At 64.1% G+C, this 54,779-nt stretch carries 53 protein-coding genes and 1 pseudogene (1 of these 54 running past the window's edge); 35 read left to right on the top strand and 19 right to left on the bottom strand.

Going from position 1 to position 54,779, the window contains the following annotated elements:
• On the top strand, positions 1–156 hold the end of the coding sequence (locus tag BRA471DRAFT_RS20615) for a tripartite tricarboxylate transporter substrate binding protein BugD (RefSeq protein WP_007610757.1). Its footprint begins 813 nt before the window's first position; only the last 156 of its 969 coding nucleotides appear in the window; the start codon falls outside the window, past its left edge; its stop codon occupies positions 154–156.
• A gap of 260 nt (positions 157–416) precedes the next feature.
• Here BRA471DRAFT_RS20615 and BRA471DRAFT_RS20610 read toward each other — a convergent pair whose 3' ends face one another.
• Both BRA471DRAFT_RS20610 and BRA471DRAFT_RS20605 read right to left on the bottom strand, forming a co-directional pair.
• The gene (locus tag BRA471DRAFT_RS20610) at positions 417–1,754 is read right to left on the bottom strand and encodes an IS1182-like element ISBrsp10 family transposase (RefSeq protein WP_007610752.1); all 1,338 of its coding nucleotides are present in this window, start codon (positions 1,752–1,754) and stop codon (positions 417–419) included.
• Between the two features lie 112 nt (positions 1,755–1,866).
• Positions 1,867–4,056 (bottom strand): lytic transglycosylase domain-containing protein, encoded by a 2,190-nt coding sequence (locus BRA471DRAFT_RS20605; protein WP_007610751.1) that lies wholly within the window; start codon positions 4,054–4,056, stop codon positions 1,867–1,869.
• Positions 4,057–4,381: 325 nt separating this feature from the next.
• Here BRA471DRAFT_RS20605 and BRA471DRAFT_RS20600 point away from each other — a divergent pair, with 325 nt between their 5' ends.
• The 6 genes from BRA471DRAFT_RS20600 (at position 4,382) to BRA471DRAFT_RS20580 (ending at position 11,225) form a co-directional block, all read left to right on the top strand.
• Positions 4,382–6,118: an adenylate/guanylate cyclase domain-containing protein gene (locus BRA471DRAFT_RS20600; RefSeq protein ID WP_007610744.1), complete on the top strand. Its 1,737-nt coding sequence runs from the start codon at positions 4,382–4,384 to the stop codon at positions 6,116–6,118.
• A gap of 105 nt (positions 6,119–6,223) precedes the next feature.
• Positions 6,224–6,400, top strand: coding sequence for a hypothetical protein (locus tag BRA471DRAFT_RS39010; RefSeq protein ID WP_007590638.1), 177 nt, complete (start codon positions 6,224–6,226; stop codon positions 6,398–6,400).
• 147 nt (positions 6,401–6,547) lie between these two features.
• A complete protein-coding gene (locus BRA471DRAFT_RS20595) occupies positions 6,548–6,760 on the top strand; it encodes a hypothetical protein (RefSeq protein WP_007610743.1) in 213 nt (70 codons plus the stop codon).
• A 121-nt stretch (positions 6,761–6,881) separates the two neighbouring features.
• Positions 6,882–7,139, top strand: a complete 258-nt coding sequence (locus BRA471DRAFT_RS20590; RefSeq protein ID WP_007610742.1) for a hypothetical protein — start codon at positions 6,882–6,884, stop codon at positions 7,137–7,139.
• Positions 7,140–8,692: 1,553 nt separating this feature from the next.
• Positions 8,693–10,417 carry a dihydroxy-acid dehydratase gene (ilvD, locus tag BRA471DRAFT_RS20585; RefSeq protein WP_007610741.1) on the top strand — a complete coding sequence of 575 codons (1,725 nt, stop codon included), beginning with the start codon at positions 8,693–8,695 and terminating at the stop codon, positions 10,415–10,417.
• Positions 10,404–11,225, top strand: a complete 822-nt coding sequence (locus BRA471DRAFT_RS20580; protein WP_007590646.1) for a tetratricopeptide repeat protein — start codon at positions 10,404–10,406, stop codon at positions 11,223–11,225. The genes ilvD and BRA471DRAFT_RS20580 overlap by 14 nt, the downstream gene beginning before the upstream one ends.
• Before the next feature lie 15 nt (positions 11,226–11,240).
• On the opposite strand, the gene xth is transcribed toward BRA471DRAFT_RS20580, so the two are convergent.
• Entirely contained in the window at positions 11,241–12,038 is a 798-nt protein-coding gene (gene xth, locus BRA471DRAFT_RS20575; RefSeq protein WP_007610740.1) for an exodeoxyribonuclease III, read from the bottom strand.
• 133 nt (positions 12,039–12,171) lie between these two features.
• Between xth and BRA471DRAFT_RS20570 the strand changes: the two genes are divergently transcribed.
• On the top strand, positions 12,172–14,502 hold the full coding sequence (locus tag BRA471DRAFT_RS20570) for an ATP-binding protein (RefSeq protein WP_035974149.1): 2,331 nt from the start codon (positions 12,172–12,174) through the stop codon (positions 14,500–14,502).
• A gap of 147 nt (positions 14,503–14,649) precedes the next feature.
• Here the strand turns inward: BRA471DRAFT_RS20570 and BRA471DRAFT_RS20565 are convergent, their stop codons facing one another.
• Positions 14,650–15,549, bottom strand: coding sequence for a hypothetical protein (locus tag BRA471DRAFT_RS20565; protein ID WP_007610738.1), 900 nt, complete (start codon positions 15,547–15,549; stop codon positions 14,650–14,652).
• Positions 15,550–15,674: 125 nt separating this feature from the next.
• On the opposite strand from BRA471DRAFT_RS20565, the gene BRA471DRAFT_RS40020 reads away from it, so the two are divergent.
• The 3 genes and pseudogenes from BRA471DRAFT_RS40020 (at position 15,675) to BRA471DRAFT_RS40395 (ending at position 16,339) form a co-directional block, all read left to right on the top strand.
• Entirely contained in the window at positions 15,675–15,923 is a 249-nt protein-coding gene (locus BRA471DRAFT_RS40020) for a DUF4272 domain-containing protein (RefSeq protein WP_198287836.1), read from the top strand.
• Between the two features lie 31 nt (positions 15,924–15,954).
• A pseudogene (locus tag BRA471DRAFT_RS40400) lies at positions 15,955–16,209 on the top strand (DUF4272 domain-containing protein); the annotation flags it as partial.
• Between the two features lie 46 nt (positions 16,210–16,255).
• A complete protein-coding gene (locus tag BRA471DRAFT_RS40395) occupies positions 16,256–16,339 on the top strand; it encodes a DUF4272 domain-containing protein (protein WP_371258328.1) in 84 nt (27 codons plus the stop codon).
• 125 nt (positions 16,340–16,464) lie between these two features.
• On the opposite strand, the gene erpA is transcribed toward BRA471DRAFT_RS40395, so the two are convergent.
• The gene (erpA, locus tag BRA471DRAFT_RS20560; RefSeq protein WP_007610737.1) at positions 16,465–16,794 is read right to left on the bottom strand and encodes an iron-sulfur cluster insertion protein ErpA; all 330 of its coding nucleotides are present in this window, start codon (positions 16,792–16,794) and stop codon (positions 16,465–16,467) included.
• A 135-nt stretch (positions 16,795–16,929) separates the two neighbouring features.
• Here erpA and BRA471DRAFT_RS20555 point away from each other — a divergent pair, with 135 nt between their 5' ends.
• The 12 genes from BRA471DRAFT_RS20555 to surE all read left to right on the top strand — a co-directional run bounded on the left by BRA471DRAFT_RS20555 (position 16,930) and on the right by surE (position 29,056).
• Positions 16,930–18,138: a deoxyguanosinetriphosphate triphosphohydrolase gene (locus BRA471DRAFT_RS20555; protein WP_088931090.1), complete on the top strand. Its 1,209-nt coding sequence runs from the start codon at positions 16,930–16,932 to the stop codon at positions 18,136–18,138.
• Between the two features lie 9 nt (positions 18,139–18,147).
• Complete coding sequence (gene argS / locus BRA471DRAFT_RS20550; protein ID WP_007610731.1) at positions 18,148–19,938, top strand: arginine--tRNA ligase; 1,791 nt, start codon at positions 18,148–18,150, stop codon at positions 19,936–19,938.
• Positions 19,939–20,077: 139 nt separating this feature from the next.
• Positions 20,078–21,634, top strand: coding sequence for an SPOR domain-containing protein (locus BRA471DRAFT_RS20545; protein WP_007610729.1), 1,557 nt, complete (start codon positions 20,078–20,080; stop codon positions 21,632–21,634).
• Positions 21,635–21,679: 45 nt separating this feature from the next.
• Positions 21,680–22,708: a beta-N-acetylhexosaminidase gene (gene nagZ / locus BRA471DRAFT_RS20540; protein ID WP_007610727.1), complete on the top strand. Its 1,029-nt coding sequence runs from the start codon at positions 21,680–21,682 to the stop codon at positions 22,706–22,708.
• The gene (locus BRA471DRAFT_RS20535; protein WP_007590654.1) at positions 22,705–23,544 is read left to right on the top strand and encodes a ScpA family protein; all 840 of its coding nucleotides are present in this window, start codon (positions 22,705–22,707) and stop codon (positions 23,542–23,544) included. Before nagZ ends, BRA471DRAFT_RS20535 begins: the two co-directional genes overlap by 4 nt.
• A gap of 21 nt (positions 23,545–23,565) precedes the next feature.
• Positions 23,566–24,318 carry an SMC-Scp complex subunit ScpB gene (scpB, locus tag BRA471DRAFT_RS20530; protein ID WP_007590655.1) on the top strand — a complete coding sequence of 251 codons (753 nt, stop codon included), beginning with the start codon at positions 23,566–23,568 and terminating at the stop codon, positions 24,316–24,318.
• 166 nt (positions 24,319–24,484) lie between these two features.
• On the top strand, positions 24,485–24,721 hold the full coding sequence (locus BRA471DRAFT_RS20525; RefSeq protein WP_007610722.1) for a twin-arginine translocase TatA/TatE family subunit: 237 nt from the start codon (positions 24,485–24,487) through the stop codon (positions 24,719–24,721).
• Between the two features lie 89 nt (positions 24,722–24,810).
• Positions 24,811–25,386: a Sec-independent protein translocase protein TatB gene (gene tatB, locus BRA471DRAFT_RS20520; protein WP_007610720.1), complete on the top strand. Its 576-nt coding sequence runs from the start codon at positions 24,811–24,813 to the stop codon at positions 25,384–25,386.
• On the top strand, positions 25,383–26,195 hold the full coding sequence (tatC, locus tag BRA471DRAFT_RS20515) for a twin-arginine translocase subunit TatC (protein WP_007610712.1): 813 nt from the start codon (positions 25,383–25,385) through the stop codon (positions 26,193–26,195). Before tatB ends, tatC begins: the two co-directional genes overlap by 4 nt.
• Positions 26,196–26,394: 199 nt before the next feature.
• Positions 26,395–27,726 (top strand): serine--tRNA ligase, encoded by a 1,332-nt coding sequence (serS, locus tag BRA471DRAFT_RS20510; protein ID WP_007610708.1) that lies wholly within the window; start codon positions 26,395–26,397, stop codon positions 27,724–27,726.
• Between the two features lie 95 nt (positions 27,727–27,821).
• Positions 27,822–28,184 (top strand): hypothetical protein, encoded by a 363-nt coding sequence (locus tag BRA471DRAFT_RS20505; protein ID WP_007610707.1) that lies wholly within the window; start codon positions 27,822–27,824, stop codon positions 28,182–28,184.
• Between the two features lie 104 nt (positions 28,185–28,288).
• Positions 28,289–29,056 (top strand): 5'/3'-nucleotidase SurE, encoded by a 768-nt coding sequence (gene surE / locus BRA471DRAFT_RS20500; RefSeq protein WP_007610706.1) that lies wholly within the window; start codon positions 28,289–28,291, stop codon positions 29,054–29,056.
• Positions 29,057–29,074: 18 nt separating this feature from the next.
• Here the strand turns inward: surE and BRA471DRAFT_RS20495 are convergent, their stop codons facing one another.
• Entirely contained in the window at positions 29,075–29,446 is a 372-nt protein-coding gene (locus BRA471DRAFT_RS20495) for a response regulator (protein ID WP_007610705.1), read from the bottom strand.
• 226 nt (positions 29,447–29,672) lie between these two features.
• On the opposite strand from BRA471DRAFT_RS20495, the gene BRA471DRAFT_RS20490 reads away from it, so the two are divergent.
• Both BRA471DRAFT_RS20490 and BRA471DRAFT_RS20485 read left to right on the top strand, forming a co-directional pair.
• Positions 29,673–30,323, top strand: a complete 651-nt coding sequence (locus BRA471DRAFT_RS20490) for a protein-L-isoaspartate(D-aspartate) O-methyltransferase (RefSeq protein WP_007610704.1) — start codon at positions 29,673–29,675, stop codon at positions 30,321–30,323.
• 109 nt (positions 30,324–30,432) lie between these two features.
• On the top strand, positions 30,433–31,824 hold the full coding sequence (locus BRA471DRAFT_RS20485; protein WP_007610703.1) for a LysM peptidoglycan-binding domain-containing M23 family metallopeptidase: 1,392 nt from the start codon (positions 30,433–30,435) through the stop codon (positions 31,822–31,824).
• A 162-nt stretch (positions 31,825–31,986) separates the two neighbouring features.
• Here the strand turns inward: BRA471DRAFT_RS20485 and BRA471DRAFT_RS20480 are convergent, their stop codons facing one another.
• Positions 31,987–33,015, bottom strand: coding sequence for an ATP-binding protein (locus tag BRA471DRAFT_RS20480; RefSeq protein ID WP_007610702.1), 1,029 nt, complete (start codon positions 33,013–33,015; stop codon positions 31,987–31,989).
• 180 nt (positions 33,016–33,195) lie between these two features.
• Between BRA471DRAFT_RS20480 and yajC the strand changes: the two genes are divergently transcribed.
• From yajC to BRA471DRAFT_RS20450, 6 genes are read left to right on the top strand one after another with little or no spacing between them, the layout of a single operon-like run.
• Positions 33,196–33,561 carry a preprotein translocase subunit YajC gene (gene yajC / locus BRA471DRAFT_RS20475; protein ID WP_007610701.1) on the top strand — a complete coding sequence of 122 codons (366 nt, stop codon included), beginning with the start codon at positions 33,196–33,198 and terminating at the stop codon, positions 33,559–33,561.
• A 59-nt stretch (positions 33,562–33,620) separates the two neighbouring features.
• The gene (secD, locus tag BRA471DRAFT_RS20470) at positions 33,621–35,225 is read left to right on the top strand and encodes a protein translocase subunit SecD (RefSeq protein WP_007610700.1); all 1,605 of its coding nucleotides are present in this window, start codon (positions 33,621–33,623) and stop codon (positions 35,223–35,225) included.
• A 15-nt stretch (positions 35,226–35,240) separates the two neighbouring features.
• Positions 35,241–36,266, top strand: a complete 1,026-nt coding sequence (gene secF / locus BRA471DRAFT_RS20465) for a protein translocase subunit SecF (protein WP_007610698.1) — start codon at positions 35,241–35,243, stop codon at positions 36,264–36,266.
• A 60-nt stretch (positions 36,267–36,326) separates the two neighbouring features.
• Positions 36,327–36,710 carry an Mth938-like domain-containing protein gene (locus BRA471DRAFT_RS20460; RefSeq protein WP_007590678.1) on the top strand — a complete coding sequence of 128 codons (384 nt, stop codon included), beginning with the start codon at positions 36,327–36,329 and terminating at the stop codon, positions 36,708–36,710.
• Positions 36,707–37,570, top strand: a complete 864-nt coding sequence (locus BRA471DRAFT_RS20455; RefSeq protein WP_007610696.1) for a phytoene/squalene synthase family protein — start codon at positions 36,707–36,709, stop codon at positions 37,568–37,570. The genes BRA471DRAFT_RS20460 and BRA471DRAFT_RS20455 overlap by 4 nt, the downstream gene beginning before the upstream one ends.
• Positions 37,571–37,615: 45 nt before the next feature.
• Entirely contained in the window at positions 37,616–38,860 is a 1,245-nt protein-coding gene (locus BRA471DRAFT_RS20450) for a threonine ammonia-lyase (RefSeq protein WP_007610694.1), read from the top strand.
• Between the two features lie 12 nt (positions 38,861–38,872).
• Here the strand turns inward: BRA471DRAFT_RS20450 and BRA471DRAFT_RS20445 are convergent, their stop codons facing one another.
• Positions 38,873–40,426, bottom strand: coding sequence for a winged helix-turn-helix domain-containing tetratricopeptide repeat protein (locus BRA471DRAFT_RS20445; protein WP_007610691.1), 1,554 nt, complete (start codon positions 40,424–40,426; stop codon positions 38,873–38,875).
• Between the two features lie 126 nt (positions 40,427–40,552).
• Here BRA471DRAFT_RS20445 and BRA471DRAFT_RS20440 point away from each other — a divergent pair, with 126 nt between their 5' ends.
• Positions 40,553–41,014, top strand: a complete 462-nt coding sequence (locus BRA471DRAFT_RS20440) for a cupin domain-containing protein (protein ID WP_007610684.1) — start codon at positions 40,553–40,555, stop codon at positions 41,012–41,014.
• A gap of 69 nt (positions 41,015–41,083) precedes the next feature.
• Here the strand turns inward: BRA471DRAFT_RS20440 and BRA471DRAFT_RS20435 are convergent, their stop codons facing one another.
• From BRA471DRAFT_RS20435 to BRA471DRAFT_RS20410, 7 genes are all read right to left on the bottom strand, one after another.
• Entirely contained in the window at positions 41,084–42,262 is a 1,179-nt protein-coding gene (locus tag BRA471DRAFT_RS20435; RefSeq protein ID WP_035974146.1) for an aminotransferase class V-fold PLP-dependent enzyme, read from the bottom strand.
• Between the two features lie 95 nt (positions 42,263–42,357).
• A complete protein-coding gene (locus BRA471DRAFT_RS20430) occupies positions 42,358–42,930 on the bottom strand; it encodes a CAP domain-containing protein (protein ID WP_007610680.1) in 573 nt (190 codons plus the stop codon).
• Positions 42,931–43,015: 85 nt separating this feature from the next.
• Positions 43,016–44,110 carry a serine/threonine protein kinase gene (locus BRA471DRAFT_RS20425; RefSeq protein ID WP_007610679.1) on the bottom strand — a complete coding sequence of 365 codons (1,095 nt, stop codon included), beginning with the start codon at positions 44,108–44,110 and terminating at the stop codon, positions 43,016–43,018.
• Between the two features lie 7 nt (positions 44,111–44,117).
• Complete coding sequence (trmFO, locus tag BRA471DRAFT_RS20420) at positions 44,118–45,545, bottom strand: methylenetetrahydrofolate--tRNA-(uracil(54)-C(5))-methyltransferase (FADH(2)-oxidizing) TrmFO (protein WP_007610677.1); 1,428 nt, start codon at positions 45,543–45,545, stop codon at positions 44,118–44,120.
• Between the two features lie 125 nt (positions 45,546–45,670).
• A complete protein-coding gene (locus BRA471DRAFT_RS37005) occupies positions 45,671–45,823 on the bottom strand; it encodes a DUF1127 domain-containing protein (protein ID WP_007590701.1) in 153 nt (50 codons plus the stop codon).
• 471 nt (positions 45,824–46,294) lie between these two features.
• Positions 46,295–47,119: a lytic murein transglycosylase gene (locus BRA471DRAFT_RS20415; RefSeq protein ID WP_007610675.1), complete on the bottom strand. Its 825-nt coding sequence runs from the start codon at positions 47,117–47,119 to the stop codon at positions 46,295–46,297.
• Positions 47,120–47,249: 130 nt separating this feature from the next.
• Complete coding sequence (locus BRA471DRAFT_RS20410) at positions 47,250–48,158, bottom strand: DUF2189 domain-containing protein (RefSeq protein WP_007610673.1); 909 nt, start codon at positions 48,156–48,158, stop codon at positions 47,250–47,252.
• A gap of 332 nt (positions 48,159–48,490) precedes the next feature.
• On the opposite strand from BRA471DRAFT_RS20410, the gene BRA471DRAFT_RS20405 reads away from it, so the two are divergent.
• Positions 48,491–48,874, top strand: a complete 384-nt coding sequence (locus BRA471DRAFT_RS20405) for a DUF3597 domain-containing protein (protein WP_007610669.1) — start codon at positions 48,491–48,493, stop codon at positions 48,872–48,874.
• Positions 48,875–48,927: 53 nt separating this feature from the next.
• Here the strand turns inward: BRA471DRAFT_RS20405 and BRA471DRAFT_RS20400 are convergent, their stop codons facing one another.
• The 3 genes from BRA471DRAFT_RS20400 to BRA471DRAFT_RS40390 form a co-directional block, all read right to left on the bottom strand.
• On the bottom strand, positions 48,928–49,203 hold the full coding sequence (locus BRA471DRAFT_RS20400) for a GNAT family N-acetyltransferase (RefSeq protein ID WP_007610668.1): 276 nt from the start codon (positions 49,201–49,203) through the stop codon (positions 48,928–48,930).
• 174 nt (positions 49,204–49,377) lie between these two features.
• Positions 49,378–49,590: a hypothetical protein gene (locus tag BRA471DRAFT_RS38995; protein ID WP_035974143.1), complete on the bottom strand. Its 213-nt coding sequence runs from the start codon at positions 49,588–49,590 to the stop codon at positions 49,378–49,380.
• Positions 49,587–49,943 carry a hypothetical protein gene (locus BRA471DRAFT_RS40390; protein ID WP_035975036.1) on the bottom strand — a complete coding sequence of 119 codons (357 nt, stop codon included), beginning with the start codon at positions 49,941–49,943 and terminating at the stop codon, positions 49,587–49,589. The genes BRA471DRAFT_RS38995 and BRA471DRAFT_RS40390 overlap by 4 nt, the downstream gene beginning before the upstream one ends.
• A gap of 180 nt (positions 49,944–50,123) precedes the next feature.
• On the opposite strand from BRA471DRAFT_RS40390, the gene BRA471DRAFT_RS20385 reads away from it, so the two are divergent.
• Both BRA471DRAFT_RS20385 and BRA471DRAFT_RS20380 read left to right on the top strand, forming a co-directional pair.
• Entirely contained in the window at positions 50,124–51,731 is a 1,608-nt protein-coding gene (locus BRA471DRAFT_RS20385; RefSeq protein WP_007610663.1) for an acyl-CoA synthetase, read from the top strand.
• A 9-nt stretch (positions 51,732–51,740) separates the two neighbouring features.
• Entirely contained in the window at positions 51,741–52,601 is an 861-nt protein-coding gene (locus tag BRA471DRAFT_RS20380) for a PCC domain-containing protein (RefSeq protein ID WP_007610662.1), read from the top strand.
• Between the two features lie 16 nt (positions 52,602–52,617).
• Here BRA471DRAFT_RS20380 and BRA471DRAFT_RS20375 read toward each other — a convergent pair whose 3' ends face one another.
• Positions 52,618–54,690 carry a DUF1217 domain-containing protein gene (locus BRA471DRAFT_RS20375; protein ID WP_007610661.1) on the bottom strand — a complete coding sequence of 691 codons (2,073 nt, stop codon included), beginning with the start codon at positions 54,688–54,690 and terminating at the stop codon, positions 52,618–52,620.
• Between the last annotated feature and the right edge of the window lie 89 nt (positions 54,691–54,779).

Raw genomic sequence — 54,779 nt, 5'->3', positions numbered from 1 at the left:
CTGAACGATCCCGGCGTGAAGAAGCAGCTCGAGAGCCAGGGGCTGGAGATGACACCCCAGGATCAGCTCACGCCCGAAGCGCTTGGCGCGCGCCAGAAGGCGGAGATCGCGAAGTGGTGGCCGATGATCAAGGCGGCGAACATCAAGGTGGATTGAGGCAGCGCGGCGCTTGTGCGCCACACCCTCCGACCTCGTCCTGAGGAGGCCGCAAAGCGGCCGTCTCGAAGGATGGCCGCGGGGCAGCTGGGCCTTCATCCTTCGAGACGCCTGCTTCGCAGGCTCCTCAGAGCTTGAGAATGTTTTGCTCCCGCCGGGAGAGTTTTGCATTGCCTGGAGAGCGGTGACCCCAAGGTTTTCAGCTGAACCGGCCCGCTGATGGGGGCTTTGTAGGCGCCTGTTGGTGCGGGCTCGCCTATTTATGCCGCTTGCGCCTTGGCGTGTAAGGCGAAGAAGCGCATCATGTTGTGAGCGACCGCGAACCACAACAGGTGGATGCGGGCCTTGATCTTGCCGCGCAGGGATAACTGGCGCAGGCCCATGCGTCGGGCATGGGCGTTGATGCATTCGTGTTCGCAACGCAGCCGGTAGAACGCCTTGCCATCGTCGCTCTTCATGCGTTCACGCCAGTCCGCGACGCCAACACCGTCACCTTTCTTCGGGGCATAAGGGTCGGTGCCGTGTTTTGTCTGCGCTGGCGGACACCACACTTTTATACCGTTGGCATGGGCCCACTCAATGGCTTCGTTTTTGGTGAAGCCGCCATCGACCAGATAGTTGGAGGGTTGGTAGCCTTCGGCATGCACCATCTCGATCCCCGGCTGGGCCAAGCCCCGATCCGAGCCGCTGGTATCGATATCGACCGCAACGATCACCTGGTGTTCCGGAGCCGATACGATCTGTGTGTTGTAGGCCGGGCGCCATCCGCCATCGGCCATCTTCATCACCCGTGCGTCGGCATCGGTGGTGGAAGCGCGCGGCGACTTCTGCTTGGCCACCTCTTTCTTGTTGGTTTTCTCTCGCCGCTCCCGCTCGGCTTCCAGCTCCTTCATGCGTTCCTGCGCCGCCGCGATCCGCTCCGCACGCTCGCGGGCGCCACGCTCCTTTGCCGCACGCCGACGCCGATCATCGGCCGCAGGATCGGTCTCGACTTCAAAGCGCAGGCGCTCCACCCGCGTCTGCGCTGCCGTCTTCAACTCATCAAGCCGTGGCCGCCGGCGGAACGAGCCCGCTCCGGCCGCCGCGCGCACCCGCAAACCATCCTGCGCCAAGGTGTCGAGCGACACCAATCCAGCGTCCACCATCGACGCGACGCCCTGTGTCAGCAGCCGTTCCAGAACCGCCATATGGGCGATCCGGAAGTTCGACAGGCTGTGATAGTTCATCGACACTCCGCCGCACAACCAACGATAGATCAGATGATCCCGGCACAGCCGGTCCAGTTGGCGAGCGCTGCCCACTCCATCGATCGTGGCCCAGAGCCAAAGCGCCAGCATCAGCTTCGGCGAGGCCGGCGGATGTCCGGGCTCGCCCTCCCGCGCCTTGATGACGTCGTACAGCGCCGACAGATCCAGCCCCTCGACAAACGACCAAACCGCGCGGACCGGATGATCATCCCCTACCAGATCGTCCAATGCCGCGACCTGCATGCTCATCTGGCTGCGTTCCGGTTCTCGCAACCGCACCGCGCCACGTCCCTTGGGTAGTGGCTTATCCTGCTCGGGCAAGTCTTCGAACAATTGATCGTCAGCCATCATCTGCCCTGCTTCGCCCCGTCATCGAATCATAGCAAAGCGGCTACGGCAAATGCCCGTTTAGACGAAAGATTCTCACCCTCTCAGGATGAGGGGATAGAGCGGATGTAAGCGGCTACTCCGTTCCCATAAATCCTACCGGCGTCGCCACGGCCGCCGCGTCCTTGGTCACCACACGCTGATCGCTCTTGCCGGCGATCATGCCGCTGCCCTCGAACCGGGCGCGGTAGACCAGCACGTTCTCGATCACGCGCTGGACGTAGTTGCGCGTTTCCGACAGCGGGATGCGCTCGACCCAGTCGACCGGATCGACCTTGGGATCCCTCGGGTCGCCGCGCGCCTGCACCCATTCGCGCACGCGGCCACGGCCGGCATTGTAGCCGGCGAAGGTCATGATCTGGTTGCCGCGGTATTCCGACATCAGTGCGCTGAGCTCGGCCGCGCCCATCTGCGTGTTGTAGACGGGATCGGAGACCATCTTGTCCCAGTCATAGGTCAGGCCGAAGCGCTTTGCGGTGTCGCGGCCCGCTTCCGGCGTCACCTGCATCAACCCGACTGCGTTGGCGGCCGATTTGTCGCGCTGGTCGAACGAGCTTTCGGTGCGTGCCACCGAATAGATCACGCTGGGGTCGATCGCGGGCGCGACCTGCTTGTGCTCGGGAATACCGATGGTCGGGAACGCGTAGTGATCGAGCGCGAGCCCGCGCGCCAGTGCCGACTTGCCGACCTCCAGCATCACCCGCGCATCGTTGCGCCGGCCGGCGAGCTCGCCGAGCGCTTCGAGTGCCGCGACGTCGGTGCTCTCCTTGGCGAAATCCTCGGCGAAGTAAAACACCATGTCGCGCTCACCGACGCCGTAGAGCATGTCGGCGGCGCGCACGCGCTCGTCCGCGGGCGGCGTGTCGACTGCTGCGAGCACGGGCGAGGGCGCGCGCAGCTCGATGCGGTCGAGACCGAGCCTGGCGCGGGCGAGTTGGCCGTAATAGGCAGTCGGATAGCGCGCCGCAGCCTGATAGCTCAGGCGCGCATCCGCGGTTGCGTTCATCGCCTCGGCCGCGCGGCCGCGCCAATAATGCGCGCGCGACAGCGCGATCGGGTTGGCCGAACCTTCGTCGATCGCGGCGAAGTGCCTCATCGCCGCCTTGGGATCGTCGAGATAGCGCAACGCGATCCAGCCGCACATGAAGTGATAGTCGACGCGATAGACCTCCATCGCGGGCAAGGCCGCCGAGCGCACCAAATCGTAGGCGGTTTTGGACTTGCCCTGGTCGAGCAGCTTTCGCGCCAGCAGGCGGCGCTCGCGCCACCAGGCGTCGGTGTCTTGCGCCGCCATCGTATCGGGCGCGGCGGCCAGGATCACCTCGGCCGCGTCGTCAATGCGGTCATTCTGGAGATGCCATTGCGCGCGGCACAGCACATAGCCGAGGTCGCGCCGCGCCTCGGCTGAGACGTCCTCGAGATAATCCTTGGCCTTGCTGGCCTTGCCGGTGACCGCGGCGCAGGCCTTGACGATCGCCAGCGCATCCTCGCCGAGCCGCTTGGCTGCGCGCCGCGCGCCTGCGTAGTCCTTGGCGCCGAGGCGCTTGTCCAAGCGGGCGCGATGATCCTCGGCGGTCAGGAGATCGCGAAACGCTTCGTAGGAATCTTCCTCGCTGCGCTCGGACAATTCGTCGGTGCGCCAGGCATCGCGCACCAGACGCGCGGCCCTGTCGCTGTCGCCCTCGGTCATCAGCACGCGGGCGAGCGCGAACTTGCCCTTGGCGCTGGTCGGCCGGTCCATCGTGAATTTGTGCACGGTCGCCGCGTCGGCCTTCTCCTGCCACAGCCGCGCCTCGGCACGGCGGCGGAGCAGCGCGCTGCTCGGCCAGTCCGGATTGGCGGCGAGGAAGGCGGCGTAGCGCCTGAAGTTCGCCGTGCTCTCGGAATGGCGCAGCATGAACCAGTCGGCGAGTTTCTGTCCGGCTGGGTCGGCAATGCGGTCGCGTGCCGCGCTCGCATCCTCGGTCTTGCCCTTCCGCGCGAGATCGATGGCATCCTTCAGCGCGGCGAGATCGCCGGTCAGCGGCGGGGCTGCCGGCTTGTCCGAGGGCGCGTCGTCCTGCTTCTTCGACTTGCGCTTGGCCTCGGCATGCTTGCCGTGCCGCGCTTTGCCGGTGGAGGCGTGGCGCTGCTTGCCGGCTTTCGCCTCATGCGTCTTCTTCGGCGCGGACGATTTGTGACCGCTCTTCGCTGCCAGTTCGGTAGGGATGAAGGCCAAAGCGGCCACGGCAACGACACACGCGAGCGAGCGTAGGCACTGGTTCATTCCGTGGTCCCCCTGCGAAACCAGTACAAACCAAAGTCCGCGACGATATGCGGCTCGAGAATCAAAACGGCGTCAAAAACGGTGACACGACGTCGTTTCGCATCCTCAAGCTGTTCCAACAATGCGGCGAAATACGGATGGAGCGAGGGAACCTGTGCAACGGCGGGTCGAGCGGGTCTCTTAACCTTCATTAACGAACAAGGCTCGCGCGACGGTTGTGGGCGGCTCTCGGCGTCACACGGGGCGGATTGTGCGTATTCCCTCGGCCAAATAGCGTGTATTGGGTTCCATAGTAGTTCCTTCAGCCCCTTTTGCCGCACATCCCATGCCGCTCTTCAACCAGTCGATCCGGCGCAAGATCGTCGGCATCGCCCTCGGATTGATCGTCCTGATGCTGGTCACCTCGATCCTGTCGATGGTGATGTCGAGCCAGGTCGGCGTCCTGCTGGACGAGCTGACCAACCGTTACATCCCGGCGTACAGCCATCTCGCCCGCGCCAATATCCGCTCGCTGGAGCGGGCGCTGGCGCTGCGGCGCATGGTCATGACGAAGATGCAGTTGCCGTCGGACGAGGAGGGCTACGCGGCGCGGCTTCGCGATTTCGAGGCATTGGACCACAAGTTCGAGGAGGAGGCCGAGACCGCGCGCAAGCTCATCAACGCCATCATCGACGACCCCAGGACCTATTCCGACAACGCCGCACTGGCACGGCTCGACGTTCGTATCGAAAGCGCTGTCGCCGAGCTGCGGCGCAATCTGGACGAGGGCAATATGAAGCTGCTCAAGCAGATCGAGGCCAAGGACATGGCCGAGGCCCGCGGGACGCTCGAACAGCTCGATTCGCTGCGCGATGCGTTCAACCGGAAGGTCGACGCGATCCGCGGCGACATGCTGACGCAGGTCTTCTTCTCGACGTCGCAGGTGATCAGCCGACAATACCAGGCGATTATCGTGTCGGGAGTCGTGACCTTGCTGGCGGCGGTGCTCGGATTTGCCTTTGCGCTCCTGGTATCCAGCGGCATTACGCGCCCAGTGCGGCTGCTGCTCGCCGGCACGCGCGAGGTCGAGGCCGGCCGCTTCGACAAGACCATCACCGTCTCCACCCAGGACGAGATCGGCGAGCTGGCCGCAGCCTTCAACCGCATGACCGAGCAGCTCAGGCACAATGAGCGCGTCCGCGAGACATTCGGTCGCTACATCGATCCCAAGGTGGTGCAGGGGCTGATCGACCGGCCGGAGGTCGCGATCGATGGCGAACGCCGGGTGATGACCATCATGTTCTGCGACATGAGCGGCTTCACCGCGATGAGCGAGGGTATGACTCCGCGCGGGCTGGTCAGGGTGATGAACCACTATTTCACCGTCATGTCCGGTCCGATCAGGAGCAACCGCGGCATCATCGACAAATATATCGGCGATGCCATCATGTCCTACTGGGGCCCGCCCTTCATCGAGGAGGAGGAGCAGGCTCAGCTTGCCTGCTTCGCCGCGCTCGACATGGCCGAGCAGTTGCCGGCACTGCAGAAGCAGTTGCCTGACCTGCTCGGCATCCGCGCCATGCCCGCGCCCTGCGACCTGCGCATCGGGATCGCCACCGGCGAGGTCCTGACCGGCAGCATCGGCTCCGAGCTGATGATGAGCTTCACCGTGATGGGCGATGCCGTGAACCTCGCCTCGCGGCTGGAGGCCGTCAACAAGGCCTATGGCACCCGTATCCTGATCTCGCAGGCGACGGCGGATGCGACCGGCTCGCACTTCGAATTGCGCGAGGTCGATCGTCTTGCAGTCGCCGGCCAGAGCGCGGCGCAAACAATCTTCGAGGTGATGGGCCGGGCAGGCGCGCTCACGGCCGCGCAGGAGAGCCTGCGTTCGCACTACGCTGGAGGCCTCGCCGCCTATCGCGCCCGCCGTTTCGACGAGGCCCGCGCCGGCTTCAACGCGGCACTTGAAGCCGTCCCGGGCGACGGCCCCTCGCGGGCAATGCTTGCCCGTCTCACGCGGTTCGAGGCCAATCCGCCGGACGAGGGCTGGGACGGCGCCTGGCGGTTGGAGCAGAAATAGTCGGCCGCGCGGGAAAAATTGATTCTACTCGATAACGATGTTCGCCGTGACCTATTTCCCGGGCTTAGGTTTGGTGTCCTTGAGGCGTTTGACGGGGACACGCCGATGACAGAACTTGAGAACAGGCTCGAACGGTTCGAGACGCTCACCGCCGAATGCGAGCTGATCGCCAGGCTCGCCACCGACAGCACCAAGCGCGAGTTTTATCTGAAGCTTTCGGAGCAGTACCGCCAGCTGGCGGTGGACATGCGGCAGGCGATCGCGAGCAAGGCTGCGGCCTGACGCCGGCAATCCGTTCTTAACACTTGGCGCGCATCCTCAATGCAGATGCGGGGACGCTTGCTGCTTCTCCGCTGTGGGAATGCCGGGGCACGTTGCGGTGCAACGCGCCTCGCGAGATTGTTTCGTCGTGCCTTACAGGGCGATCCCATGCGCCTCGTTGCGGTCATCATGTTTGGACTCATGACGGCAGCCTGCAACCAGGAGCAGGACATCACCGGCACGACCCCGGTCTGCGCGATACGGAACTACACCTCCTTCAATCCCCGCGACATGACCCAGTGCGTTGCCGCCTGCAAGGCGTGCGACCATGGCAACACGGTCACCTGCACCACGTCGTGCACGCTCAAGGGCGCCCATTGATCCGTTCCGCCTCCTGGTGACGGCCCAGGGCGCCTTGACGGTGTCGCAACGGTGTTTTGGCACCGGAACGATTCACATGGATTAATCATTGGAGGGATGGCAGGACGCGGAGTCCTTTGGAATGGGTATGCTCGATCCCGGTCGGTTCCTGGTGTCATGCTCGCATTGCGCGGCCTGGCCGATGGCGGCCAATGTGAAACGTTCGAGCTGGTCGGCTTCGCCAAACGAGGTCCGCTTCGTGTGCCCGCGCTGCCGTCGCGAGGAGACTGCGATCATCTCCGCCTCCGGCGAGTTGACGCCGATCCGGCGCGTCGACGTCCCGCCGCGCGACGTCACCGCGGCCTGGGCTCAGGCTCAGCGTCCGAGGGGGCGGGCGTAGCCCGCCCGTTTAAGGAGAAGAGGGCGAGGCGCCTAGGTTAAGTCGCTGAGGTCCAGTGATGGCTATGACCGGACCCAGCGCCGCAAGGCGACCGCTGTCCAAACCGTCTCGACAAACCCGACGGCCAGGCGCCACGAAGCCGTCGCGTTTGCCCGTCGGGCAAAACATCTTGACCATTTCTCGATACGCCCGTGTCAATCCACTCGGGCAAAATATTCCGCTTTACCGAAATTCGGTTTTGACGTATGTGTCGGTCATCCCGGCTCATCCTTGAGGGGCGATCTCGTTGTCGTCTTGATTGCGAGCCGGGCTTGCGGTGGACGCGGCAGCGTTCGGGTGCGAGAGGCCAAGGGCAGGGCGGATTGCTCTCCGTGAGCCCATGGCTTCGTTCCGACGAGCGGCGCTGTTAGGTTCGTCTCGTCTGTAAGTTTCCGGCTCCGTCGACAGGGCTGGAAAAACTGCGGCGAAATGGCGGGCCGTGCGTACGGCAAAACCGTGTGGTCCTGGCCGTCGTTGCTACGGTCAAGCTCTTGCGGATGCGGCATGCGCGTCAACCGGCGCGGTGTCGGCGACTTTCGCTGGGGTGAGGGAGGCCAAAGAGAACTCGGCTCCCGGGAGAGCACGGCATAAGCCGTCCAACCATCGCGCAGGGAAGGCCGAGTGATTGGCACCACCTGTATGCTGCTGTGCGGTTTTCCTGCGTGTGCTTTTCGCGCAGCGGACCGCGGGTGCGAGGTCAGCACCCGGCCTTCTCTGCGCCCTCTTGGATCAAGAGGGTGGAATGACGAAGCAAAACTCGGGCGATTTGCGCCGCGAGGATGCGAAGCTGTGTCTGCATTCAAGATGCGAGCTGGAAAAGTGGCGCTGCCGCCTCATACTCATTGCGAGCGCAGCGAAGCAATCCAGTCTGCCGCCGCGGAGGGATTCTAGATTGCTTCCGCCTTCGCTAAAGCTTCGGCGGACAACTCGCTGCGCTCGCAATGACGATGTGGAGAGAACGTGCCTCACGCTCCGCTCTCGTGCCCCGGACGCAGCGCAGCGTCCCTTCGACGGTGCGCTGCAGAGCCGGGGCCCATCTCTCTGCATTGCGCCGTGTCGCCCTGGGTCCCGGCTCTGCGCAGCAGCGCAAGAGCGCTGCAGCGCGTCCGGGACACGAGAGCTTCGCTGCCCCCGCGATGAGGAGGCGAAAACACCGACTCACCTCAGTTCGCGCGGTCGCGAGTCGAATGGGCGCGCACGGTGCCTGCCACAAAATCTGAAGTTGCAAATGTCCACGCCCGCGATGGTATTTTGGTAGGGAAAATTCGTGTCCTCCGGGCCACGATTGTGCCGCCCATGCAACACTCATCACGGATTTATCCATCATCGCTGTCCGTTCGCATCAACGCCGCTTTTTGGCCACACCCGAACATGAATAAATTCACTCGAATGTTTTAGCGGCAGCGGTGGTCCTGAAGGCGACGGAAATCCCCAAGGTCGATTCAAAAGGTCGATTCAAATCTTGGCTCTGATTTTTCGGGTCTGAAAGGGTTGGCCGGGGAAACTGGTTTGCGATGGACGCGAAGAGCAACATCAAGCAGAGGCTGCCGAGCCGTCACGTGACGGAAGGCCCTGCGCGCGCGCCTCATCGGTCCTACCTCTACGCCATGGGTCTGACCACCGACCAGATCCACCAGCCCTTCGTCGGCGTCGCCTCGTGCTGGAACGAGGCCGCGCCCTGCAACATCTCCCTGATGCGCCAGGCGCAGGCGGTGAAGAAGGGCGTCGCATCCGCCGGCGGCACGCCGCGCGAATTCTGCACCATCACAGTGACCGACGGCATCGCCATGGGCCATGACGGCATGCGCTCCTCGCTGCCGTCGCGCGAATGCATCGCCGATTCCGTCGAATTGACGATCCGCGGTCACGCCTATGACGCCCTCGTTGGCCTGGCCGGCTGCGACAAGTCGCTGCCGGGCATGATGATGGCGATGGTCCGCCTCAACGTGCCCTCGATCTTCATCTATGGCGGCTCGATCCTGCCCGGCAATTTCCGGGGCCAGCAGGTGACCGTGCAAGACATGTTCGAAGCCGTCGGCAAGCACTCCGTCGGCGCGATGTCCGACGAGGACCTCGACGAGATCGAGCGCGTGGCGTGCCCCTCGGCGGGTGCCTGCGGCGCGCAGTTCACCGCCAACACGATGGCGACCGTCTCCGAGGCGATCGGGCTGGCGCTGCCGTACTCGGCTGGTGCTCCGGCCCCCTATGAAATTCGTGACGCCTTCTGCATGACCGCGGGCGAGCAGGTCATGGAGCTGATCGCCCAAAACATCCGGCCGCGCGACATCGTCACCCGCAAGGCGCTGGAGAATGCCGCCGCGGTGGTCGCCGCGTCCGGTGGCTCGACCAATGCTGCACTGCACCTACCGGCAATCGCGCACGAGTGCGGCATCAAGTTCGACCTGTTCGACGTCGCCGAAATCTTCAAAAAGACACCGTACGTCGCGGATTTGAAGCCGGGCGGCCGTTATGTCGCCAAAGACATGTTTGAAGTAGGTGGCATACCGCTTCTGATGAAGACGCTGCTCGACAACGGATTTCTCCACGGTGACTGCATGACCGTCACCGGTCGAACGATCGCCGAAAACCTCAAAAGCGTGAAGTGGAATCCGCACCAGGACGTGGTGCACCCGGCAGACAAACCCATCACCGTCACCGGCGGTGTGGTCGGTCTGAAGGGCAATCTGGCGCCAGAAGGTGCGATCGTGAAAGTCGCGGGAATGTCCAACCTCAGGTTCACCGGTCCGGCCAGGTGCTTCGACCGTGAGGAGGATGCTTTCGAGGCCGTCCAGAAGCGCACCTACCGCGAAGGCGAAGTCATCGTGATCCGCTACGAGGGGCCGAAGGGCGGTCCCGGCATGCGGGAAATGCTCCAGACCACCGCGGCGCTGACCGGCCAGGGCATGGGCGGCAAGATCGCGCTCATCACCGACGGCCGCTTCTCCGGCGCAACCCGCGGCTTCTGCATCGGCCATGTCGGGCCGGAAGCCGCCATCGGCGGCCCGATCGGGCTGCTCGAGGACGGCGATATCATCGAGATCGACGCGGTCGCCGGTACCCTTAACGTAAAATTGAGCGACCAGGAGCTTGCCCAGCGCAAGACCAAATGGACCGCTCGCGCGACTAACCACACGACGGGCGCGCTCTGGAAATATGCTCAGCAGGTTGGACCAGCGGTCGGTGGGGCAGTGACCCATCCGGGCGGCGCGCACGAGAAACAGTGCTATGCGGACATCTAGGCGTACCATCGTTGCGTTTGTGTTGGGGGCTACCGCGCTGGCCGCGCCGGCGCTCGCCTTTGACGGCGCACCCGTCAGCCAGAAGGATGCGACCATCCCGGTGGTCACGACGTTGCCGGGCGCAGCAGGCAAGGTGCGCAATGTACCGCCAGTCGTGCCCCAGGAAACCTCGCTCAGCGCCCTGCAATATGCCGCGGAGGGGGGCCACCCCATCGCGCAGTGGAAGCTCGGCCGCATGTACGCCAATGGCGACGGCGTCGCCCAGGACGATGTGCGTGCGTTCGAGTATTTCACCCGCATCGCCAACGCGCACGCCGAGGACAGCCCGTCGGCGCCGCAGGCGCAGATCGTCGCCAACGCCTTTGTGGCGCTCGGCCGCTATTATCTCAGTGGCATCCCGAATTCGAAGGTCAAGCCGGACCAGGAGCGGGCGCGGGAGATGTTCTCGTATGCCGCGTCCTATTTCGGCAACGCGGATGCGCAATACGATCTCGCCCGCCTGTACCTGAAGACGCCGGACGCTTCGCGCGAGGATTTCCGCTACGGCGCACGCTGGCTTGGGCTCGCCGCGCAGAAGGGCCAGCACGAGGCCCAGGCGCTGCTCGGCCAGATGCTATTCAACGGCGACCGCCTGCCGCGGCAGGCCGCGCGCGGCCTGATGTGGTTGACGCTGGCGCGCGACAGCGCAGGCAGCGACGAGACCTGGATCAAGGAAAACTACAACCGCGCCTTCGCAAAGGCCTCCGACGACGATCGCGCCATGTGCCTGCAGATGCTGGAGCAATGGGTGCAGGGCCGCCGGGAGTGATGGGTTGAGGCGGCCTCACGCCGCCTCGAGATCGAGATCCGCCCACACCGGCACGTGGTCCGACGGTTTCTCCCAGCTGCGCACATAGCTGTCGATGCCGACATTGGCGAGCCGGTCGCTGGCCTGTGGCGACAGCAGCAGATGGTCGATCCGCAGGCCGTGGTTCTTCTGCCAGGCGCCGGCCTGGTAGTCCCAGAACGTGTAGAGCCCGGGCTCGTCGGTGACGGCCCGAAGCGCATCGGTCAGGCCGAGGCCGAGCAAGGACTGAAAACTCTCCCGCGTCTCGGCCTTGAACAGGGCGTCCTCGGTCCAGGCGGCGGGATTATGGACGTCCCGGGCATGCGGGATGACGTTGAAGTCGCCTGCGAGGATCAGCGGCTCCTCGGTCTTGAGGCGCTCCTTCGAATACTCAAGAAGCCGCGACATCCATTTGAGCTTGTAAGGATATTTCTCGGTGCCGACCGGATTGCCGTTGGGCAGATAGAGGCAGGCGATGCGCAGCACGCCGGACTTGAGCGTCACCACGCCTTCGAGGAAGCGGGCATGCGCATCCTCGTCGTCGCCGGCCAGCCCCGACTTGGTCTCATCGAACCGGAGCTTCGAGAGCAGGGCGACACCGTTGAACGTCTTCTGTCCGTGGGTGACCACGTTGTAGCCGAGCGCCTCGATCTCCAGCCGCGGGAAGGCCTCGTCGACGCATTTGATCTCCTGGAGGCAGACGATGTCCGGCTGGCACTCCTTCAGCCAGGTCAGCAACAGGTCGATCCGCTGCCGGACCGAGTTCACGTTCCAGGTGGCTATTCTGATGGGCATCTTGGCGGCTCCGGGCAGGGGCCATCGTTAGAACAAAATGCAAACGCGCCCGTCAAGGAGGCAGCGAAATCTCCCACAAAATTAACCCGGCTTAAGTCGGGCCCGGGCCATTGATCGTGAAAAGGTTTTTCGAATGGGACGGCCGGATAAATCCATGAAGCGAACCGAGCCCCGCGACGGGTTGATCGGCGCGTTCCTGTACTGGCTCGGCGGCTATGAGATCGAGGACGGCCTGACCGCCGGTCTCAGCGAGCGGGAGCTGAGCCGCATCCGCGCCAAGCAGATCGACGCGGTGATACGGCTGATTCCCGTGACGATGGCCGTCACCATGCTCAACGTCGCTGTCGTGTTGATTTTGTTCTGGGGCAGGGGTTGGAACGACTTTCTCGCGATCTGGGGCATGACCCTCGCCACCGCGGCCTCGCTCGCGGTGCGCGCGTGGCGGCGCTCTCACCAGAGCCCGCCGCAGGAAGCCTCGCCCCGCGCCGCGCGGCAGATGTTGCGGCAGGCGTTTTTCCTCGCCGCAATCTGGGGCACGCTGCCGGTCGCGCTGTTCAGCCACATCGAGCCAACCAGCCAGCTCATTCTGGCCTGCCTGATGGTCGGCATGATGTCTGGCGGCGCCTTCACGCTGTCGACCTTCCCGCGCGCGGGCCTCGTCTATCTCGCGACGACGACGATCGCCTGCGCCGGTGCGTTGCTGTTGTGCGGCACCGGGCCTTACCTCGTGACCGCGGTGTTCCTGCTGCTGTTCGCGTTCTTCATGGCGCGGAACATCGTCTCGCAAGGCAATCTGTTCCTCGGCAATCTCAAGGCCCAGCTCGAGCTCGAGCGCAAGACCGAGATCATTTCGCTGTTGCTGAAGGATTTTCAGGAGAATGCCAGCGACTGGCTGTGGCAGACCGACGCCGAAGGGCATCTGGTCGACGTGCCCGAGCGCTTCGCCGCGGTCGCACAGCTGCCACTGCCGTTGCTGAAGGGCTCGCATTTCGCCGACGTGCTCGACATGCTGTGCCCCGAAGACAAGAGCGCGGCCTACAACGTCGTCGGCCTGATGGAGCACGCCGAACCGCTGCACGAGATGAACCTCAAAGTGGTCGCCGGCGGCGAGGCGCGGCTGTGGTCGCTCACTGCGAAGCCGGCCTACGACCGCGACGGTCAATTCCTCGGCTATCGCGGCTTCGGCCGCGACGTGACCGAGCGCTGGCGCGCGGAAAAGGCCGAGGCCGAGAGCCGTGCCAAATCCGATTTCCTCGCGGTGATGAGCCACGAGATCCGCACGCCGATGAACGGCGTGCTCGGGCTTGCCAGCATGCTGCTGGAGACAAAGCTCGATCCGGAGCAGCACGAAGCCGTCACCACGATCCGCGAGTCCGGCGACAATCTCCAGCGCATCCTCAACGACATTCTGGACCTCTCCAAGCTCGAGGCCGGACGTTTCGCGTTCGAGGTGATCGACTTCGCGCCGCAGGCGATGGTCGAAGCCGTGGCGACCGTCGTGCGCGCGAGCGCCAAGAGCAAGGGGCTTGCGGTCAAGGTCGAACTCGATCCCAACCTGCCGCCGACGCTGCGCGGCGATGTCGCGCGTATCCGCCAGGTCCTGCTCAATCTCGCCGCCAACGCGGTGAAGTTCACCGACGCAGGCGAAGTCACGATCGCAGCTGTCTGTCAGGCCCGCCGCGATCTGCTCGCCACCGTCGAATGGAGCGTGACCGACAGCGGCATCGGCATCGCCCCCGAGAAGCTCGGCCAGCTCTTCTCCGAGTTCGCTCAGGCCGACGCCTCGATCAGCCGCCGCTTCGGCGGCACCGGGCTGGGCCTAGCGATCTCCCGGCGCATCATCGAGCAGATGGGCGGCACCATCGGCGTCACCTCCACGCCGGGCGAAGGCTCGACCTTCCGCTTCACGCTGGTGCTGCCCTGGAGCCAGGCGCAGGTATCCGACCACAATGCAGACCGCGACGAAGCCGACGATCTCAAGGCGCGCATCGCGGGCCTCGACCGGCCGCTGAAGGTGCTGGTCGCCGAGGACGACGCCGTCAACCGCATGGTCGTGAGCAAGATGCTCGGCGCTTTCGATGTCGAGTTGCGCGTCGTGACCGACGGTGTCGAGGCCGTCGCGGCCGTGTCCGAAGGCGATTACGATATCGTGCTGATGGACGTGCGCATGCCCGAGATGGACGGCCTTGCCGCGACCCGCGCGATCCGCGCCGAGGGCGGACGCTTCGCGGCCTTGCCGATCATCGCGCTGACCGCCAATGCCTTCCCCGAGGACGTCAAGATCTGCCGCGAGGCCGGGATGTCCGACTTCCTCGCCAAACCGCTGCGCAAGCCTGCGCTGGTCACGGCGCTGCTGCGTGCGCTGGACGGCCAATGGGTATCGGAGGACGCCCCGCTTCAGCCAGAGCAGATGCCGGTCGAGGCGGACTGGACGGACGAGGAAAGGCAGATCACCGGCGCCTAGCCGGCGACGTCAGATCGAGAGGTGATCCCGCAACCGCAGGACGCCGTGGCGTTCGGATTGTTGACGCGGAACGAGGCGCCGATCAGATCGTCGACGAAATCGACCTGGTACTCCATCCGGCTGAGCCACGGCCGACGATGTAAGACGTTAGAGCTTTCCATAGACTCGCGTGGCGACCGCCTTGAGACGCTCGACAGACCCGGACGCCGGATGCGGCTTGACCGGCGCGAACAGGATCGAAGCCTGCCTGCCGTTCTTCCAGACGAAGATGTTGACCGCGTTGCCGTTGCCCTTGGTGCAAGAATGCTCGCCGAACGCTTCGCTGCCGAGCTCGGGGACCGTGATGTGCTGGCACGGGCCCGGGCGTTTCATCATGCTGATGACCGTGTCGCGCGAGATCGCGATGACCGCTACTATCATAGTGTTGGCCTCGCGATCGAACATCATGCAGCTTCCTGCGCCGGTCCGCTGGACCTGCAGCGTGCTCTTCTCGAGAAAGCCGTCGGCGTCCGCGGCAGTGAGCCATTCGCAAGTGCCGAACCGCTCGCTGGTCTTGCTAACATTGCCAACGGCGACGCGCGCGGCTTGGGTGATCGGTCCGAGCAGCGCGTCGTCGGCGCGCCGGCCGATCGGATAGACGCTGATCTGCAGAATGCAATCGCCGGACAAGGCAACAACCGAAGCCTCCTGGCGCTCCGCGCCGGTCGCGCTCGTTCCGCCCTGGCCTTCGTCGCCGATCCCTGACACCGCGTTAAGCGGCATGCGCTCGGCGAGCGTTTTGACGAAGGTCGCGTACAATTCCCTGGCGCGGTTCTTCTCGGGATTGCGGAACACGGTCAGCATCATCGTGTCGCCGCGCCCGCCCTGGTAGATGCAGCCGCGGCCGTCCTGATTTGAAATCAGTGACCATTTGAGAGCCGGCATCGCGCCGGCGAGCTCCCGGGCGCTGATGAACGGGCAGGTCTCAGCCGCGAGCGCGGGAGGCGGGACGGCTGCAACGGCGAGGAAGAGAGCGAGGCAGCAGAACAGGCGATCGGTCATGCGCATTGGTAATTGTTCTCCGCTATTGGCGCCACGGCGTGCCGCAGTCTGGCTTACGGTCCAAGCGGCTGCGATGGAATGCTCGATCTTGTCGCTGCCGAAGGTGCCTCGTAATATTGTAGGGGGGCGAGATGAATGAGGGGCTGTCAGCGGACAATGGCGGGGTCTCAGCGGAAGCTATTGATCGAAGGCTCAGGTCAGAAGTGATCCTTCGAGCCGAGGGCGTACCTGTCCTTGCCACATTACCCGTTATTGAGACTGCGGCTGAGGCGCTGAAACGATCAAAAGAAGAAGTCGCGCTACGCACTCTTTGCGTCCTTTTCGTTGCTGCAAAGGGCGAAGGTCTTGGGGAAGAGCTAGTTGAACAACTTCTGGAATGATACGAACTCCGGCCACATCTCACTCGCTTTCGTGCTCGACAAGTCCCCCTCGCAGCACGACCGGATTCAATTCACTTGGCGGCACGAAGCCGCTTGGACGCTGCTTTGGGCAATGGGCTTCGTGGCGCAATTAGGAAAGCCAGCTCAGATTTGCGACGTGGGATTCGCCGCTGGGACAATGGCCGAAAGGACAACCTCTCAGTTCATCGAAGACTCCGAACTTCGTCCGATCGCCGACATTCTTGATCAGGCCGATCTGGTCTACAGGTACCACTGGACTGTTAGAAATGCCCGTATAGGGACAGGAGGTACCGGCGGGTCTCGATCCTGGCGTGACGCAAGAAAGGCACTACGCTTTGAACTGGCTTATCGGATACCATGAACAAGCGTGGGATAATGTCACGACTGACACATAATACTCTACCGAGTACATGACCCCTGTTTTGCCCGACACGTCAAGTTATTTTCGTAAAATACGAAGTTGATCGTGCCGGCTTCCCGGCTACTTTGCATGGGGTTGTTTTTCAGATTTTGAGTTGCGCTAGATCGAGAAGCTGGTCCCGCAGCCACAGGACGCCGTGGCGTTGGGATTGTTGACCCGGAACGAGGCGCCGATCAGATCGTCGACGAAATCCACCTGCGAGCCCGCCAGGAATGGCTGCGAGGCGGAATCGACCAGCACCACCGCATTGTCCTGCTCGATCACGAGATCGTCGTCGGTGCGGGCACGGTCAATGTCGAACTTGTACTGGAAGCCGGAGCAGCCGCCGCCCTCGACCGAGATCCGCAGCATCGCGCCAGACCCTTCGCCCTTGAGGATCTCCCCAATCCGGCGTGCGGCCTTGTCACTGATGGTCACGTCAGTCGTCATCGTTCGTCTCCGATAGCCCCCGCGGCGATACCAAGGTCACCTGAAGGTCGCTTGCCCAATTCAGTTGGTATCCCGCGTCGGGCATAGTTAAGTGCCACCATACGCAGAATCAAATGGATAGGGACTAAATTCGCCGTGTCCGTCGGAATGGCTGCCCCCCACGCGCCCTATGCCTGCGACCCCGAGCGCAGTCGCGGCCGGTTGGCCGCGGAACCGCCGAGCCGGACCCGCAGCCCGTTCCGGCGGGATTGCGACCGGGTGATCCACTCCACCGCGTTCCGCCGGCTGAAGTACAAGACCCAGGTATTCGTGTTCCACGAGGGCGACCACTACCGCACCCGGCTGACCCATTCGCTGGAGGTGGCCCAGATCGCCCGGGCGCTGGCGCGGCAGCTCGGGCTGGACGAGGACCTCACGGAAACCCTCGCGCTCGCCCACGACCTCGGCCATCCCCCGTTCGGGCACGCCGGCGAGCGGGCGCTGGACGCCTGCCTGACGGATTTTGGCGGCTTCGACCACAACGCCCAGACGCTCCGCGTCGTTGCGGCGCTGGAACACCGTTATCCCGAATTCGACGGACTCAACCTGACCTGGGAATCGCTGGAGGGCATCGTCAAGCACAACGGCCCGCTGACCGATCGCAGCGGTGCGCCGGTCGGGCGTTATCGCGAGCACGGCATTCCCGTCGGCATCGCCGACTACGTCAAGACCTACGATCTCGAATTGTGGAGTTTCGCCTCACTGGAGGCACAGGTCGCCGCGATCGCCGACGACATCGCCTATGATGCCCATGACATCGACGACGGCCTGCGCGCCGGCCTGTTCCACCTCGACGACCTTAAGGTGATGCCGCTGACCGCGGAGATCATCGCCGAGACTGCTGCGCATTACCCCGATCTCGAAGACGTCAGGCGCGGCGCCGAGCTGGTGCGCGAGCTGATCTCGCACCTGATCGGTGCCGTGTTCGCCGAGGCGCAGACAAACCTTGCCGCCGTGAAACCGCAATCCGCCCAGGACGTGCGCCAGCAGAGCCGGGCACTGATCGCGTTCCCCGCCGAGGTCGCCGAGGAGGAGGCCGCCATCAAGCGCTTTCTCTATCAGCACATGTACCGCCACAAACGGGTCATGCGGGTGATGGGCGAGGCGGAACAGATCCTGTTCGACCTGTTCGCGAAATACCTCAAATCGCCCGGCGAACTGCCGCCGGAATGGCTGGTCGGGGCGGAGGCGGACAATGAGGGCGACCGGGCTCGCCGGATCGGGAATTTCATTGCCGGAATGACCGACCGTTTCGCCCTGACCGAGCACCAGCGGCTCTTTGACTCGACCCCGGATTTGCGTTAGGCGGCGCCCATGCCCGACACATCCTCAGCACTGCACCTGTTCGCCGACGTGCTCGCACGCGTGCACGCGGTCTGCCGCGCGCTCGCGGCGGAAGCCAACTGGCCAGAGGGCATCGATTTCTCGCGCGTGGTGGTCGAGCCGCCGCGCGATGCTTCCCATGGCGACATGGCGACCAACGCGGCCATGGTGCTTGCGAAAGAGGCAAAGGCAAAGCCGCGCGACCTCGCCGAGCAGATCGCCGAACGGCTGCGCGCGGATGCGCTGATCGCCAAGGTCGACGTCGCCGGTCAGGGCTTCATCAACCTGACGCTGAAGCCGGCCGCATGGGCCGAGGCGCTACGGACCGTGCTGCGCGAGGGCGCCGATTACGGCCGCGTCCGCGGCGGCTCCAAGGTCAACGTCGAATATGTCTCCGCCAACCCGACCGGACCGATGCATGTCGGCCATTGCCGCGGCGCCGTGTTCGGCGACGCGCTGGCGAGCCTGCTTGAATTCGCAGGCCGTGACGTCACGCGGGAATATTACATCAACGACGCCGGCGCGCAGGTCGACGTGCTCGCACGTTCCGCCTTCCTCAGGTATCGCGAGGCGCTCGGCGAGGACATCGGCGCGATCCCGGAAGGCCTTTATCCCGGCGACTATCTGAAGCCGGTCGGGCAGGCCCTGGCGCAGGAGCATGGCGACAAGCTGCTCGCCATGAGCGAGGCGCAATGGCTGCCGACGGTTCGCGCCAAGGCGATCGCAATGATGATGGACGAGATCAAGGACGATCTTGCCGCGCTCAACATCCGTCACGACGTGTTCTTCTCCGAGCGGTCGCTGCAGGACGCTGGCAACAACAAGGTCGCCGAGACCATCGATTTCCTGCGCGCCAAGGGCGACGTCTACCAGGGCCGTCTGCCGCCGCCAAAGGGCGCCCCGGCCGAGGATTGGGAAGATCGCGAGCAGCTGCTGTTCAAGGCGACCGCCTATGGCGACGACGTCGATCGCCCGCTGGTCAAGTCGGATAATTCCTACACCTACTTCGCCGCCGACATCGCCTACCACAAGAACAAGTTCGACCGCGATTTCGCGGAGATGATCGACGTTTGGGGCGCCGACCATGGCGGCTACATCAAGCGTATGCAGGCGGCGGTGAAGGCGACCACCTCCGGCAAGGGGGCGCTCGACGTCAAGATCGTCCAGCTCGTGAAATTGCTGCGCAACGGCGAGCCGGTGAAAATGTCCAAGCGGAGCGGGGACTTCGTCACCTTGCGTGAGGTGGTGGATGAAGTCGGCCAGGACGCCGTCCGCTTCATGATGCTCTACCGCAAGAACGACGCGGTGCTCGACTTCGATCTCGCCAAGGTCATGGAACAGTCGCGCGACAACCCGGTGTTCTACGTGCAGTATGGCCACGCCCGCGGCCATTCGATCTTCCGCAACGCCCGGACCGAGCTGTTCCCGGAACTCCCGGAGGACACGGAAACGCGCATCGCCTGGCTCGGTGAGTCGGCGGTGGAACGGCTGTCGGACCCGGCTGAACTCGACCTTCTTAAGCGGCTCGCAATTTTTCCGCGCATGCTGGAGGCGGCAGCAAGCGCCCACGAGCCGCACCGAATTGCCTTCTATCTCTATGATTTAGCCAGCGAATTTCATGCACTTTGGACGAAGGGGCGCGATTTGCCCTATTTACGCTTCATTATCAATAATGATGCAGATCTAACGAAGGCGCGGCTGGCCATGGTCCAGGGCGTCGTCTCTGTCCTGGCATCGGGCCTCGCCATCCTCGGCGTCCATGCTCCGGACGAGATGCGGTAGTTTGGGGCGAACTACTTAAGGGATTTCGGGGGTAACCGGCAGAAGCCGGATCGCTTAGACTTGGTTGAAAGCCTTGTGGGTCGAAAACCGTGCCTTGGTCGAGGGGCGCGCGGTTTTCCCGAAGGGACGCATCATCACGATGGCCGAACGATATCAGGACAGACCGTTTCCTTCCGATGACTATGGTCGCGGTGGCGATCAGCATGGGGGCGGCGATCCCTTGGCCGAACTTGCACGTCTGATCGGGCAGACCGATCCGTTCGCAGCGCAGGGGCGACCGGGCGCGCACCCGCCAGCAGCGCCCGCGCCCGTCCAGAGCTATCAGGACGACTATCGCCAGGACGATGACCAGCAGGACTATGCCGAGCAGGCCCCACCGCCGCCGCCCGGGCCGCCCTCATGGATGCGGCGCGCCAATGTGCAGCCGCAGACGGCGCCAGCCGAGCCCTATCCCGCTTCCGTAAACCCGGTTCATCCACTGCATCGTTATTCAGCCCAGCCGACCGCGCCCGAGCCCGAACCTGATTTTCGTCAGCCGCAGGCCTATCCGGATCAGGGCTATCAAGCTCCTGCTTATCAAGCTCCTGCCTATCAGGATCAGGCCTACCAGCAGCACGATCAGGCTTACCAGGAGCAAGCCTATCAGCAGCCCGATCCGGCGCGCTACGACGATGCGCTCTACGGACGGCTGGAGGCGGGCGAGCAGGACTATCAGCGCGATCCCGCCTATCCCGACGATCCCTACGCGTTCCAGAGCGACTACCCCGAGGCCGATCTCGACGAGCCGAAGAAGCAGCGCGGCGGCATGATGACGGTCGCGGCGATCCTGGCGCTTGCCGTGGTCGGGACCGGTGCCGCGTTCGCCTACAAGACCTATGTGGGCTCGCCCCGTAGCGGCGAGCCGCCGATCATCAAGGCCGACAACACGCCGACCAAAATCGTGCCGGCGCCGTCGGACTCCTCGGCCAAGGTGCCGGACCGCATGGTCACCGGAGATGGCACCGAGAAGATCGTGCCGCGCGAGGAGGCGCCTGTCGACGTCAACGCCAAGGCGGGAGGTCCCCGCGTGGTGTTCCCGCCGCTGAACCAGAACGCGAACCCGCCGCCGGTCGCGAGCGTGTCGCCGTCCAGCATCCCGCTGTCGAGCGCGGGCCCGAATTCGAGCAACGGCACGCTGCCGAACAATTCGCCGCGTGCGATCAGGACCGTGGCCGTGAAGGGCGATCAGACCGACGCCACGGCCTCACAAGCCGCCACGGCCGCGAAGCCGGCACCTCTCCCGAAGCCCGTTGCTGCACCGCGCACGCCGCCAACCTCGGCCAATGCAAGTGCCAATCAGCCGCTATCGCTGGCGCCGCAATCGGCGCCGGCTGCGGAGCCGCCGCAGCGGATGGCTGCGACCAATCCGACGCAAATTGCGCCCCCTAGCAGCAGTGGTGGCGGCTACGTCGTGCAGGTCTCCTCGCAGCAGACCGAGGATAGCGCCCACGCCTCCTACCGGGTGCTTCAGAGCAAGTACGGCAGCGTGCTGGGCTCCCGCGCACCGGTGGTCAAGCGGGTCGACCTCACCGACAAGGGCAAGGGAATCGTCTATCGCGCCTTCGCTGGTCCCTACGGCTCGCTCGAAGAGGCGAACCAGGCCTGCAACAGTTTGAAATCCGCTGGCCTGTCTGCCTGCTTCGTCCAGAGGAATTAACGGCCGTTTCCTTGACCCTCCCGCGGGTCAGGGTTAATCGGCCGTATGAGCACGCGGGCTTTCATTACCGGCGTTTCCGGAACGGAACTAACCGCCGCCGAGCGGGAGTTTATCCGCAGCGAACGCCCGTGGGGCTTCATCCTCTTCAAGCGCAATGTCGAGACGCCGGCTCAAGTTGCTGCGCTCGTTGCGGAATTACGGGCGGTCGCGGGTTTCGCTGATGCCCCTGTTCTGATCGACCAGGAGGGTGGACGGGTGCAGCGCCTGGGGCCGCCGCATTGGCCGGTCTATCCGCCGGGCGCTATTTTCGCCGGGCTCTACGATACTGATTCGGCGCTCGGGCTGACTGCGGCGCGCCTCAGCGCCCGGCTGATCGCGGCCGATCTCGCCGATCTCGGCATTACCGTGGATTGCTTGCCGCTGGCTGATGTGCCCGTGGCTGGCGCCAACGCCGTCATCGGGAACAGGGCTTACGGCACCGAACCGGGAAAGGTCGCCGCGATCGCCCGCGCGGTCACCGAGGGCCTGGAAGAGGGCGGCGTGTTGCCGGTCCTCAAGCACATCCCCGGCCATGGCCGAGCTACGGCCGATACCCATTTCAATCTGCCGACGGTCGACACGTCGCGAGACGAACTGGATCGCACCGACTTCGCGGCATTCAAGCCGCTGGCAGATTTGCCGATGGCCATGACTGCACATGTTGTGTTTAGCGCAGTCGACCCCGCCCATCCGGCGACGACATCTGCGACAATGATCGCTGAGGTGATTCGCGGCACAATCGGGTTCCAGGGTTTGTTGATGAGTGATGACGTGTCGATGAATGCACTGTCGGGCAATATCGCCGAGCGGACCCGCGCGATATTTGCGGCCGGCTGCGACATGGCCCTGCATTGCAACGGCAACATCGAGGAGATGCGTGAGGTCGCCGGCCAGACACCCGAACTGGCGGGCAGGGCGCTGGAGCGGGCGAACGCCGCGCTCGCGGCGCGTAAAGGACCGCAACCGTTCGATCGCGCGGCCGCGCGCGTCGAACTGGACGCATTGATCGCACGGGCAAACACGGCATCGGCATGACCGCAGAAATCCTATCGTTTGAAACCGGGCGGCCCGCAGAGCTCGCCGAGGGTGAGCCGGCGTTGGTGGTGGACGTCGAGGGTTATGAGGGTCCGCTCGACCTGCTGCTCGCCCTGGCGCGGCAGCAGAAGGTCGATCTCGCCAAGATCTCGATCCTGGCGCTCGCCGACCAGTATCTCCACTTCATCGAAGCCGCGCGAAAGATCCGCCTCGAGCTTGCCGCCGACTATCTCGTGATGGCGGCCTGGCTCGCCTTTCTGAAATCTCGCCTGCTGCTGCCGGAGCCGCCGAGTGCGGAAGGCCCGAGCGCCGAGCAGATGGCGACGGCGCTCGCCAACCGCCTGCGCCGGCTGGAGGCCATTCGTGAAGCCGCCAACCGGCTGATGAACAGACAGCAATTGCTGCGCGACATCTTCCCGCGCGGCGAGCCCGAGCAGATCGCCGAGATCAAGCATCCGAAATACACCGCAACGCTCTATGACCTGCTCACCGCTTATGCCGCGCAGCGCCAGTCGCGCGTGCTGGCGAGCGTGCATCTGGCCAAGCGCACGGTGTGGTCGCTCGCCGAGGCGCGCGCCACGCTGGAGCGGCTGGTCGGCAGCATCAGCGAGCAAGACGATTGGGGCGTTCTCGACGATTTTCTGCTGCAGCATGTCGCCGATCCGACGCAGCGCGCGACGGTGCTCGCCTCGAGCTTCGCGGCTGCGCTTGAGCTGGTGCGCGAAGGTCAGCTCGAGCTGAATCAGAAAGAGGCGTTTGCGCCCATCTATTTCCGGAAGGGGCGCCCCAAGCCGGTCATGGACGCAGCTCCTGCGCCCGATGCGCCGGTCGCTTAAGTGCAACAAGGAGAATCTGCCATGGCAAGCCTGGCTGAAGTGCGGGTAGAAGAGGCCGAGCCGATGGAGAACGAGTCCCAGGCACGTCCTGAAGAATTGCGGCTGCTGGAAGCGCTGCTGTTCGCTTCGAATGAACCGCTGGACACCGCGACGCTGGCCAAGCGCATGCCAGAGGGCGTGGACGTGAAGGCCGCGCTCGAGCAGTTGCAGGCCGACTATTCCCTGCGCGGCGTGAATCTTGTGCGGGTTGCCAACAAATGGACCTTCCGCACGGCGGGCGATCTCGCTTGGCTGATGACCCGCGAGAGCACCGAGACCCGCCGCCTGTCGCGCGCCGCGATCGAGGTGCTGGCGATCATCGCCTATCACCAGCCGGTGACGCGCGCCGAGATCGAGGAGATCCGCGGCGTCGTCACCTCGAAGGGCACGCTGGACGTGCTGCTGGAAACCGGCTGGATCAAGCCGCGCGGCCGTCGCAAGACGCCGGGCCGTCCCTTGACCTTCGGAACCACCGAGGACTTCCTGTCGCAGTTCACTCTGGAACAGCTTGGCGATCTGCCGGGCCTGGAGGAGCTGAAGGGCACCGGCCTCCTGGATTCGCGTCTGCCGACCGGATTCAGCGTTCCGACGCCGTCGGATGACCCGACTTTGCGGGAGGACGAGGATCCGCTGGAACCGGGCGAGGACCTTGATCTCGCGCTGGCGCCCGCGGTTGAGCCCGAGACGCCGCCGGAAGGCGGCAATGAGGGTGGCGAGGGCGGTAGCGAGGACTGACGTCCCGGCCTTTTACCTGACACCTGCGACCAGTTAACACTAGCAAAATTACGTAGCGCCAACAGCGAATTGGCGCTGCCTTGGTCCTTGTTTTTGACACCTGCCAAGCCTAGGTTTCGGTGAAGATCGGCCGGTCCCCGGCCATGCGCGTTTGGAGGGTTGCAGGATGGGTTCACTCAGCATTTGGCACTGGGTCCTGGTGATCGCAGTGGTCCTGCTGCTGTTCGGTCGCGGCAAGATCTCGGATCTGATGGGCGACGTGGCGCAGGGCATCAAGGCGTTCAAGAAGGGCATGCAGGACGACGACAAGGTTGCCGACAAGCCCGAGCCGGCCAAGTCCATCGAGCACAACAATGCCGCGCCGACCGCGGCACGGTCCGACGTCGGCAGCAAGGCCGTCTAAGCCAGAGAGCACGCGAGACGCGGGTAGCGGACCCGATCCTGCGCGCGAGGGATTGGGCCGGCTTGCTGCTGGCGTGAACGGAAGACCTCATGTTCGACATCGGGTGGAGTGAACTGGTCCTGATCGGGGTCGTGGCCCTGATCGCCATCGGCCCGAAAGAGCTGCCGGGCGTGCTGCGCATGGTCGGGCAATGGATGGGCAAGGCGCGCAAGATGGCCGCCGAATTCCAGGGGCAATTCCAGGAAGCGATGCGCGAGGCCGAAATGGCCGACCTCAAGAAGAGCTTTGACGAGGTCAAGGAAGCAGCTTCCGGATTCGCCGGCAACAATTTGATGACTTCGCTTCAGAAAGACGTCAGCGACGCGCTCCGCGTCGATGCGCTGGACAAGCCAGCCGAGACCTCGACCACCACCGCTGTCGAACCGCTGGCGACTTCAATCGAGGCGCTGGCGACTTCAAGCGAAGCGCTGGCGACGCCCACCACGCCCGAAGCGCCGACGCCCGAGACCTTCGTGGAAGCCGAGGCACATGCGGCCGTGAATGAGCCGCTCGCCATCACCCGTGAGGTCGAGCAGGCGCAGGTGGCGCAAGGTTCGGCCACGCAAGATTCGGTGATCCAGGACACCGCGCCGGCCGAGGCGATCAAGGACGCCAGAGCGTCATGAGCGCCGCGGATATCGAGGCCAGCAAAGCTCCCCTGATGGACCATTTGATCGAGCTGCGTTCGCGGCTGATCAAAGCACTGCTCGGCTTCGGCATTGCCTTCATCTTCTGCTTCTTCTTCGCCAAGCAGATCTACAACGTGCTGGTCTGGCCGTTCGTGTGGGTCGCGGGTCCCGAGAACTCGAAATTCATCTACACGGCGCTGCTGGAATATTTCATCACCCAGCTCAAGCTCGCGCTGTTCGGCGCCGGCTTCATCTCGTTCCCGATCGTCGCGACGCAGATCTACAAGTTCGTCGCTCCGGGCCTCTACAAGCACGAGAAGCAGGCCTTTCTGCCGTATCTGGTCGCGACCCCGTTCTTCTTCGTGATGGGCGCAGCACTGGTCTATTTCGTCGTGCTGCCGATGCTGGTCCGCTTCTCGCTCGGCATGCAGCAGGCCGGCAGCGACGACACCGCGCAGATCCAGCTGCTGCCCAAGGTCGGCGAATATCTGTCGCTGATGATGTCGCTGATCTTCGCCTTCGGCATCGCCTTCCAGCTTCCGGTGATCCTGACGCTGCTCGGCCGCATCGGCATCGTCACGTCAAAAATGCTGCGCGAGAAGCGCCGCTATTTCATCGTCGTCGCCTTCGTCATCGCGGCCGTTCTGACGCCGCCCGACGTGCTCAGCCAGTGCTCGCTCGCGATACCCTTGCTCGCGCTCTACGAGGGCTCGATCATCGCGGTGGGAATTGTGGAGAAGAAGGCGGCAGCTTCGCAAGCCTCTAGCGGCACGGACGTATCGACGCCGGCCAATCCGGCGGAATAGGGCGCCCCATACTCCGGTGTCATTCCCCGCGAAAGCGGGGAATCCAGTACGCCGCGGCCCCTCGGAGAATCAGTGCCGTCTCTGGAATACTGGATCGCCCGCTTTCGCGGGCGATGACAGCCGTGCTAGGGGAAGCAGCCATTTGCATAAATGCAAATCCAGGATTTGCAGGGTTGCAACAAGCCCCAGGACCTCGGCCATGCACGACATCAAATCGATCCGCGACAACCCGCAAGCCTTCGACGCCGGCCTCGTACGACGCGGCCTGAAGCCGATGTCGCCGTCGCTGCTAGCGATCGACGAGACCCGGCGTGCGGCGATCCTGGCTTCCGAGCAGGCGCAGGCGCGGCGCAATGCGGCCTCCAAGGAAATCGGCGATGCCAAGAAGGCGAAGGACGAGGCGCGCGCGGCGAAGCTGATGGCGGAGGTCGCCGAGCTCAAGACCACGATGCCGGAGCTCGAGGCGACAGCGAAGGCTGCCGACGAGGAGCTGACGAAAGAGCTGTCCGCGATTCCGAACATCCCGTTAGACGAAGTGCCCGATGGCGTCGACGAGCACGGCAACGTTCAGCACCATGTGTTCGGCAACAAGCGCAATTACGGCTTCGCGCCGAAGCTGCACGACGATCTCGGGACCGCCCTCGGCTACATGGATTTCGAGACAGCGGCAAAACTATCGGGTGCGCGCTTCGTCGTGCTCAAGAAGGGGTTGGCGAGACTGGAGCGCGCGCTCGGCCAGTTCATGCTCGACCTGCATACCAACGAGCACGGCTACACCGAGGTCAATCCGCCGCTGCTGGTGCGCAACGAGGTGATGTTCGGCACCGGGCAGTTGCCGAAATTCGAGGACGATCAGTTCTGGGCGATCAGGGGTGAGCTCCTGGCCGCGCCGGACCCGGAGCGGCTGATGACCGAGCGCCTCGGCCTCATCCCGACCGCCGAGGTTGCCCTCACCAACCTCGTCCGCGAATCCATCCTGGACGAGAAACAATTGCCGATGCGGCTGACTGCGCTGACGCCGTGTTTTCGCGCGGAGGCTGGCGCGGCCGGGCGCGACACCCGAGGCATGATCCGGCAGCACCAGTTCACCAAGGTCGAACTGGTCTCGATCACGACGCCCGAGACGAGCAAGGACGAGCACGAGCGCATGCTCGCTTGTGCCGAGGAAGTGCTGCGACGGCTCGACCTGCATTACCGAGTGATGACGCTGTGCACCGGAGATATGGGTTTCTCGTCGCAAAAAACCTACGACATCGAGGTCTGGATGCCAGGCCAGGGCGACGGCGGGGCATTCCGCGAGATCTCAAGCTGCTCGGTGTGCGGCGATTTCCAGGCCCGCCGGATGGATGCGCGCTCGCGCGGGCCCGACGGCAAGCCGCGCTTTGTGCACACGCTGAACGGCTCCGGCACCGCGGTTGGCCGCGCGCTGATCGCCGTGATGGAGACCTATCAGCAGGAGGACGGCTCGATTGCGGTCCCCAGCGTGCTCCAGCCCTATATGGGCGGGCTGAAGGTGCTCGCACGCGACTAGGCGTGCCGCCAATCTGAAGCGGTCGAAACGTTTGGTTGCGTAGAGCGGGCGGCCGGTTATCCTGCCGGCCACCCGACAACGCGAACCGATCGTTCATGGCCTTGCACCGCGACATCTTCTGGGTCGGCAGACAATGGGCGGTGACGGGTGCCGGCATCCAGGCTGTCGATCAGCGGCTGCGTGGCGTGCTCGACATCGAGATCACGCGGCTCTGGGACGATCATCTCGTCCAGAGCCGGCGGGCCAAGCCCGGTGTGAATGCCGCGGATTTCGACCAGGCACTGACGCTGGCACGCGAACGCTTTCCGCAGGCGCCGTTGGCGGATCCGTTCGTTGCACAGCTGGAGGCGCTCGGCGTCATCGAGGTTCCCATCGTGAGCCCGGTCGTGCCGGCGATGAAATTGCACGCGGAGGGCCGGCTGGCGCGCTTCCTGCCGCAATGGCGCGTTCGCCGATAGCCGGCCAGGCCGGCAACCGGGTGCCGGCGCCAGTCGGCCGGTTTGCCTGATCGGCCCCGGCCGGATAAGACGGCTCAGACCCGCTTCAGGAATCGACCTTTCCCATGCGCATTCTCTGTACCAATGACGACGGCATCCACGCCCCCGGCCTCAAGGTCCTGGAGGAGATCGCGCGCGCATTGTCCGATGACGTCTGGGTGGTCGCGCCTGAGCTCGACCAGTCCGGCGTGTCGCATTCGCTGTCGCTGAACGATCCGCTGCGGCTGCGCGAGGTCGGCCCGCGGCACTTTGCGGTGCGCGGCACGCCGACCGACTGCGTCATCATGGGCGCGCGCCACATCCTCGGTGCCAAGCTGCCCGATGTCGTGCTGTCCGGCGTCAACAAGGGCCGCAATGTTGCCGAGGACGTGGTCTATTCCGGCACCATCGCCGGTGCACTGGAAGGCACCATCCTGGGGCTGCCGTCCTTCGCGTTGTCGCAGGAGTTCAGCGTCGAGACCCGCGACCGGCCGCTGTGGGACACTGCGCGCAAATTCGGGCCCGACATCCTGCGCAAGGTGATCGCCGCCGGCATCCCGAAGGACACCGTCATCAACGTCAACTTCCCCGCCTGCGCGCCGGAGGATGTGCTGGGCATTCGCGTGACGCGGCAGGGCAAGCGCAACCTCGGCTTCCTCAAAATCGACGAGCGCAAGGACGGCCGTGGCAATCCCTATTTCTGGATCGGCTTCGAGCGCACTGCGATGATGGATACGCCCGCTGAAGGCACCGATCTCGCGGCGCTGCGCGAACGCTACGTCTCCGTCACGCCGCTCAGGCTCGACCGGACCAACGAGGCGTTTTCCGAGGCGCTGAGTGCAACGCTGAAGTAAGTCCGACTGGAACGGGGCCTAGCCGCCGCGAAGCGCGGCTTCGATGGTCTTGCCGAGCGCGTCGAGCTGAAACGGCTTCTGAAGCGCCGGCCGATCGCGGTACTGCTCGGGCAGGCCGGAGGAGCCGTATCCGGTCGCGAAGATGAACGGGCAGCCCTTCGCCTTGATGACGTCGGCGACCGGCGAGATGACCTTGCCGTTGACGTTGACGTCGAGAATGGCGATGTCGAACTCGGTTGCCTGGGCGAGCCGCATGGCTTCGCTGATGTCGCCAGCCTCGGCTGCGACCTTGTAGCCAAGCTCTTCGAGCATGTCCGCGACCATCATCCTGATCATCACCTCGTCTTCGACGAGGAATACAGAGCGGCCGGTAAGCCCCGTCGCGGTCATAGTGGAGTCCTTGCCCATTGCCAAAAACGTTCGCAGATAACATGAATCGACGCAATGCGCGTTTCGACGAACGGATGCCTGAAAATGGCCATCGCGGCTCGCCCGTTGCAAGCCAATTTGTGGTCAACTACGCCATCCCAAGCGTATCATGGGTTCCTGAGCCGGAACAAGAATCTAGCGCCCCCCGGGTTGGCGCCCCGGACTCCAAAAGACAGCACAGCAGGCAATGACCCCCCATCAGCACCCGCCGGAAAAGATGATGTTTCAGCTCACGCTGAGGCGTCGGGGCATCAGCGACCAGGCGGTCCTGCGGGCCATGGAGGAGGTGCCGCGCGATCAATTCGTCGACGACGCCGATCGCGACGGCGCCTATCGCGACAGCGCGCTACCGATCGCCTGCGGGCAGACCATCAGCCAGCCCTTCGTCGTCGCCTACATGACCGAGCAGCTCCAGCTTCAGAAGAAGCACCGCGTGCTCGAGATCGGCGCCGGCTCGGGCTACCAGGCGGCGGTGCTGTCGCGGCTCGCCGGCCAGGTGTTGACGGTCGAGCGCTACCGCAAGCTGGCGGATGCCGCACGTATCAGGCTTGAAAAGCTCAACTATCACAACGTCGAGGTGATGCTGGGCGACGGACTCAATCTGCCCCCCAATATCGGCCCGTTCGACCGCATCATCGTCACTGCCGCGATGGAGCAGCTCCCGGAGAATCTGGTCGAGCGGCTGGAGGTGGGCGGCATCCTGATCGCGCCCGTCGGCCCCCATCAGGGCGTCCAGACGCTGATCCGGCTGAGCCGGACCGAAGCCGGGATCGAGCGCAGGGAACTCGTCGAGGTCCGCTTCGTGCCGGCGCTGCCCGGGGTGGCGCGGGAGCTGTAGAATTCCGGATTGGCTGTGCTGCCAACGTCTTATTGGGAGGGTTAAGCCGTTATTTACTCGGCGCGTGTTTACTTAAAACACCAGTTCTGTTGCGTACGAGTGAGTAACCATGTCCGTTGCCGCCGAGTTGCTTTACTCGCGCCGTGTGCCGCAGGTCGCGGTGCTGGCGCTGATCTCCTTCAGCTTCGCAGGGTGCAGCGCCGACATGTCGTCGCGCATGTCCCAGTCGAACTTCTCCAATCCCTTCGCGCAGGAATCGACCGGTTCGGTGCAGCAGGCACCGCCGCCGCAGCGTGAGCTGCCGCAATATTCGCGGCCGCAGACGCAGCCCGGTTCCTATCAGTCGCAGCCTTTGCCGCCGGCGGTGTCCGCGCCGCAATCCTACTCCGTTGCAACAGGCGGTGTGTCCGGAGGTGGTCGCGGTGTCGGCTCCTACGCCCCCCCGGCGCAGCCGCATCTCGAGACCACGGCCACCGTGCCGCCGCGCTCGGTTGCAGCCGCCCAGCCGGTCGGTGGAACCAAGATCATCGTCGGCACCAGCGATACGCTCGACCTGCTTGCCAAACGCTATCGCGTCACGCCGCAGGCGATTCTCGCCGCCAACGGCTATAAGGGGCCGCGCGCGCTCTCGCCCGGCCAGCAACTGATCATTCCGCACCAGGCGACGGCCGCTGCGCCCGCGCCGCTCATGGTTCCCGTTGCGGCGGCCCCCGCGCTGGCGCCTGCTGCGAGGCCAGTTGCGGCCGTTGCCGCGCCGTCGAGCACGCACTTCGTGAACCACGGCGACACGCTCGCCAGCATTGCCCGCAAGAACCATATCTCGGCGGCCGAACTGGCCCGCGCCAACCGCCTCGATCCCTCTGCAAAGCTCAAGCTTGGCGCCAGGCTGACCGTGCCCGGCGCCAAGACCGCCGCTGTCGCGGCACCACTTGCTGCGGCTCCGATCGGAGCCGCTCCCGTCGCGGGGACGCTGCAGCCCGTTGCGGCCGCACCTGCGCCCGCTACCAAAATGGCGGCCGTCGCCGCGCCCGTGCAGAGCGCGCGCCTGGCCCAGGCCACGGCCAATGTCGAAGACAAGGCCGCGGAAGCTCCGGCGAAAGCCGCGGAGACCACCAGCGCGCTGCCGACTTTCCGCTGGCCGGTGCGCGGCAAGGTGGTCACGAGCTACGGCGCCAAGACCAATGGCAAGTCCAACGACGGCATCAATCTCGCGGTGCCCGAGGGTACGCCGGTCAAGGCAGCTGAAGACGGTGTCGTTGCCTATTCCGGCAACGAGCTGAAAGGTTACGGCAATCTCGTCCTGGTTCGGCACTCCAACGGCTACGTCACCGCATATGCCCATGCGAGTGAGCTGATGGTGAAGCGCGGCGATACCATCAAGCGCGGCCAGGTCATTGCCAAGTCGGGTCAATCCGGGGAGGTGGCGTCGCCGCAGCTCCACTTCGAGATCCGTAAGGGATCGAGCCCGGTTGACCCGCTTCAATTCCTGAACGGGGCGTGAGCCTGAAGTAGGGCGCGCCATCGCCACAAAGCGGTGTCGTCGCCCGGCTCGACCGGGCGACCCAGTACGCCGCAGCGTCTCGATCGATCAAAACCGTCTCTGGAATACTGGATCGCCTGCTTTCGCGGGCGATGACAGTTTTGGGTTGGGCTATGACTGTGGCTACGTCGCCGTCAGCTTCACGCCGAGCCGTCCCGCAAGCTCCTGCACGAACTGCCAGGCGACGCGGCCCGAGCGCGAGCCGCGCGTCGTCGACCATTCAAGTGCCTCGCGCTCCAGCGCATCGTCGTCGAGCTTGACGCGGAAATGGCTGCAATAGCCCCGCACCATGGCGAGATATTCGTCCTGGCTGCAGCGGTGGAAGCCGAGCCAGAGGCCGAAGCGATCCGACAGCGAGACCTTCTCCTCGACGGCTTCGCCGGGATTGATCGCGGTCGAGCGCTCGTTCTCGATCATCTCGCGCGCCAGCAGATGGCGGCGGTTGGAGGTGGCGTAGAGGATGACGTTCTCCGGCCGACCTTCGATGCCACCTTCCAGCACTGCCTTGAGCGATTTGTAGGAAGCATCATTGCCGTCGAAGGAGAGATCGTCGCAGAACACGATGAAGCGGAAGGACGAGGCGCGTAGCTGCTCCATGAGGGTCGGCAGGCTCTCGATGTCCTCGCGATGAATCTCGATCAGCTTCAGTCTGTCGGCCGGTTTGCGCTCCGCGTTGATGCTGGCATGCGCCGCTTTCACCAGCGACGACTTGCCCATGCCGCGCGCGCCCCAGAGCAGTGCGTTGTTGGCGGGCAATCCGTTGGCGAAGCGCTCGGTGTTCTCCATCAGGATGTCGCGCATCCGATCGACGCCCTTGAGCAGGAACAGTTCGACGCGGCTGACCCGCGGCACCGCCGCAAGGCGGCCGTCCGGGTGCCAGACGAATGCATCTGCCTGCTTGAACGACTCGCGTTCGGCGGGGGGCTTGCCTCGAGCGGAGAGATGCGCCGCGATCGTCTCCAGCGCGCGAACGATGCGCTCCTGGGAGACGCTTTGGCTGGCCTTCGAAGTCGTCTTGGAAGTCGCCTTGGAAATCGTCTTGAAAGCCGCTTTGACGGCCGCCTTGGGACGTTTTGCCGCGACGCCGGCTGGCTTCGCGGCAGGGGTGCGGGGGCCTTTGCCGGCCGGGCTTTTGCTTGGTTTTTGGGGCATGTCCGAAGTTCCTGAGAATGCAGCCTTATCGGGCCTGAGCGCGCGCCGCAAGGTGGCTAAAAGGGCGGTCTGGCAGCGTTGCAATTGGGGCAATGGCCGCTATAGTCCGCGCGAATTTGACCGAACCGGTCGCCATCTGGGCCTGACCGGTTTTCCCCCGTTCTCACGAGGATCGTCCGAATGCTGATTACCCCTGCGTATGCCCAGGCTGCGGGCGCCGGCGACACCAGCGGCATGTTGATGTCGCTGCTGCCGTTCGCCCTGATCTTCGTGATCATGTACTTCCTGATTCTGCGTCCGCAGCAGAAGAAGGTCCGTGACCACGCCGACCTCGTGAAAAACATCCGCCGCGGCGACACCGTGGTGACCTCGGGCGGTCTCGTCGGCAAGGTCACCAAGGTCGTCGACGACGACCAGATCGAGTTCGAGATCGCCGATGGCGTGCGGGTGCGGCAGATGCGCTCGATGGTCTCCGGCGTGCGCGCCAAGGGGGAGCCGGCCAAGGAATCCAAGGAAAGCGCCAAGGAAGACGCCGCGTCGAAGTAAGTGCTTCCGCGAGTCTCTCAAGTTTTCCTGCAAATCTCCTGATCTGACAGGTCCAGTCGATGTTGTATTTCACGCGGTGGAAGGCGCTCGGGATTATCCTGACGGCGCTGATCGTGTGCCTCTGCGCGGTCCCGAACTTCTTCTCCGAAGCGCAGGTCAAGACCTGGCCCGCCTGGGCGCAGCGGAAGCTCGTGCTCGGCCTCGATCTCCAGGGCGGCTCCTCTTTGCTGCTCGAGGTCGATTCCAACTATGTGAAGAAGGAAAAGCTCGATCAGATCCGCGACGACGTCCGTCGCGTGCTGCGCGAGGCCAAGATCGGCTTTACCGGCGGCGTCACCGTGCGCAACGACGCGGCCGAGGTTCGCATCACCAAGGAATCCGACCAGCAGCCGGCGCTGGCCAAGCTGCGTGATTTGGCCCAGCCGCTCGGCGGCCTGATGGGATCTAGCGGTCAGCGCGACCTCGAAGTGACTGACGCCGGGGGCGGATTGATCCGCCTGAGCATCCCGCAGGGCGCGATGCTCGACCGTTTGCGCAAGACCATCGAGCAGTCGATCCAAATCGTCGAGAAGCGCGTCAACGAGCTTGGCACCGTCGAGCCTATCATCCAGCGTCAGGGTAACGACCGCATCCTGGTGCAGGTCCCCGGCCTTCAGGATCCGACCCGCCTGAAGGAGCTGCTGGGCAAGACTGCGAAGCTGGAATTCCGCATGGTCGATCCCTCGGTGCCGCCAGACCAGGCGCAGCAGGGCACGTTGCCGCCGGACACCGAGTACCTGCCGAGCGCCTCGCCGCCGCCGCCCGGCGAGGTGGTCAAGAAGCAGGTGCTGGTTGCGGGCGGCGATCTAACCGACGCCCAGGCGACCTTCGACCAGCGTAGCAATGAGCCGGTCGTCAGCTTCAAGTTCAATAGCTCGGGTGCGCGCAAGTTTGCGCAGGCCACGCAGGAGAATGTCGGGCTGCGCTTCGCAATCATTCTCGACAACAAGGTGATCTCCGCCCCGGTCATTCGCGAGCCGATCACCGGCGGCCAGGGCCAGATCTCCGGCAGTTTCACCGTGCAGTCGGCCAACGACCTCGCGATCCTCTTGCGCGCCGGCGCGCTGCCGGCGCCACTGACTGTCGTGGAGGAACGCACTGTCGGGCCGGGCCTCGGCCAGGACTCGATCGAGAAGGGCGAACTTGCTGCTTATGTCGGTTCGATCATGGTCGTCGTGTTCATGCTGTTGACGTATCGGCTGTTCGGCGTGTTCGCCAACATCGCCGTCTGTATCAACGTCGCCATGATCTTCGGCCTGCTGTCGCTGCTCAGCGCCACGCTGACCCTGCCGGGCATCGCCGGCATCGTGCTCACGGTCGGTATCGCGGTCGACTCCAACGTGCTGATCTATGAGCGCATCCGCGAGGAATTGCGCGGCGGGAGAAGCCCGATATCGGCGATCGACGCAGGCTTCAAGCGGGCGCTTGCCACCATTCTCGACTCCAATATCACCACCTTCATCGCCGCTGCAGTGCTGTTCATGATCGGCACCGGTCCGGTGCGCGGCTTCGCAGTGACGCTCGGCATTGGCATCATAACCACCGTCTTCACCGCCTTCACAATGACCCGCCTGATCGTCGCATGGTGGGTGCAGTGGAAGCGGCCGAAGACCGTGCCGATTTGATCATCGAGGCCGGCTGTGACCACTACTCAAATCGTTCTCATCTCCCTCGGCGTCGTCATTGCCGTGCTGACCGTGGTCAGCGTGCTCGGGCTGCTGCCGTCGCTGCGCATCGTGCCGGATGACACGCATTTCGACTTCACCCAGTTCCGCCGCATCTCGTTCCCGATCTCGGCGACGCTCTCGATCCTCGCCATCGTGCTGTTCTTCACGCACGGCCTGAATTTCGGCATCGACTTCAAGGGTGGCACCCTGATGGAGGTGCGTGCCAAGTCGGGCACGGCGGACATTGCGCAGATGCGGTCCACCCTCGGCAGTCTGGGCCTCGGAGAAGTCCAGCTGCAGCAATTCGGCGGCCCCGCCGACGTGCTGCTTCGCGTTGCCGAGCAGCCGGGCGGCGACAAGGCGCAGCAGGCAGCTGTCGACAAGGTCCGCGCTGCCCTCGGCGACTCCGTGGACTATCGCCGCGTCGAGGTGGTGGGGCCGCGTGTCTCCGGCGAACTGCTGAGCTACGGCATGCTCGGCCTGATGCTGGCGATCGTCTCGATCCTGGTCTATCTCTGGTTCCGCTTCGAGTGGCAGTTTGCGCTCGGCGCCATGATCGCCAACGTGCACGACATCGTGCTGACGATCGGCTTCATGTCGATCAGTCAGGTCGATTTCGACCTGACCAGCATCGCGGCGCTTCTGACCATTTTGGGCTATTCACTCAACGACACCGTCGTCATCTACGACCGCATCCGTGAAATGCTGCGGCGCTACAAGAAGATGCCGATGCCGCAGCTCCTCAACGAGTCCATCAACTCGACCCTGTCGCGCTCGATCATCACCCATTTCACCGTGACGCTGGCGCTGCTGGCCCTGCTGCTGTTCGGTGGCCATGCCATCCACAGCTTCACCGCGGTGATGATGTTCGGCGTGGTGCTGGTCGGCACCTATACCTCGATCTTCATTGCGGCCCCGATCCTGATCTATCTCGGCGTCGGCGAGCATCGCGAAGATGCGGTCGATAAGGCTACGCCGACGAAGAAAAGCAAGGCATGATCCGAACCGCATGCCCTCGCAGGAGTTTGCGAGGGCAGTAAGCTCATTCGGACGAAGCTCATGGCCGGCGATCCCAACGCACCGCATTTCCCCCGCTCGGCGCCGATCGAAGCTTATGGCAAGGGCGGCTTTGCCTTTGCCGGCATGTCGCATCGGGGATCGCTGCTTTGCTTGCCCGACGCGATCTGGGCCTGGGACATAACGGACCCCGCGAAGATCGACCGCTATTCGCTGGATCGAGTCTTCAAGTCCGCCAACAGCATCGACACGCTCCTGATCGGCACCGGAACCGGGGTCTGGCTGCCGCCGGCGGAACTGCGCCAGGCGCTCAAAGCGGCGAGGGTGGTTCTGGATACGATGCAGACCGGTCCGGCCGTGCGTACCTACAACATCATGATCGGCGAACGGCGGCGCGTCGCAGCCGCGCTGATCGCCGTGCCATGAGTGGCTCCGTGCCGCCGCCGGATTCTGCCGCGTTCTGTGCTGACCTCGTGCGCAGCCACGACTTTGCGCGCTATGCCGCGACCCTGTTCGCGCCTGCTGCCGAGCGCCGTGCGCTGCTGGCGCTCTACGCCTTCAATGTCGAGATCGTCCGCGTCCGCGACCAGGTGAGCCAGCCCTTGCCCGGTGAAATCCGCCTGCAATGGTGGACCGACATGCTGTCGGGCCAGGTCCATGGCAGCGCCGAGGGCAATCCGGTGGCGGCGGAGCTGCTCCGCGCAATTCGTGATTTCGACCTGCCGGTCGAACCGCTGTCGCTACTCGCCGACGAGCATCAATTCGATCTCTACAACGACCCAATGCCGACAATGGCGGCGCTGGAGGGCTACCTCGCGGCGACCTCATCGGCGCTGTTCGATCTCGCCGCCCGGATCATGGGACCATCGTCGGAGGCGGCCGAGCATCTCGCCCGCCATGCCGGGCTGGCGCAGGGCATCGTAGAGGTCATCGCCAATCTGCCGCGCGATGCGGCGCGCCGGCAATTGTTCCTGCCGCAGCAGGTGCTGGCGAGCCACGATTGCGACGTGGAAGACGTCTTCGCCGGCAAGGAGACGCCAAACTTGCGCGCCGCGCTGGACCAGCTCTTGGCCGAGGCGCGGCAACATTTGACGACGGCCTTGTCGCTGCTCGTGGACGTGCCGGTATCAGTGCGTCCAGCGTTCCTTCCGCTCGGACAAGCGCGGGCCGACCTCAAGCGCCTGTCGCAGCCCGGGCGCAATCTATTTACGCCGCAGCCGTCATCGCGGCTGCATACGCTGTGGACGCTTTGGCGGGCTTCACGTTCGCGGGAATTTACCAAATAGCGGTTGGCTTATCGCCGGAGCCGGGCAAATGCTCTATGCTGTCCTATGGCTGAGTTGTCCCAAAGCATCTCCTCTGATCTCAGCGGCCTTCCGGTCGCACCTGATGACATCCATGCCGCCGCCGAGACGATCCGCGGCGCCGTCGTCGAGACGCCCTGTAGCTACAGCCGAACGCTGAGCCATATCTGCGGCTCCGACATCTGGCTGAAATTCGAGAACCTCCAGTTCACGTCCTCGTTCAAGGAGCGCGGTGCGCTCAACCGCCTCACGGCGTTGACGCCGGAGGAGTGCGCGCGGGGCGTCGTCGCGATGTCGGCGGGTAACCACGCGCAGGGCGTCGCCTATCACGCCAAGCGGCTCGGCATTCCCGCCACCATCGTCATGCCGGTCGGCACGCCCATGGTGAAGGTCGAAAACACCAGGCATCACGGTGCCGAGGTGGTGGTGACGGGCGCCACGCTGGAGGAGGCGGCCACGTATGCGCGCAGCCACGGCGAAGCCCGCGGCATGATCTTCGTCCATCCCTATGACGATCCGCTCGTCATCGCGGGGCAGGGCACGGTCGGGCTCGAAATACTCAAGGCCGTGCCGGAGCTCGATACGCTGGTCGTCCCGATCGGCGGCGGTGGCCTGATCAGCGGGATCGCCATTGCCGCGAAATCGATCAAGCCGTCGCTGCGGATCCTCGGCGTCGAGGCCTGGCTCTACCCCTCGATGTACAACGCCATCCACGGCGGCAATCTGCCGGCACGTGGCGACACGCTCGCCGAAGGCATCGCGGTGAAATCGCCTGGCAGGATCACGACCGAAATCGTCCGCCGCCTGGTCGACGATATCGCGCTTGTGAACGAAGCCGAGCTCGAGCGCGCAGTCGCGACCTTGATCTCGATCGAGAAGACAGTCGTCGAGGGCGCCGGCGCCGCCGGTCTCGCCGCACTGATGTCCGACCCGTCCCGTTTCGCCGGCCAGAAGGTCGGGCTGGTGCTGAGCGGCGGCAATATCGACACGCGGCTGATCGCATCGGTCCTGACCCGCGAGTTGGCGCGCGAGGGGCGGCTCACCCAGCTGTCGCTCGACATTCCCGACAGGCCCGGCCAACTGGCTGCGGTCGCGGCACTGCTGGCCGAGGCCGGCGCCAACATCATCGAGGTCTCGCACCAGCGCACGTTCTCGGATCTTCCGGCCAAGGCGACGCTGCTGCAACTGGTGATCGAGACTCGCGACAGCGCCCATCTCGACGAGGTCATGGCGAAGCTTGGCGCATCCGGATTGAGTGCGCGCTGTACCTGATTGGCGCGACCGTTATTCCGGCAGGCCGGCGGCACGAAGCGCCTCGCCAAGGGACGACGCAAGCGACGGGGAACAGTTAACGCCTGAGAACTGCCGGCTGTAGCGAAACGTCGGGTGCAACTCGAGCACCCGGGCGGCCGCCGCCCTCGCTTCTTCCAGACGTCCGAGCTTTGCGAGCGCCGCAGCCAGTTGCACATAGGTAATGCTGTGTCGAGGATTGGCCTGAACCGACCGGTAGGCCGCACGACATGCTTCTTCATATCGACCGCGGTGGAAGTGACCCATGGCTTGCGCGTCGAACGCAGCAAAGGCCCAGGGATCGAACGGACTGAGCCGCACGCCCCTTTCGCTCCACTCGATGGCGCGGTCGGCTTCGCCGCTCCAACCGAGCATGACGCTGCCGAGGATGTAGGTCAGCGCCGATGATGGGCTGATGGCGAGTGCGGCGTCGAGTGCAGTGAATGCTGCGGAACGATCGTGCCCATCCATGCCGATCGAAAAAGCCGCAAGGGTGAGAGCAAGCGCGTCATCCTGTCCGTGGATCAGAGCCGACCGTGCATGATGGATCGACGCGGCCCGATTGACCGCCTGCAAACCGGCTCGAAGGAACAGGCAATGGTGGCACATTGCGGCATTGCCGTGCGCTAGCGCATAAGTGGGCTCAAGCGCGATCGAACGTGCGAGCAGCACAAGGGCTTGCGTGACCTGCTCTGGCATTCCGGAATCGACATCCGGCTGGGCCGGCAGGACAAGATCATAGGCATCGAGGCTGTCGGGCCGTTGGCGCTTGACCCTGTTGAATTCGGCGCGCCGCAGGCTCGGCGCAATGGCGCCGACGACCGATAGGGCGATGTCATCCTGGAGGGCGAAAACGTCCTCGGACCCGCGGTCGTAGCGCTCGGCCCACACATGCCCGCCGGTCGACGTATCGATCAACTGACCAGTGATGCGGACCGTTGTGCCGGTCTTCCGGACGCTGCCTTCCAGCACATACCGGACGCCAAGCTCGCGGCCGACCTGTTTCAAGTCTACCGCACGGCCCTTGTATATGAACGTCGAATTCCGCGCGATTACGAACAGCCAGTTGATGCGCGACAGTCCGGTGATGATGTCGTCGACCATCCCTTCGGCAAAGTAGTCTTGCTCTGCATCACCGCTCAGGTTCGCGAAGGGCAAGACCGCGATTGACGGCCTGTCAGGCAACATCAGCGATGGCGCTGCGGAGGCGGCGGATGCGTGATCCCGATGGGACGTCGTAACGGAGGGACCCACATAGCGATAGCCACGCCGTGGCAGGGTCTCGATCCAGCGGGCCTCTCCAGAGATATCTGCCAAAATGCGCCGCACAGCAGCGATTTGGACGGTCAAATTACTGTCCTCGATTGCCTGGGCAGGCCACGCCGCCTCGATCAAGGCTTCCTTGGACACCGGCGCGCCGGCCCGTTGCACGAGCAGGGCCAAGAGCAGGACGGCTCGCTGGCCGAGGGGGATCGGCTCGGCACCGTGGAAAAGGATTCCTGCATCGGCGTCGAGACGGAATGGACCAAATTCAAGGATCATGGCCATTGCCAAAGAAGGGCACATTTCGGAGGTTTTTTGCAATGTTTTCCGAACGGCTTCACCACTTTCAGGAGCCGCTGGATCACCATGGCGTGGTTTTCAGCAGAGCCGCACCGAGCCATGGAGGGTCACATGAACGCCAAACCGCTCATCCGCAGGTCCGGCGAGACCAAGGGAATCATGCTGCGCGGTCAACCGATGGCCTTCCTGGTAACCGGCGAAGATACAAAGCACACCAGCATGTTCGACTGGACGATACCGGCAGGGTTCGCCACAGGCCGGCACGTTCATCGCGTGCAGGAAGAGACCTTCTACATGCTGGAGGGCGAGTGCGAATGGCATGTCGGTGACGAAGTCGTCCGAGCGGCACCGGGGACCTATCTCTTCATTCCCCCCGGCGTCCCGCACAACATCACCAACGTCAGCGAGAAGCCAGCGCGCGTGCTCATGACGGTCTCTCCACCGGGACACGAACGCTACTTCGAGGAATTGGCCAAGCTGACCGCAAGCGGAGCCCCGGACGCGAAAGCCATCAGTGAATTGCGCGCCCGTTTCGACACCGACCAGCTGTCGGCGCTGACAACGAAAGGTTGAAGGCCATGTGCTGGGGCGACGGCGGATCGGCTTCGAACTCGATTCGGTCGAGCAGGTTCTTGCGCCTTGCTATCGGGGCGTCAAAGCTTCCAGGTGGGCGATCAGCCGATCGATCTCGGCTTCCGTATTGTAGTAATGCGGGGAGGCGCGCACCACCGGGGGCAGCGCGCGAATTTCGGCATCGATGCGCGTGCTCGATGGATCTGACGCACCGATCGTGATGCCGGCGGCGGCCGCGTCGCTGACGATCGTGTCCGCCTCGTACCCTTCCACCGTGAAGCTGACGATGGCTCCCGGCGCGCGTCCGAGGTCGCGAACTCTGATGCCGCGAATGGTCGCAAGGCCGCCCCTTAGGCGGTCCGCCAACATGCGGCAACGCTGCTCGATGGGGCCGATCCCGATATCGAGGGCATAATCGACAGCCGTGCCCAGCCCAAGCCGGGCTGCGTAGTTGTTCTCCCAAGTCTCGAAACGACGCGCATCGTCACGCAGCCGATAAGCGTCCCGGGAGACCCAGGGTGCGGCGAAGTGGTCGATCATTGGCGGTTCGAGCTGCTGCAGCATCGCGCGGCGGACGTAGAGGAAGCCGGTGCCGCGCGGGCCGCGGAGGAATTTACGTCCAGTCGCCGACAACATGTCACAGCCGATGGCCTCGACGTCGACCGACATCTGTCCGACCGCCTGGCAGGCGTCGAGCAGATAAGGAATGCCTCGCGCTCGTGCGATCTTGCCGACGGCCGCAGCCGGATTGACCAGCCCGCCATTGGTCGGAACCCATGTGATCGCAATCAGCTTCACGCGCCCATCGATCATGCGTTCGAGCGCGTCAACGTCGAGCTCGCCGCTAGCATCGCTCGGCACGATGTCGATCGAGACGCCTGTTCGCTTGCCGACCTGGAGAAAGGCGACATAGTTGGCAGCGTACTCCGCCTCGGCGGTCAGGATCCGGTCGCCCTGACGAAATGGAAGCGCGTAGAACGCCATCTGCCAGGCAACCGTCGCGTTCTCCATGAGGGCGATCTCATCAGGCGCGGCATTCAGCAGGCGGGCCACTGAGCCGTAGACGGATTCAAGCCGGGGCGCCTCACGGTCGGCGGCGGCATAGCCTCCGATCTCGCTCTCCAGATCGATGTGTTCCTTCATCGCCGCAACAACCGGCGCCGACATCAGCGCCGCGCCCGCGTTGTGGAGATAGGCGAGCCGAGAGGCAGCCGGGGTGTCGCAACGAATTCGGTCGATATCCATCATCCATACCTCCGCGTCTCGCGATCCTCGTGCATGGATTAAACGCGTCGAGGGATGCGGGCAAGATGGCCGGGCTTGGTCTCAGATCGGGCTTGGTCTTAAATGCAGAGGCCGAGCAGCTTGATGTGGCAGCCGCCGGATTTGGGCTTGCTTGCAGGAGCGGCTTCGCGTTTCACGGCAACCAGGGGCTCCTTGTCCTTCTTGCCTTTGCCCTTCGGTTCGTAGTCGCCGGCGATCACCATCGCCCAATAGGTACGTTTGCCGCTGGCGTTTTTCGCGCTCGCGATCCCCACGCGGGAAGCGTTGTGCAGCAGCAAATTCTTGCGGTGTCCCGACGAGTCGATCCACTGTCCGAGGGTCTTCTCGAAATTGTCGTAGCCGTAGGCGATGTTCTCGGCGGCGCGGCCTGCGCCGGCCGGTGCGACGCGGCGGTTGAACGGGCCGAGGGCGTCGTGACTGAGGTCGTCCTTCGTCGCCATCGCGCGCGCCTGGTCCATGGCGATGCGGTCGAGGGTCGAATCGCGGACGACGCGGACCTCACCATGCTTGAGGCGGAAGCTGGAGATCAGCTCGGCCGGAGCCTCGGCCATTGCGGGCGTGGTGGCGTGCAGCAGAAGGCCGGCGATCAGGCTGCCAACCACACGATGCACCATTGTCCCCCGAATGCCCATGACCCCGCCAAGTCCTCCCGCCAAGCCCCGAATTATCCGATCGCTTCTCTATCGCCAATGTGGACGCTTCAAGGCGTGATCCACGCTAGCCAGCAGGCAGGTCGGCCTCGAAATTGAAACGGTCGCGCAGGTTCTTGCGCTGCTCCAGGATGTCCTTGAGGAAGGCGCGGTCCTGATCGTTCTTCATCATCGGCTCGATCAGGTCGAGCTGGTTCATGGCGACCAGTTGCAGGATCTCTGTGCGCGGCTTGCCGTCGGCGTTGCGTGGCAGTGCGTGCACGACCTGGATGTGTTCCGGGGGCTTCGGCCCGTTGGCGGCGGTGAGCTCGTTGCGCAATTGGCCTTCGAGCGCGGCCTGATCGGCTTCGACGAAGGCATAGAGGCCGACACCGGAGCGGCGGTCGGCAAAGGCGACGATGGCGGTGTCGCGCACGGCGGGGTTCTTGCGGATCAATTCCGTCAGCACCGGCGCGTCGTTGACGAGCCTTCGGCCGCCGCCTTCACGGTCGGTGAAGTTGAACAGGCCGCGCGTGATTGCCCGATAGACCTTCTTTCCGGTGGCGAGCCAGAGGCTGGCGGCGAACGACTTCTTCGCCAGGATCTTTCGCTCGCGCGGCGTCAGCGCCTCGGGTGCGTAGGAGCGCTTGTGCTTGAGCAGATGCCGGAGATCTTCATAGGCGAGGATGCGATAAAGCCGGCTGCGACGGTCGAAGCAGGCCGCGAGCTGGAAGTCCGTCACATAGGCACGACCGTCGCGGCCGACCAGCCAGTTCTGTTCCTTGGCAAGATCGTTGTGGCAGATGCCGGCGCGGCGCAGCCGTCGCAGCGCGGCCTTCGCCGAGCGAAAATAGGCGAGGTCGCCATGCGGTTTCGCCAGATGCAGCGCGACACCATCGACGAAGCTGCGCACCAGCGCGCGGCGTCCGGCCCACAGCAGCTCCGGGCCGACATCGAGTCCCTTGGCGAGTGCCAGCGCATGCTTCTCGCGGGCGAACAGATGGCGCGCCAAAAGGAATGACCACCACGGCACCTCGTCGAGGCGGCGCAGCACCGCGTCGACCTCGCCGTCATCGTCGCGGAATCGGCCGCGCTCGACGGTCGAGAATACGTCGCGCTTGAGCAGCACGCCCTCGGTCCAGCGCGCCGAGAGTGTTGCGGCATCGTCTTTGGGAAGGTTCATCGAAAACTCACGCCGCAGCGGCAATGCGCAGGTGATCGGCGATCCAGCGATCGAGATCGGCGAGCGCCAGCGCGCTCATCGCCTGCTTTTTGGCCACCGTCTTCTCGTTCCCGCGCAGCCGGCTTCCGTCGGGCTTCTTCGTCGGTGCGCTGGCGAGCGGCGGGAACAGGCCGAAATTGATGTTCATCGGCTGGAACGAGCGCGTGCCGGGCTCGATGGTCTCGATATGGCCGCCGGTGATGTGGCCAAGCAGGGATCCGAGCGCCGTCGTGACCGGCGGACTCGCAAGCGTCTCGCCGCGCACCTCCGCTGCCGCATAGAGACCGGCAATCAGGCCGACGCTGGCGGATTCCACATAGCCCTCGCAGCCCGTCATCTGGCCGGCAAAGCGCAGCCGCGGCTGCGCCCGCAGGCGCAACTGGCCGTCGAGCAGCTTTGGCGAGTTGAGAAAGGTGTTGCGATGCAGGCCGCCAAGGCGAGCAAATTCGGCCTTCTCCAGCCCCGGAATGGTGCGGAAGATGCGTTGCTGCTCGCCGTATTTCAGTTTCGTCTGGAAGCCGACGATGTTGTAGAGCGTGCCGAGCTTGTTGTCCTGGCGCAGCTGCACGATCGCGTAGGCCTTGGTGCTGGGATCGTGCGGATTGGTGAGGCCGACCGGCTTCATCGGCCCGTGGCGAAGAGTCTCGGGGCCGCGTTCCGCCATGACCTCGATCGGCAGGCAGCCGTCGAAATAGGGCGTGTTGGTCTCCCATTCCTTGAACTCGGTCTTCTCGCCGGCCACCAGCGCGGCGACGAAGCCGTTATACTGCTCCTTTGTCATCGGGCAGTTGATGTAGTCGGCGCCGGTGCCGCCGGGACCGACCTTATCGTAGCGCGACTGGAACCAGGCCACTGACATGTCGATGGATTCGCGGTGCACGATCGGCGCGATCGCGTCGAAGAAGGCGAGGGCGTTCTCGTCGGTCAACTCGCGGATCGCGTCGGCCAGCGGCGCCGAAGTGAGGGGGCCGGTCGCAACGATGACGTTGCTCCACTCGGCCGGCGGCAGGCCTGCGACCTCGCTGCGGGCGATCTCGATCAGGGGATGATCGTTCAGCGCCTTGGTGACGGCCGCCGAGAAGCCGTCGCGGTCCACCGCCAGCGCGCCGCCGGCGGGCACCTGGTTGGCGTCGGCTGCGCGCATGATCAGCGAATCGAGGCGGCGCATCTCGGCATGCAGCAGGCCGACGGCGTTGTTGGCGGCATCGTCCGAGCGGAACGAATTGGAGCAGACGAGCTCGGCAAGCCCGTCGGTGCGGTGCGCCTCGGTCATGCGGGTCGGCCGCATCTCGTGCAGCACCACGGGCACGCCGGATTTGGCCACCTGCCAGGCGGCTTCGGAGCCGGCAAGGCCTGCGCCGATCACGTGCACGGTATTTGATTGGGGTCCTGTCATGGGCGGACAGGTAGCGCTTTTCGGCGATCAGTGGAATCGCCGAGATCGAGTTTTCTGCCTCCGGATGCGACAACGCCCGCACGAGGCGGGCGCTATCGGTTCGTCCGGTTAAGGGCTGAACGATATCAGCCCTGATACTGACCGGCGGCAACGCGCGGGATGTCCGAGCGATCGAGGCCGATATCGGCCAGCTCGCGATCGCTGAGCTGGGACAGCTCGGCAACATTGCGCTGATAGTCCCGGAAAGCCTGGATCATGCGGATGAGCGAGAGCAGCATTGGTAGTCTCCTGTAGTTCGATTCAGCTCTTGCCCGAGCCTCATCGTTGAAATGAATATAGGTGAGAGTGGTGCAGTGCGAAAGTTCCGATGTTGCGATGCAGCTAAGCGCTGGGTGCATGGCATTGGTAACGGACGATTAACCCAGGAGCACTCGCGCCCAAAGGGTGGGCGGAAGGGGAAAAGGGGTGCTGAAAATGCCCGTTAATTCACGGATTTATCGCAGTTCAGTCGGTTCCATTTAAGTGCAAATAGGTTGCTTTTAGGTTGTCTGCAAGCTGATTGCCTAGCTCCTATACCCAAGTCTTGCATGCGCGAATCGCATGCTCGTTGAGTACCAAAAATGAATCATAATTCATTTACCGGCACGTGCGGTACACTTCGCCAGCCGTGGGCAGCGGTGCGACTGGACCGGCGGATCGACATGACGAGGGTGCTGGTTGCAGTGCACGCGCGCCGAACTATGGGGCTGCTAGGGGGCGCGCGCGAGCTGGGTAGCAAAATACGCGATGGTCTTCGAGTAAACCTCGCTCTTGTTCCACTGCTGCAGCACGGCGAAATTCGGACTGCCCGGCTGCCAATCCTTACCCTTCTGCCAGCCGTACCCGGCGAGATAGTTCGCGGTGGAGGCGAGCACGTCGGGGGCGTTGTGCAGGAGATCGCGCTTGCCATTGCCGTCGAAATCGACGGCGTATTTCATCCATGACGACGGCATGAACTGGGTCTGTCCGAGCTCGCCGGCCCAGGCGCCCTTCATCTCGGCCGGTGCGAGGTCGCCGCGCTGGACGATGCGGAGCGCATCCAACAGCTCGGCGCGAAACTGCTCGGAGCGCCGGCAGTCATACGCCAGCGTCGCCAGCGAGCGGATGGTCGCGAACTTGCCGGTATTGACGCCGAAATCGGTCTCGAGACCCCAGATCGCGACTAGCACCTCGCCAGGCACGCCGTAGGTCTGCTCGATACGCGACAGCACCGAGCCGTATTGCTTCATCATGTTGGAGCCGCGCGTCATGCGCGGCGGCACCATGCGGCCAGAAAATTCCTCGAAGGTTTGGCTGAAGACCTTCTGCGAGCGGTCGCGGTTGAGCACGTTCTGATCGAGCGTCACACCAGCGAGCCCGGCGGAAATGGCCTGTGGCGAGACGCCTTTGGCCGCGGCGTCGGTTTTGAAGTCTGCAAGCCACGCGTCGAAATTGCCCGAACCGCAGGCAACAGCGGCGAGCGCTGGCTGAGCGGATAGGATGGACGCGGTGATGGCTAAAGCTGCGAGGGCGAGACGAGAAATCGTCGGGGTCATTCGAGCAAATAAATTCCGTGAAGTGATCTGACCGGCGGGCGCAATCTCGATGGTAACCGCGGCCAAAGCAAGGCGTATGACAGTGCGCGATCCTGCCCGCACCGGGGCAGGATCGCATGTCACGATATCGTCAGGCGTCGGACCGATTGCGCCAAGGGAAGAGGTTGGCGGGGAAATCGGCGGCCGGCTTGCGTGGACGATGCGGGGGAGGCGGCACCGGACGCGCGCCCGGATCGGCCGCGATCACCTTGCGGTAGAGATGCCAGGTGGCATGGCCGAGCACGGGGACCACCACGGCAAGGCCGAGGAAGGCGGGAATCGTGCCCAGCGCCAGCAGGACGGCTACGATCAGGCCCCAGGCCGCCATCGGCACCGGGTTCTTCGCGACGACGCGCAACGACGTCACCATGGCCTCGAACGCGCCGGCATGGCGGTCGAGCATCAGCGGGAACGACACAGCACTGATGCAGAGAGCGGCAAGGGCGAACAGGAAGCCGGTGCCGCAGCCGACCACGATCAGCCACCAGCCTTGCCGGCTCGTGAGAACGCGCGTCAGAAAATCCGATATCCCGGATGCGCCTTCATAGCCGAAAGCGGCGACGTAGATCGCCTGCGCGGTCGCAACCCAGGTCACGAACAGGGCTAGCAGCAGCGCGCCGAGACCGAGCATGGCGCCGAAGGAGGGCGAACGCAGCACCTCCATGGCATCCCAGGCGCTGGCCTCTTCATAGCGCTCGCGCCGGCTGGAGAGCTCGTAGAGACCGAGAGCGGCGAACGGGCCGATCAGCGCGAAGCCCGCGGCCAGCGGAAACAACAACGGCAGCACTGAATAGCCCATCACCACGCGGGCGAGCACGAGGCCCAGCACAGGATAGATCACGCAGAGGATGATGGCGTGGCTCGGCACCGCCTTGAAATCTTCCCAGCCGCGCTTGAGCGCATCGTGCAGATCGGAGAGTTGGATGGTTCGGATCACCGGTCCAGCCGCTTCGGCGGTCTGGCCCATAGTTGGGACATTGCCCTGGTAGAGTGTGGCCATGGTCGCTAGCTCCCTTGCCATGCGGCCGCATCTGGCGCCAGCAAACGGCGCAAGCGGCCGCTATTCTGAGTTTCGCGATCCCGACCAGACGCGAATTCCGGATGGCATCGCGAACTGAACGTCAAGCGTACGCCCATTTGCGAGTCCTGTCCCTCACGCTTGGGTGAGATTCGATGCCGCAGCGCAACCTCGACGATGTCATTCGGCCGTCATTTCGCCGCAGATAAGCTGATGCTGCGTATGGGTTCGCGGAACTTCGCGGGCGCAATGACGCAACTTGGTCTATAAGGGCCGCTCAAGGCCCTTCCACGGGTCCTTTTCGGGGAGCAGACATGAGCATTTTCGGGAAAATTATGGGCGCGATCTTCGGTAGCCATCCAGCTTCTGCCGCGCCCGCAGGCAGCGCACCATCGGGCAGCGCGCCCGCGGGGGAAGCGCCGGGCGGATCGGCGCCAGCGGTGGACGTTGCATCGATCGTCGACGCGGCGGTCGCCGCGCACAAGGGCGAGAAGCTGGAATGGCGCACCTCGATCGTCGACCTCATGAAGGCGCTCGACATCGATTCCAGCCTCGCGGCGCGCAAGGACCTCGCCAAGGAGCTCGGCTACAGCGGCGACACCAACGATTCCGCGACCATGAACGTCTGGCTGCACAAGCAGGTGATGTCCAAGCTCGCCGCGAATGGCGGCAAGCTGCCGCCGGAGATCAAGCACTGACCGATCGCCCGGTCATAACCCAAGGGCCCGCGATCGCGCGGGCCCTTTTGCATTCAGGCGACGAGATCCGCATCTTCCGGATGCCTGTCGAGATAGTCGACGACGAAGCCGCAACCGGCGATCACCTTCCTGCCGTCGCTGCGGATCAATTCCAGCGCGCCCTTGACCAGCTCGGAGCCGATGCCGCGGCCGCGCAGCGCGCGCGGCGTCTCGGTGTGGGTGATGATCACCGCCGACGGCGTCAGCCGGTAATTGGCGAAAGCGATCTCGCTGCCGACATCGAGCTCGAAGCGGCTTCTGTCCTTGTTGTCCCGTACCGATGGCGCCATGCAAAACCTTTCCGACATGCTGCTTGCGCCTGATCTAGGCGCCTGAACCGGTCCTTGCCAAGGTGCGACCAAGAGCGGTTGCCGCAGGGGAGATATCCGGAAACTGCGTGTCCCCCTCAGCCTCATCGTGCCATCGCCGAATACGACCATGCCATCAAGCTCGATCCGCGCCGACTAAGGCGAGGCGATCCGTGTTGCGCCGACCGACGCGCGCGGCTCGGCGACAAACAGGGTACGATTGCCGATTTCAGGAAGGCGCTGGAATTGAAACCGGGCCTGCAGACCGCACAGGAGTGATTGCGGAAGCTCGGGGCGTTGTAGCTCTCGGTCGCTTCTCGGGACGACGGGCTGGACTTCCACCAGGTCCTGATCGTCCGGATGCTTCAATCGGTCGCCTTGGCGAGCCTGGAATCTTCCGGCTGCGCCTGCGGGCGCAGGCATCCCTGGCAGATGACGAGGGAACGGTTGACCCTGGCGTCCTGTTCCGCCTCGATGCCGTCCTGCGCCTGCCACCATTCCTTCGAATAGGGCTGAAGCCCGGCTTGCGACCTGTTGCGCTCGGATCGGGCGGTGCGTGCGGGTTCTGAGGCAGCGCGCGGGTGATTGGGATTTACGCCTGCGCCGTCCCAGGCATAGCGCGCAGGCTTGAAGGCGGGATCGGAGGCGAGGTGCGCTTGTGGGCCCACGGCACATCCGGCAAGCGCCAGCGATAACAGGAGCAGGGCGGGCGCTTTGACCATGATGCGGCACTCTTTACGCGAGAAACTGAGCGAGGTTGCGCCGATCATGTTTAAAATTTCCTGAACGGTTGGATGGGCTGCGCTGCGCCCGGCAGCCTTGCAGGGGTACCGGCGATGGCGATAAATGGGCTGCAATGAGCGGGCGGCTCGCGTGCCGTCCGCCGCCGAAGAGGAAGCCCGATGCAGCCCCTGCGCATGTCCCGCCGCGTCATGAATCTCGCTCACATGTTGACCCAGAATGCGCGGCGGCATGGGGCGCGTCCCGGTTTCGTCTGGGGCGACAGGTCCTGGACCTGGCGGGAGATCGACGCGCAGGTCTCGGCGCTGGCGGCTGCCCTCGCGGCGCGCGGCATCGCGAAGGGCGACCGCATCCTCGTCCATTCCAAGAACGGCGATGAGATGTTCTTCTCGATGTTCGCCGCGTTCCGGCTCGGCGCGGTCTGGGTACCCACCAATTTCCGCCTGATGCCGGACGAGGTGACTTATCTTGCGCAGGCCTCCGGGGCGAGGGCGTTTCTGTGCCATATCGATTTTCCCGAGCACGCGACGGCCGTGAGCGGTGGCGCGCTGGAATTCACCTGGAGCGTCGGTGGCAAGGCCTCGTTCGGCGAGCGCTCGGTGGCCGATGCCGTTGGTTCGCAGGCCGGCGCCGTGGTCGAGAACGTCGCGGTCGAGTACGACGATCCCTGCTGGTTCTTCTTCACGTCGGGCACCACCGGCCGCTCCAAGGCTGCGGTGCTCACCCACGGTCAGATGGGTTTTGTGGTCACCAACCATCTCGCCGATCTCACGCCCGGCGTCACCGAAGCGGATGCCTCGCTGGTGGTGGCGCCGCTGTCGCATGGGGCCGGCGTGCATCAGCTGGTGCAGACCGCGCGCGGCGTGCGCACGGTGCTGCTTCCGACCGAGAAATTCGACATCGACGAGGCGTTCCGCCTGATCGAGGCGCATCGGGTCAGCAATCTCTTCGTGGTGCCGACCATTCTGAAGATGATGGTCGAGCATCCCGCTGCCGACAAATACGATCATTCCTCGCTGCGCCAGGTGATCTATGCGGGTGCGCCGATGTATCGCGAGGACCAGAAGGGTGCGCTGAGGAAGCTTGGCAAGGTCATCGTGCAGTATTTCGGCCTCGGCGAGGTGACCGGCAACATCACCGTGCTGCCGGCGGCGCTGCATGATCCCGAGGACGGGCCGCACGCGAAGATCGGCACCTGTGGCTTCGAGCGTACCGGCATGCAGGTCTCGATCCAGGACGACGAGGGCCGCGAACTCGGCGCCAACCAGAGCGGCGAGATCTGCGTGATCGGCCCCGCGGTGCTTGCCGGCTACTACGACAATCCCGAAGCCAATGCGAAGGCGTTCCGCAACGGCTGGTTCCGCACCGGCGATCTCGGTCACATGGACGAGGAGGGGTTCGTCTACATCACGGGACGAGCCTCCGACATGTACATCTCCGGCGGCTCCAATATCTATCCGCGCGAGATCGAGGAGAAGATCCTGACCCATCCTTGCGTCGGCGAGGTTGCGGTGCTCGGCGTGCCCGATGCGACCTGGGGCGAGGTCGGCGTTGCCGTCTGCGTCGTCCGCGAAGGCGCGAAGCCGGTGAGCGAAGCGGAGATGGCGGCATTCCTGTCGCCCAAGGTACCGCGCTACAAGATGCCGAAGCGGTTCTTCTTCTGGGAGGCCTTGCCGAAATCCGGCTACGGGAAGGTTCCCAAACGGATGGTTCGCGACGAGCTCGAGGCGCGCGGCCTGCTCGATCTCGACAAGACACGGACGGGCTGAGCAAACGTCATGCGCAGCATCAAGCAGCCTGGCGTGCCGGTCGCCGAACGCATCCAGTGGGTGGAGGCGAGGGGACGCGCTTTCTCTTTCACGCTTCAAGCAGGTCTGCCGCTGCTGGAGGCGGCACGCCGTGGTTTTGCCGCGGAGGGATTGGCCGGCGGTGTGCTCAACTTCGGGCGCGGCGCGCTCGGGCCGTTCGGGTATGTCATGCCGGCGCTGTCGAAGACCAGCGAGAACGCCGCGTTCTACAGCGACACATTCCGACCGGGCGGCGTGACGCGCACCAGGCTCGCCAGCATGACGCTGGGCATGCGCGATGGCGCGCCGTTCTTTCATTGCCATGGGCTGTGGACGGAGGCCGATGGCCGCGCCGGTGGCGGCCACATGCTGCCGGACGAGACTGACGTCGCCGAGCCGTTCGAGGTCGAGGCCTTCGGTCTCGATGGTGCGATGTTCAGCGCAGAGCCCGATCCCGAGACCAATTTCAAGCTGTTCGGGCCCGTGGCGGCTGCGCGCACCGGCGCACGCACGACCAGCCGCGCTTTCGCGCTGCGGCTGCGCCCCAATCAGGATTTCGCCCTCTGTCTCGAAGACTTCTGCCGCGCGCAAGGCATCGCGCGCGCCAGGATCCATGGCGGTGTTGGTTCGACCATCGGCGCCCGATTTACCCATGGCGGGGTGACCGAGCCCTTCGCGACCGAGCTTGCGGTGACAGCCGGCACGATTGCGGCCGGCTCCTCCGGCGCGCTCGAAGCCGCACTCGACGTCGCGCTGATCGACTACACCGGCGGCATGGCGGAGGGCCGTCTGATCCGTGGCGACAATCCCGTGCTGATGACCATGGAGCTGGTGCTCGAGGTGTTGGGCTAGCCCCGGCGAGCGATCATCAGTGGGCGCGTAGCTTGGCAATGGCCAAGTATGTGGAGTCACTGATCCCCGAACTCGATCCCTGAAACAGATTGAGCAGGGGGGATTGGCCCTGGCCGGTGCTCTGGCTGTTTCTGATGTCATACATGGCGGAGAAACGGTTCAGCAGCTTCGTAACCTTCGCGGGATCGGACAGATCCTTGATCTTCATGAACCTGTCCACGAACTTGGCCTGCTGATCGATCGGCATCGCCGCCATCGAGTCAGGCAGATCGAAGGTGGTCCTGAACACCTCCGAAAGAGCCTTGTCGGCCAAGATGTCGTACGCGGACGTGATGTCCCCCGCCTTTCGCTGGAAATAGAGCGCCAGGCGCACGCCGGGATTGGCATCCCCTTGCTGCTGCTCCAGACTTTGCTCGACATAGTTCGCTTGTGTCTCCCGAAACTGATCGCGCTTCTGCGGACCCATCATCGGAAGACGCGCGACGTTGCCTTTACTGTCGAAATTGAACGACGCCACGATTTCGGCAAAGCGAGGATCGCTCTCGGTGTTCGCGAAGCTCTTTGGATCGTTCAGGTCGGAGCTGAAGATCTTCCTGAGAAAATCGGTGCTGACCTTCTTGGGATCCAGACCCTTGGCCAGGAGAATGAAATCGACCATCGGCCTGTTTGCGAGAAGATCGGAAACACTGTCGATGCCGGCGATGGCCTGCTGATATTCCGACGCATCCTTCGTGGCCTGGGCCCGAACCGCGGCCTGCTGTTGGGGCGTTGCCGTGCTGGCGCTCTTCACCGCCCCAATGACGTAGTCCTTCGCGATCTGGAGGACTTCAGCCGAGTCCTGGGCCACCAAGGGGGTCGTCAGATTGCCCTTTGCGTCGAAGTTGAAGGCGCGGGCCAGTCCCAAATATCGATTGTCCTTGAGGGTATAGACGTAGCTCTTGGGGTCGTTGAGGTCGCTTTCGAGCACAGCCTTGACAGTCGCCGGCGAGACGTTTGCGGGATCGAGGCCGACGGCTCCCAGCGCAAGATTGTACACGCCCGGTGTCGATACGAACGCCTCGACTGAATCGATCTTGAGGATGGCTGTTCTGAATTGCCTGATTGCAAAGGCTTCGTTCAAGGGGCTTGCCGCCGAATAGACGTCGGACTTGCTGTCGTCGAACTTCTGTTTCGTGATCGTGACATTTGCAGCAGTCTGCGCCGACACACCTGACGGAAGCGACCCGTCGGAGGAAAACTCGAACGCACCGGCCAGGTCGACGAACCCGCCAATCGTCCCTATCTGGTCGCTGAGGCTGGAAATGCTGCTCGCATATGACTCCAAATGATGTTTTTCGACCAGGATCTGGACGTTCAACTGAGTCACGTTCGCGCCCGGTTGCGAGAGTTGGGCAGTGTAGTCGGCTATCCTTGAATTGGCGGCGGTGACATCCGATCGGGCCTGAGCAAGGTCGGCGTTGAGGCCAGTCAGCTGAGACGCAAAAGTGGTGTTGACGTAGCTGTTTGGATCGGATGGATCGCTGCGCAAGACCTGGCTTATCGTGTCACGCGACCACTTGCTTTGATCGATCCCGTACGCCGAATAAACATAGGTGCGAAGACGGTCGTTGTTCAGGAGCTGGTCTGCACTGCTGATGTTGCCGATTTCGGCGCTGTAGTAATTGGAGTCGCTGGCAAGCGCATCGACCTGGTTTTTCCTGGTCGCCGTGTACAGACCGATCATCTCGTCGGTCTGGTTCTCCGATTGCGCAACCGGCGTTGCACTGCCATTGAAGGAAAATGCCGCGGCGAACTCGCGGTAACGCTTGTCGACCAGCTTGTTGACGAAGCTGTTTGCGTCGGAGAGGTCGCTCTCCAGCACCTTTTTCATGAAGGCCTTGGCGTAGGCCATGTCTTCGAGGCCATATGCCTTCGTCGCATAATGATAAAGGCGATAGTCTTTCATGAACTCGTCGACGGACTTCACCTTGCCGATGTGGGCTTTGTAATAGGCGGCCTCTCGCGCCACGTCCTGTTGCTGTTCAACCCGCGTCAGGGACTGCTTGAGATTGCGCGTGATGTAGCTGTAACTGAAATACGTTGATACCATCGCGCACTCCTCGCGGCTCTTGCGGTCCCGGACGTCCGTCAATCATTGCGGGGTCGGGAGGTGGGGACTGGCCTCATGCCGGCAAACTG

The organism is Bradyrhizobium sp. WSM471, assembly GCF_000244915.1.
Taxonomy (GTDB): domain Bacteria; phylum Pseudomonadota; class Alphaproteobacteria; order Rhizobiales; family Xanthobacteraceae; genus Bradyrhizobium.
This window is presented reverse-complemented; position numbering and strand designations above follow the sequence as displayed.

What these genes read in the sequence shown, in the direction of transcription:
- BRA471DRAFT_RS20610 (WP_007610752.1), bottom strand. Translation starts at nt 1,754, where the DNA reads ATGATGGCTGACGATCAATTGTTCGAAGACTTGCCCGAGCAGGATAAG.
- BRA471DRAFT_RS20605 (WP_007610751.1), bottom strand. Translation starts at nt 4,056, where the DNA reads ATGAACCAGTGCCTACGCTCGCTCGCGTGTGTCGTTGCCGTGGCCGCT.
- BRA471DRAFT_RS20600 (WP_007610744.1), top strand. Translation starts at nt 4,382, where the DNA reads ATGCCGCTCTTCAACCAGTCGATCCGGCGCAAGATCGTCGGCATCGCC.
- BRA471DRAFT_RS39010 (WP_007590638.1), top strand. Translation starts at nt 6,224, where the DNA reads ATGACAGAACTTGAGAACAGGCTCGAACGGTTCGAGACGCTCACCGCC.
- BRA471DRAFT_RS20595 (WP_007610743.1), top strand. Translation starts at nt 6,548, where the DNA reads ATGCGCCTCGTTGCGGTCATCATGTTTGGACTCATGACGGCAGCCTGC.
- BRA471DRAFT_RS20590 (WP_007610742.1), top strand. Translation starts at nt 6,882, where the DNA reads ATGGGTATGCTCGATCCCGGTCGGTTCCTGGTGTCATGCTCGCATTGC.
- ilvD (WP_007610741.1), top strand. Translation starts at nt 8,693, where the DNA reads ATGGACGCGAAGAGCAACATCAAGCAGAGGCTGCCGAGCCGTCACGTG.
- BRA471DRAFT_RS20580 (WP_007590646.1), top strand. Translation starts at nt 10,404, where the DNA reads ATGCGGACATCTAGGCGTACCATCGTTGCGTTTGTGTTGGGGGCTACC.
- xth (WP_007610740.1), bottom strand. Translation starts at nt 12,038, where the DNA reads ATGCCCATCAGAATAGCCACCTGGAACGTGAACTCGGTCCGGCAGCGG.
- BRA471DRAFT_RS20570 (WP_035974149.1), top strand. Translation starts at nt 12,172, where the DNA reads ATGGGACGGCCGGATAAATCCATGAAGCGAACCGAGCCCCGCGACGGG.
- BRA471DRAFT_RS20565 (WP_007610738.1), bottom strand. Translation starts at nt 15,549, where the DNA reads ATGCGCATGACCGATCGCCTGTTCTGCTGCCTCGCTCTCTTCCTCGCC.
- BRA471DRAFT_RS40020 (WP_198287836.1), top strand. Translation starts at nt 15,675, where the DNA reads ATGAATGAGGGGCTGTCAGCGGACAATGGCGGGGTCTCAGCGGAAGCT.
- erpA (WP_007610737.1), bottom strand. Translation starts at nt 16,794, where the DNA reads ATGACGACTGACGTGACCATCAGTGACAAGGCCGCACGCCGGATTGGG.
- argS (WP_007610731.1), top strand. Translation starts at nt 18,148, where the DNA reads ATGCCCGACACATCCTCAGCACTGCACCTGTTCGCCGACGTGCTCGCA.
- BRA471DRAFT_RS20545 (WP_007610729.1), top strand. Translation starts at nt 20,078, where the DNA reads ATGGCCGAACGATATCAGGACAGACCGTTTCCTTCCGATGACTATGGT.
- nagZ (WP_007610727.1), top strand. Translation starts at nt 21,680, where the DNA reads ATGAGCACGCGGGCTTTCATTACCGGCGTTTCCGGAACGGAACTAACC.
- BRA471DRAFT_RS20535 (WP_007590654.1), top strand. Translation starts at nt 22,705, where the DNA reads ATGACCGCAGAAATCCTATCGTTTGAAACCGGGCGGCCCGCAGAGCTC.
- scpB (WP_007590655.1), top strand. Translation starts at nt 23,566, where the DNA reads ATGGCAAGCCTGGCTGAAGTGCGGGTAGAAGAGGCCGAGCCGATGGAG.
- BRA471DRAFT_RS20525 (WP_007610722.1), top strand. Translation starts at nt 24,485, where the DNA reads ATGGGTTCACTCAGCATTTGGCACTGGGTCCTGGTGATCGCAGTGGTC.
- tatB (WP_007610720.1), top strand. Translation starts at nt 24,811, where the DNA reads ATGTTCGACATCGGGTGGAGTGAACTGGTCCTGATCGGGGTCGTGGCC.
- tatC (WP_007610712.1), top strand. Translation starts at nt 25,383, where the DNA reads ATGAGCGCCGCGGATATCGAGGCCAGCAAAGCTCCCCTGATGGACCAT.
- serS (WP_007610708.1), top strand. Translation starts at nt 26,395, where the DNA reads ATGCACGACATCAAATCGATCCGCGACAACCCGCAAGCCTTCGACGCC.
- BRA471DRAFT_RS20505 (WP_007610707.1), top strand. Translation starts at nt 27,822, where the DNA reads ATGGCCTTGCACCGCGACATCTTCTGGGTCGGCAGACAATGGGCGGTG.
- surE (WP_007610706.1), top strand. Translation starts at nt 28,289, where the DNA reads ATGCGCATTCTCTGTACCAATGACGACGGCATCCACGCCCCCGGCCTC.
- BRA471DRAFT_RS20495 (WP_007610705.1), bottom strand. Translation starts at nt 29,446, where the DNA reads ATGACCGCGACGGGGCTTACCGGCCGCTCTGTATTCCTCGTCGAAGAC.
- BRA471DRAFT_RS20490 (WP_007610704.1), top strand. Translation starts at nt 29,673, where the DNA reads ATGACCCCCCATCAGCACCCGCCGGAAAAGATGATGTTTCAGCTCACG.
- BRA471DRAFT_RS20485 (WP_007610703.1), top strand. Translation starts at nt 30,433, where the DNA reads ATGTCCGTTGCCGCCGAGTTGCTTTACTCGCGCCGTGTGCCGCAGGTC.
- BRA471DRAFT_RS20480 (WP_007610702.1), bottom strand. Translation starts at nt 33,015, where the DNA reads ATGCCCCAAAAACCAAGCAAAAGCCCGGCCGGCAAAGGCCCCCGCACC.
- yajC (WP_007610701.1), top strand. Translation starts at nt 33,196, where the DNA reads ATGCTGATTACCCCTGCGTATGCCCAGGCTGCGGGCGCCGGCGACACC.
- secD (WP_007610700.1), top strand. Translation starts at nt 33,621, where the DNA reads ATGTTGTATTTCACGCGGTGGAAGGCGCTCGGGATTATCCTGACGGCG.
- BRA471DRAFT_RS20460 (WP_007590678.1), top strand. Translation starts at nt 36,327, where the DNA reads ATGGCCGGCGATCCCAACGCACCGCATTTCCCCCGCTCGGCGCCGATC.
- BRA471DRAFT_RS20455 (WP_007610696.1), top strand. Translation starts at nt 36,707, where the DNA reads ATGAGTGGCTCCGTGCCGCCGCCGGATTCTGCCGCGTTCTGTGCTGAC.
- BRA471DRAFT_RS20450 (WP_007610694.1), top strand. Translation starts at nt 37,616, where the DNA reads ATGGCTGAGTTGTCCCAAAGCATCTCCTCTGATCTCAGCGGCCTTCCG.
- BRA471DRAFT_RS20445 (WP_007610691.1), bottom strand. Translation starts at nt 40,426, where the DNA reads ATGGCCATGATCCTTGAATTTGGTCCATTCCGTCTCGACGCCGATGCA.
- BRA471DRAFT_RS20440 (WP_007610684.1), top strand. Translation starts at nt 40,553, where the DNA reads ATGAACGCCAAACCGCTCATCCGCAGGTCCGGCGAGACCAAGGGAATC.
- BRA471DRAFT_RS20435 (WP_035974146.1), bottom strand. Translation starts at nt 42,262, where the DNA reads ATGATGGATATCGACCGAATTCGTTGCGACACCCCGGCTGCCTCTCGG.
- BRA471DRAFT_RS20430 (WP_007610680.1), bottom strand. Translation starts at nt 42,930, where the DNA reads ATGGGCATTCGGGGGACAATGGTGCATCGTGTGGTTGGCAGCCTGATC.
- BRA471DRAFT_RS20425 (WP_007610679.1), bottom strand. Translation starts at nt 44,110, where the DNA reads ATGAACCTTCCCAAAGACGATGCCGCAACACTCTCGGCGCGCTGGACC.
- trmFO (WP_007610677.1), bottom strand. Translation starts at nt 45,545, where the DNA reads ATGACAGGACCCCAATCAAATACCGTGCACGTGATCGGCGCAGGCCTT.
- BRA471DRAFT_RS37005 (WP_007590701.1), bottom strand. Translation starts at nt 45,823, where the DNA reads ATGCTGCTCTCGCTCATCCGCATGATCCAGGCTTTCCGGGACTATCAG.
- BRA471DRAFT_RS20415 (WP_007610675.1), bottom strand. Translation starts at nt 47,119, where the DNA reads ATGACCCCGACGATTTCTCGTCTCGCCCTCGCAGCTTTAGCCATCACC.
- BRA471DRAFT_RS20410 (WP_007610673.1), bottom strand. Translation starts at nt 48,158, where the DNA reads ATGGCCACACTCTACCAGGGCAATGTCCCAACTATGGGCCAGACCGCC.
- BRA471DRAFT_RS20405 (WP_007610669.1), top strand. Translation starts at nt 48,491, where the DNA reads ATGAGCATTTTCGGGAAAATTATGGGCGCGATCTTCGGTAGCCATCCA.
- BRA471DRAFT_RS20400 (WP_007610668.1), bottom strand. Translation starts at nt 49,203, where the DNA reads ATGGCGCCATCGGTACGGGACAACAAGGACAGAAGCCGCTTCGAGCTC.
- BRA471DRAFT_RS40390 (WP_035975036.1), bottom strand. Translation starts at nt 49,943, where the DNA reads ATGGTCAAAGCGCCCGCCCTGCTCCTGTTATCGCTGGCGCTTGCCGGA.
- BRA471DRAFT_RS20385 (WP_007610663.1), top strand. Translation starts at nt 50,124, where the DNA reads ATGCAGCCCCTGCGCATGTCCCGCCGCGTCATGAATCTCGCTCACATG.
- BRA471DRAFT_RS20380 (WP_007610662.1), top strand. Translation starts at nt 51,741, where the DNA reads ATGCGCAGCATCAAGCAGCCTGGCGTGCCGGTCGCCGAACGCATCCAG.
- BRA471DRAFT_RS20375 (WP_007610661.1), bottom strand. Translation starts at nt 54,690, where the DNA reads ATGGTATCAACGTATTTCAGTTACAGCTACATCACGCGCAATCTCAAG.